We start from the raw sequence: 57,671 nt of genomic DNA on the forward strand, positions 1-57,671 counted from the left end.
CAGCATAACGCAGGAACTTAATATTTTCCCAGTGATTTTTGTTTTGAGCATACGCTATTCTTTCTGATGGATAAGTATACGCTTTTCCGTTCCAGTATTTTTGAGCCAAAGGTGGAGATGCAGGTAGTGTTGAAAGCCCATAAATATCTGGTTGCCCAGACTGCATAATGGTCGTTTTTTTACGGACATCACCTGCTTCATATGCATCTACTAAACTTTGTGCGGGTACATTGAAGCCCCATCCTAAATCCCAAGTTCCTGTTCCTCTTACTCCCTGACTTTCAAAGAAATTATTGGAATATTTGGTAGGATAATCGTAAGATTTCTGAACTTCGAAAATAGATTCTTTAGAATTATTTCCTGCTTTGGTAAATTCTGCATCGTAAGATGAGTTTAACTGATAAACTCCTGAATTGATGACTTTTTCTGAAAATTCTAATGCTTTTGTCCAGTTACCCTGATAAAGGTATAATTTAGCGATTAGCGTATTGGCCATTCCTTTTGTAGCTCTTCCGAGATATGCGCTTTGCCATTGTGCCGGAAGTACAGCCTCAGCTTCGGTAAGATCCTTCAGAATCTGCGCATCTACTTCAGCAATAGTATTTTTCGCCGCAATCTCATCCTGCGGAACGTCAATGGTTTTTAAATTTACTGGTACTTCACCAAAATCTCTTCTCAACTGAAAGTAGCAAAATGCTCTCACCGCTTTCGCTTCTGCAATATTTACTTTTGTAGGTTCAGAAGTATCACCAGAAGCTTCTGCAGAATTGATTAATTCATTGGCGTCATAAATAATTTTATAATGACCATTCCAGGAATTGGTAATATGACCGTTTGTGGCAACATAACCAAATTTATCAAAAACGTTTCCATCTGCAGCTGCGTCGGACGATGTACTGCCTTTCTCATTATCGTCAGCTCTTATACAATGGGTCCAAACGTAGGAAAAATCACTTACACCACCTTGTGTCCTTAATCCTGAGTATAAACCAAATGCAAGAGCTTCGTAACCTCCAACGGAAGCTTCATCCAATACAGGACGTCCTTCAGGTTTTAAATCAAGCCATTCATCTGTACAACTTTGAACAGTAAAAAGTCCTAAAGAAGAAAAAAATGCACTGGCTATTAAATTTTTAAATACTTTTATTTTCATTTCTGTTGTTTTAGAATGTAACATTAATACCAAAACTTGTTATTCTTGGATTGGGATATCCACTATTATTGACCCCAAATTCCGTTGCGCCACCCCCAAATTCAGGTGTAAAAGCGTTAACGTTATCCCAGGTTTTTAAGTTCTGAACATTAAAATATAATTTTAAAGCCTGTACACCGAGCCCTTCAATTAAACTTTTTTGGAAATTATAACCCAATTGTACGTTTCTTATTCTAAAGAAACTTCCATCTTCAATCATATAAGTGGAGTTTTCTCTGTTATATGCGGAACCAGAATAACTTCGTGGCTCCCAGTTTGATGTTCCCTGAGAGGTCCATCTGTCCATTCTTTCTGTACGGTAATTAAATGGTGCAAATGAATTTCCGTTACCCCAGTTTCTGAAAACTTCATTACCGTAAACGCCATAAAAATCAGCATTAACGAAAAATCCTTTATAATCACCTCCTATGCTAACCCCGTAAGTGAAATCTGGAGTTGGATCACCAATCATCGTTCTGTCAGCGGGTGTAATAACACCATCGCCATTTACATCTTTATAGATAAAATCTCCTGGAGCTACAGTACCGATATTAGACTGTGGTAGAGATGCAATATGTGCGTAGGTTTGATAGATCCCTAAAACTTCGTACCCATAAAATGCTCCTACCGGCATTCCTGCTTTGTAAATTGCAGGACCATAGTAAGAAACATCTCCCTCGCCAAAAGTTTTTAAAACTTTAGTTTTTGTGGTAGTTAAATTTCCATTAATATAGTAGTTAAAATTATCTGAAACTCTATCCTTCCAACCCAAAGCAAACTCAAACCCTTTCGCTTCTATAGACCCCGCATTCATAAAGAAATTAGGATTACCGGTTACATAATTCAGCAAATCTGTAGTTTCTTTATTATAATAAGTAGCATCAAAACTCAGTTTTCTGCCTAACATCAAAGATTCAAACCCTACCTCATAAGATTTTAAATGTTCCCATTTTAGGTCTGTTGCTTCTTCGTAAGCTTTAACAAAGGCTGGATAAAGATTTCCATTAAATACTCCGGTACCACCTTCCACATATACAGGATATCCAAAATAACTGTAAGGCGTATATTGGTTACCCAAATCGCCATAAGATGCTTTCAGTTTAAGATAATTCAAGAAAGAAACATCTTTCATAAAATCTTCTTTGGTAACTTCCCAAGCTCCACCTAAAGCCCAGAACCAATCAAATCTGTTACCAGAAGCTAACTGAGAAGACCCGTCATTACGTAGAGAGGCATTTAGCATATACTTATTTTTGAAGTTATATAGCATCCTTCCGAAATAAGAAACCTGACGCTGTTTGTATGCTCCAGTATTTACCGCTTTTGTTGTAGCATCAACAAAATCGGAATGAAGATACCAGAAGCGCGAATTGTACGGAATCTGACCCAAAGGATTGGTAAGACTTCCTCTTGCACTACCCTTCATTTCAGAATATTCTCTGTTGATCGTTTCAAAACCGGCCATTAAAGTTAAATCGTGAAATCCAAACTTGTTTTTATATGTTAGCAATTGGTTTTGTTGGAAACTAATGTCACGGTTTTCAAATTGGTTGATTCCGGTAAGCAAATTTCCTGCGTAAGGCGTAGAAGTATTTGTTTCCGCAACATACACGTCAAAAATTGGCGTATAGCCTCTTCCTGTACCATTTCTGTAGGTTAAATAATAGTTGGATCTAAATGTGAAGTTTTTCCAAAAGTCAAACTCCAAATATGCATTAGGATTAAACTGAAAATCTTTGTTAAGCTGCGTATTTGCCATTCCATCTACCACTGCAAGCGGATTTCCAATTTGCGCGGCACCAATTTGTTGAGGAAGAGAATTGTAAAGCCCATAATAATTACCAGCAATTAGATTTATAGGTGCTACAACAGGGGTTGCATTCAGAGCAGATTGGAAATTTCTTAACTGTGGAAGCTTGGAATAGGAACCCGTCATCCCCATTCCGGCTCTAATTGCACTGGTTATTTTCAGATCATCATTAAATTTGAAAGTCATTCTGTCGAACTTTTCATTTTTAATGGATCCTTCTTCTGTTTGATAACCAAATGAAAAACTCACACGGTTCTTATCATTTCCATTAGAAATTGTTACCGAGTTTTGGTTTATAACAGCTCCTTTTTTGCTAATAACGTCAATCCAGTTGGTATCTGCATTAAAAATGTTAAAAAGTGAGTACTCCGGTAAACCTTGGTAAGCTAAATCTTCATTAAAAAGTGTTTTGAACTGTTCAGCATTCGTAAGATCTGGTCTTCCGTCAAAAGATTTTACACCGATGGACGAAGTAAGATTTACAGATGTTCTTCCCGATTTTGCCCTTTTTGTGGTAACGATAATCGCACCGTTTGCTCCACGGTTACCAAAAATCGCCAGTGAGGAAGGATCTTTCAAAACTTCCATGGATTCAATGTCCGCAGGATTCAGAAAGTCGATGTTATTAGCAAAAACACCATCAACGATATAAACCGGTTGCGTTTGATTGATTGTTACTGTCCCTCTAATTCTTACATCCGCCTGAGATCCAGGTTGTCCGGAATTAACAATGGATAAACCGGCGACTTGACCTTGTAACGAGTTCACTGGGTTGGAGTTCGGTTTGTCTGCCACAACGCTTCCGTCCACCCTCGCAATAGAACCAGTAAGATCTCTTTTTTTTGCAGCGCCGTAACCAATTACCACAATTTCTTCAATTTTGTTTTCTTTGGTAGCTGTGGTGTCACTTGGTGTTTGCTGTGCCTGCAAACTACCGATACCAAAGTAAAAGGCAGCAATTAGGCAAGGTAATTTAAGATTACTTATTTTCATATAGTTAAACTTTTTTGTTAGTTTTTCACTTGTTCTCCTGCATAATCATACTTATTATCTCAAAGTTAGAAAATAAATTTAATACTATTTAACTTTTTTTACTTTTTATTTATGATAAAATTATGCGAGAAACTTATATGATTTTTTGGCTTGATATTTGAGAGTTTCAAAATATAATAACTTCAAAATCATTTGAAATGAAATTTAAAACGATTATCGTTGCTACTGCTGCTGTTGCAACTGTTGCAACCACTGCGCAGTCTTGTTTGGCTTTGGCTACTTCTACAGTTGGATTAGCAGTTTTGAAAAAAGTATTGTTAGGCGGTATTACTAAAGGCCTTGGTATTTTTGGTAATAAACAGGCCTTCCTTGAAAATAATTTAATTGATCAGGCTTTGCCAAAACAATTGAGAGATTTAAATGGTGTTTTAGAGAAAATCGACCCAATCTTGTTGCTAAAGAAAGAGATTATATTGCACAGGCTGCAGTTTACACAGTAGATATTTCTAAACCAATTCTTACCAACGCGGTTAACAGTTTAACAACCGAAGATGCTGCAAGAATTGCACAAGGTGGAAAAGGCGCTGCGACCCAAATTCTTAAAGAAAAAACAGCAGAACAATTAATGTTGGCTATCCAACCTAAAGTGGATGAAAAGTTAAATCAGTTCGGTATCGTAAGCAGCATTAATTCAGCATTGCAAGGTTCTAATATTTTGGGACAAATTTTCGGGAACGGAAATTCAAGCAGTCTTTCTGCAACAGGAGGTTTAAGCAGACTTGCTTCTGAACAAATGGTGAACGGACTGTTCAATATTATCCAAAATCACGAGGAGCAGAACGCTGTTTCGCTTTATGACGCTTTAGGAAAATAATATTTACCAAAATCATATAAGAGTTTCCAGAGTATTTTAAAGTAACTTTGGAGACTCTTTTTAATTAATATACCTATTATGAATATACTGGAAGACAATAAAAATACTTCACCCGAAGAATTTTACGCATCTTTAAAAGAAAAACTGGAAGCTACACACGAGTTTCCACAGGATTACTTATTTAAATTTATTGTGACGAATGACCAAGCAAAACTAACAGAAATTTATAAAGTTTTCGATGGCATTAAATTTACGTTGAGCAACCGCGAAAGCAAGAACGGAAAATACACTTCATGCAATATTTTCGCTTTTGTTTTAGATGCAGACCAAGTCATCAAAATTTATCAGGAAGTTGGAAAAATTGAAGGCGTAATGATGCTTTAATCATCAGCAATGGTTAATGGGCAATCTGTAATAAGTGATGAAGCTCATCTTTTTTATATTTATTGAATGAAAATTTTAGTAACAGGAGCTTCCGGACTTATTGGCAAGGCTTTAGTAGAAAAACTGAAGCAAAATCGTCACGAAGTACGGTGCCTTACAAGAAAAAAGGCTACAAAAGCTAATGAATTTCACTGGAATATTTCGGAAAATTTTATCGACGAAAGGGCCTTTGAAAATCTAGATATCATTATTCATCTCGCTGGAGCCAACATCAGCGAGCGCTGGACAGCATCCTATAAAAAAGAACTGTACAGCAGCAGAATAGATTCCGCCAATCTTCTCAGAAAATACTGTTCTGAGAAAAATATTCGTTTAAAGGCTTTTATTTCTGCTTCCGGAATTAATTTTTACGGCACTTTTACGTCAGATAAAATTCTGGATGAAACTTCGGGAATTATTCGACATGATTTTTTGGCCCAACTCTGTGTGGCTTGGGAACATTGTGCAGATGCGTTCGTAGAAATTGCTGAAAGAGTGGTTTGCTTAAGGACGGCGATGGTTTTAGCGAAAAATGGCGGAGCTCTACCAAAACTTCAGAAAATTACCAACTTCAACTTAGCGTCTCCAGTTGGCTCCGGAAAACAATGGATGAACTGGATTCACATTGACGATTTGGTGAACCTGTACCTTTACGCAGTGGAAAATTCATCAGTAAACGGAAAATTGAATGCCACAACTGAAGGATGGGAAACCAACAGTGATTTCATGAAGAAATTAGCTCAAAATTCACACAAAATATTTCTTCCCATCAACATACCTTCTTTTGTAGTGAAGACTGCTTTCGGGGAAATGAGCCAAATTTTGCTTGAAGGAACAAGGGTTTCCAACAAAAAAATCAAATCGCTTGGATTTGATTTTAAGTATGAAGATTTAAAAAGTGCTTTGGCTACTTTTCAATAAAATATTTTACATTTTCAACAGGTCTTCCAATCATCGCAACAGAGCCTTTTATTAAAATTGGCCGTTGTATGAGCGCTGGATTTTCCGACAAAACTTTCAGCCATTCATCATCAGAAAGGTTCTCATCTGCAAATTTCTCTTTGTAAAGCGTTTCATTTTTTCTAATGATTTCGTGAACACCAACCCCTAATTTCTTCAATACCGTTTTCAGCTCCATTTCCGTGAGCGGATGTTCAACAAAATCGATAATTTCGAACGGAACATTATTTTCATCCAAATGTTCCAAAATCGCTCTGGATTTCGAGCAGCTGTTGTTGTGAAGAACTTTTATCATTTCGGTTTGATGTTATTTGAATTCGTTTGATTGGGTTTGATATTGTTCAGACTTTTTAGAATTGATGAAAATCATTTTAAGAGTTTTAAACTGTCACTCTGAGCGAAGTCGAAGGGTTTTCCAATAAAACCTGTGTCGAACGAATTCAAACATTCTAAAACTCTAAAACAATCCGTGCAGTTCAGCCTCAATTTTTTCGAGGATGAAACCGAAATCTTCCGGTCTTTCCACGAAATCCAAATCATCAACTTCAATAATCAGCAGTTTTCCTTCTTTGTAGTTAGAAATCCATTTTTCATACTTTTGGTTCAGTTTGGACAGGTATTCAATAGATATTGAAGCTTCATATTCGCGTCCTCTTTTGTAGATTTTTTTTACCAAATTCGGAACGTCGGACTTCAAATAAATCAGCAAATCCGGTGCCGAAACAAAAGACTTCATCAAGTTGAAAACCGCGGAATAATTATTAAAGTCCCTTTCCGAAAGAAGATTCATGTCGTTCAAATTTTCTGCAAAAATATGTGCATCCTCGTAAATCGTTCGGTCCTGAACAATATTTTTTCCACTCTCACGAATTTCCTTTACCTGACGAAAACGACTTCCCAGAAAGTAAATCTGCAGCGCAAAGCTCCATTTGCTCATGTCCGCATAAAAATCTTCAAGGTAAGGATTGTGATCTACGTCCTCAAACTGCGCATCCCAACCGTAATGTTTGGCCAGCATCGTCGTTAAAGTGGTTTTTCCGGCTCCAATATTTCCGGTTACTGCAATATGCATAGTCTTAGCTTTAAAGCTTACTCACTTGCTTTTTTATTGATTTACGGTGTTCGTGAATATCAATATTTCATCAAACGCTTTCGGCTCTTTTTAATGTTGATTATTTGAAAATTTTCAGAAAAAAAGCAGAAAAATTTGCTTTATTTTTTGAGTTGGTAAAGATAGAGTTTCCCCGCTTTCAGTTCAAAACAAGAATCTGAGTTTTTATCCACAATTTTAGAATTTTCTGTGCCGAAAACTGTTTGAAGCATATCATTTTCGAATTTCAGAAGGTGTCTGTTTTCTGTGATGAAAATGGTATCGTTTTCTCGGCGTAATCTTTTTCCCTTATCTAATAGATGTTCGAAGAGTTTTTGACCTTTAAAATTATAGACAGAAAAATTGGTATCAGTTAAAAGATAAATACGTTCTTTGTACACCAAAATATCTTTTACAGGCTCAAAATTAATATCCAAAGGATAAGAATTGATGATTTTATCTTCGCGAAAATTGTACTGAATCAACCTTTTCGAAGATTCATCCAAAAGCCAAATCTGTTGCAAATTTTCCGCATAAGCCATTTTAATAAACCCGAATTTCTGCCTGAATCCGAAAGCCTGAATTTCATTAAGATTTTGGTCATAAAATTTCAGTTCCTGATTATTCTCCGAAAAAGCCGGAATATTCAATAAATTCTGTACAGACTGAATTTTGAAAGGCTGAGTCAACATTATTCTACCCTTCTGTTTCCCGAGCGAATCGTATTTCGTTAAACTGAAATTTTTGTTTTTATAGAGGTAAATATTGCCATAATCATCAGCGAAAAAATCGTCCACTTCCCGAAGTTTCAGCGTATCAAAAGGGAGATTTTTCTGCGCAGAAATTGTGCAAAATATAAATATGAATATGAAATTAAGAATCTTCATTTACCAATCGAGTTGTACTCCGAAAAGATTGTGCAATTTTATAAACTTACTAAGCGTAGAACTCTTTTCAGTACAGTATTCATTGGCTTTTGGTAAGTAAACCGATATCTCTTTCTGTTTATTATTTTGTTTGATGATAATATAGTTTGTTGGCGCATCATCAACAAAGCTAGTACTGCAGATTTGATTATTTTTACTTGAAGCTTTAAAATTTGCTTGTGTAAGCTTCGAAAAATTTATAAAATAATCAGAATTAATCACCTCGAAAAGTTCAACTTCCCTTAATCTTGATAATTTTTGATTTTCAGCATGATGTTTCTTACCATTTCGATAGTACACTCGTTCTTTTGTATGAAAAACTTTACCATTTTCCTTAAACACAAAATTATTGATATCGAGCTGATAACCTAAACCACCATCCTGAAAAAAGGAAATCAAAATTTCGTTCTTCTTCAATTTTACTTTTTCAATTGCATCAGTATTCTTTATTTTTATTGAATTTTCTAAATTGAGAATTGGTGGTTCAATCTGTGCAGGAAGAGCACAAATGACAAATAAGAATATGAATGAGAAATATTTCATAAAACCAAATGTAACAAAAAATAGCGTTCCTAAGAACGCCACTATTTTCAAATTACCTTACTTCACTGCAACTTCATAAATTTTATCCCATCTTTTTCCGGTAACCAACATGTTATCTCCCTTGAAAGCAATTCCGTTTAAAACATTATCGCGGTCTGCATCAGCGTTTCCGGATTTATGTTTGTCGGCGATGGATGTGAAATCAAACTTTCCAACAACCTCACCATTTTGGGGATTAATTTTCAGGATAATCGGTTCCTGCCACACATTGGCGTAAACAAATCCGTTGTGATATTCCAACTCATTCAGTTGGTCGTAAGCTTGCGTGTTTCCGGCTACAGAAATATAATTAACGAGTTTTGATGGGTCTTTTGCATCAAGAAAATACAAATTTTTTGTACCGTCGGAAGCAATCAGATTTTTCCCGTCGTAGGTTAAACCCCAACCTTCGCCAATCACGTTCGGATAAGCAAATTCGCCCAACAATGACAAATTGGATTTATTGTAAATAAAACCTTTTTTGTTCTTCCAGGTCAACTGATAAATTTTATCTCCCACAATTGCAGAACCTTCAGAAAAAACTTCTGCAGGCTGTTTGGTAGCAGCAATTGGCGTTGTTCCACCCAAGTTGTATTTCAGAATTTGTGACTCTCCGTTTTGGCCGTCGCTTTCATAAATGGTATTCCCTTCTAGTTGAAACCCCTGTACAAAATTGGCAGGATTGTGTGGATATTCTTTTACCACAGTATAGGTTAACGCAACTTCCGGATTTTTTGCAAAGACGTTAATAGTGGCGTCCTGATTCAAAACTTCACCACCCTTTTTTCTAATGTTAAACGTTACCGCATTATCTCCCAAAGTGAAAAATTTCGGGTCTACCACCAAATTATTGGTTTCCTTGTCTCCAAAACTGATGGAAATACTTTCTGCATTGTCCGTAACTTCCTTTGGAAGCTGAATAGCATCCCCAAAATGATACCCTTTCGCTTCCATAGAAGTGTTGTATTCGGTAAGGGTATTCAGGATTTCTTTGTCTTTGTTACAAGACACTACCATCGTTAAAGCAAAAAGTGAGATTATAAAGTGTTTTTTCATCTTCAATTTTAAATATTTTCAAAAATAACAATTTGAAAGCAGATGTTATAAAAAAGAACTGAATTTTGGGTATTATTTAACTTAAATTAATTTAAAAAAAGGTCAAACGCAAAGATCTAAATTATTAAATACTCGAAGCTGCTTTTCTGATGTCTGAAGTTTCCAAAATCGCTTTCTGATGAGCATTCCTGCTTCTGCAAAATTTTGATTTTCCATAGTACAAAATAAAAAGAACGCACCAAAAGTACGTTCTTCAAAAATATTTAAAAAAAAGCTATTTCTCTACGTAGTCTTTCAAAGATTTGCCAACTAATTCTTTCCAACCTGCTTCAAAACTTTCATGTCCAAAATCTTTTCCCAAATGGTCGAAGTTTTCAAGACCTTTGTGCGTTAAAGTAACATTAGTTGCATCACCGTCGCGTTCCAGTTCCCATTTTACCAAAGTTTTTTCTTTCGAAAATTCCGGGTAGCTCCACGTGTGTTTTAGTTTTGCATTGGGTTCAATTTCCAAAATTTCGCCGTGATGATGAAATTTGTTTTCACCGCCGGGTTCATAAAAATTAAATTCGTTGTGTACGCCCAGTTCAAAATCCGGAATATCGAAATACCAGTTTTTCATTTCGGATTTGTCTGTAAGCGCATTCCAAACCTTTTCTACGGGTGCATTAACTCTTTGTTTAACGACTACATTATCGTGCATAGCTGTAAAATTTTAAGGTTGATTAAAGTTAAAGAAATAATCATGAAACGGCAAAGAAAAAATATTCGATTCCACGAAAACTGATTTAAATCCCTTTTTTTCTAAACGCAAAGAGCGGAAAGATTTTCTTGAAATTTAATGTTTTTAAGATCACAAAGCCGCTGCGCTTAGCAATGATAATTATTTTGCTAAATGAAATACCTTTGCGAACATAATAATTTAATCAATTTGTATTTATTTGCGTTCCTAGCGTTTAAAAGTTTAATGAATTTTTAAAGTAATTTTGCACCGTTTTCGTCTTATGGTTTATGAAAATTCTTAAAATAATACTACTAACAATATTAATTTTAGTGGGAATCCCTCTGATTTCCGGCTACTTCATTATGAAACAAAAAAAATTCGGAAAAGCACCTTCAGGAGCTCGTTTGGAACGCGTTCAAAAATCTCCTCATTATAAAAACGGTAGATTCGACAACCTGAATCCTACTCCACAATTGGCGGAAGACACGTCGATGCCGGAAGTTTTTTTCCGTTTCCTTTTTGGAAAGACCAAGAATAAATTTCCCGAAAAAGCATTTAATTTCACCAAAACCGATTTGAAAAACCTCGACCCCAACGTAAACGTATATGTTTGGATGGGACACTCCTCTTATTATTTTCAGTTGGATGGAAAGAAAATTTTGGTGGACCCGGTTTTAAGTGGTTATGCGTCGCCATTTTCATTCACTACCAAAGCTTTTAAAGGAAGTGATTTATACAAACCTCAAGATATCCCAGATTTGGACTATTTGGTAATTACGCACGACCATTGGGACCATCTTGATTACGAAACAGTAAAACAACTTTTCCCAAGAACCAAGCAGATTATCACAGGTTTAGGAACCGGTGAGCATTTGGAATTCTGGGGATACAATCCTCAAAATATTGTAGAACTGGATTGGTTCGAAAGTGCTGATTTAGGAAACGGATTTAAAGTAAATGCAGAACCAGCACGTCATTTTTCTGGACGTGGTTTGAAGCGCGACCAGGCAATTTGGGCAAGTTTCGTTTTTGAAAGTCCGACGCAAAAAATTTACATTGGTGGAGACAGCGGTTATGACACTCATTTCAAAAAAATTGGTGAAAAATATGGCTCTTTAGACCTTGTAATCCTCGAAACCGGACAATACAACAAAGATTGGCGTTACATCCACATGATGCCGGGAGAAGAACATAAAGCCATGAAAGATTTGAATGCGAAAAGAATGATTCCGGTGCATAATTCGAAATTCGCTTTGGCTGTGCATCCTTGGGATGAACCTTTGACAAAAATGGTTGAAATGAATACCGAAAACCTCAGAATTTTATATCCAAAAATTGGCGAAAAAGTAAACTGGACGGATGATGCGAAGGTTTATCCGAAATGGTGGGAGGTTTATGAGTGATTGAGTTTTTGAGTGGGGAGTGGTTTAGTTTTTTAGTTTTTAAATAAACAAATAGATAAGCACGTTGGTTTTGCTGATGTGTTTTTTTTCGGAAAATCGTTGAAATCAAAAATTTCAATTGAAAAATATAAGTTTCCAAAATTGCATTTTATTAAATTTGAAAAAAGTACAGAATGAATTTTCCAAAACTAATTTCAGCATTCGTGATAGTTTTCTGCATTATTTCCTGCAATGCACAAAAAGCCAACCTTTCCAAACTCGAACCGCTTGATGCGGAACTTTCAACGGTAGACTATCCTTTTCCTGTTACATTTAAAACCATAAAAAATCAGGGACAGGATTTGAAAATGGCCTACATGGATTCCAAACCTGCTAAATGGAAGGGAAAAACGATTCTTCTGCTTCACGGGAAAAATTTTAATGGCTATTATTTTGAAGAAACTGCCAAAATTTTAAACAAAGAAGGTTTCCGTGTCGTAATGCCGGATCAGATTGGTTTTGGAAAATCGTCAAAGCCGAAACAGTATCAGTTTTCGTTTCATCAGTTGGCGGAAAACACAAAAGGAATTATGGATGAGTTGGGAATTCAGAAATTCATTGTTCTGGGACATTCCATGGGCGGAATGTTGGCTTCGAGAATGGCTGTGATGTATCCCGAAAATGTGGAAAAACTCATCCTTGCCAATCCAATCGGACTGGAAGATTACAGAAATTTTTCTCCTTATCAAAACATCGATAAACAATACGCCAACGAACTCAAAAACACCTACGAAAGCTACAAAGATTATCAGCTAAAATTCTATTATGACGGAAAATGGAAACCGGAATACGATAAATGGCTGAATTTACTTGCAGGATGGACCATTCACAAAGATTATCCGCAAGTTGCGTGGAATGCAGCCTTAACTTCCGATATGATTTACACACAACCCGTAGTTTATGACTTCGAAAAAATTGCTACTCCTACTCTTTTAATCATCGGAACGCGGGACAGAACCGCAATAGGAAAAGCCAATGCCCCGAAAGAACTGCAGCCCTTGATGGGACAGTACCATATTTTAGGAAAAGAAACGCAGAAAAAAATAAAAAATTCAAAACTTGTGGAGTTGGAAAATGTTGGACATTCGCCGCATATTGAGGTTTTCGAACGGTTTATAAAGCCACTTCTGGAGTTTGTAAAGAATTAGTTTTGCATTCATAAAGTTCGCCACGAATGCACGAATTAGAGAAAAATAATTCGTGCATTCGTGGGATTTATCCTAAATTTACGCTTTTAAAATTCAAGAATGAAAAACGCCTACATTATCGACGGAACGCGCTCTGCTATTGGAAATTTTAAAGGTCAGCTTGCGGGAGTAAGAACCGATGATTTAATTGCTTCAGTTATCAAAAGTTTGATGGCAAAAAACCCACTAATTCCTGCTGAAAAAATTGATGATGTGATTATAGGTTGCGCTAACCAAGCCGGGGAAGATAACAGAAATATTGCAAGAATGGCGCTTCTTTTGGCGGGACTTCCGGTAACAATTCCCGGAGAAACGGTGAACCGACTTTGCGCTTCGGGAATGAGTTCGATTGCACAGGCTTCAAGAGCAATAAAATCGGGTGAAGGTGAACTTTTCATTGCAGGAGGTGTTGAAGGAATGTCACGCGGACCTTATGTGATTTCAAAAGGCGAAAGCGGTTTCGATACCACACAAAAAATGTACGATTCCAGCTTTGGCTGGCGTTTCATTAATCCAGAAATGGAGAAAATGTACGGCACTGAAGCCATGGGAAAAACCGCAGAAAATTTGGCAGAAATATTTCAAATCTCTCGTGAGGAACAGGATGAATTCGCTTTAAACTCGCAAATGAAAGCCAAAAAAGCCCAGGAAAGCGGACGTTTGGAAGAAGAAATTTCTGATATCATTATTCCACAAAGAAAAGGCGATGCAATTGTTATCAACAAAGATGAATTCATCAAACCGAATTCTTCACTGGAAATTTTAGGAAAACTAAAACCTTCTTTTGTGAAAGAAAATGGAAGCGTTACTGCCGGAAATTCTTCAGGATTAAATGATGGAGCTGCTGCTGTAATTGTAGCTTCCGAAGACGCTGTACAAGAATTTGGTTTGAAACCTTTGGCGAAAATTGTTACTTCTGCTACTACCGGTTGCGAACCGAGAATTATGGGGATTGGTCCTGTTGAAGCCACAAAACTGGCGTTGAAAAGGGCAAATTTAACTCTTGACCAAATCGACATTATTGAGCTGAACGAAGCTTTTGCCGCGCAAAGTATTGCTGTTTTAAAAGAACTCGGAATTGCCAATGACGATGCAAGAGTGAATGTAAACGGCGGCGCAATTGCATTGGGACATCCGCTTGGAATGAGCGGTACGAGAATTACGTACTCTGCAGCTTTAGAACTTCAAAAATCAGGCAAAAAATACGCGCTTTGCACGATGTGTGTTGGTGTTGGACAAGGTTATGCCGTGATTTTGGAAAATCCTAACGTGTAAAAATCAAATCATTTCAGCGATAATTTCTCCAATTTTTGGAGCTAATGCGACGCCCATTCCAGACAATCGAACTGCTGCAAATTGTCGTTCGGAAATAGGTTTTACAATCGGAGATTTTTCATTTCCCATGGCCATAATTCCGCTCCAGCGCATCTCGATTTTTAGATTTTGCTTAGGAAGAATAACGTTTTTCAGAAAATTTTCGAGGTGGTCTTGAAGAAATTCCGTGATAGAAAATTCGGTGGTTTTTTCGGTTTCAAAATCCTGATTTCTTGCGCCACCTAGCAAAATCCTGTTGCCAAGATTTCTCCAGTAATAAAAACCTTCGTCGTAATGAAAAGTGCCTTTAATTTTCAGATTTTCGATAGGTTCCGTCAGGAAAACTTGTCCGCGCGCCGGAATTATTTCTTCGTTTTGAATTAAATTTGATGAAAAGGCATTCGTGCAATAAACAATTTGATTGGTTTTTATTGAATCATTTTCATCAATGAAAACTTCTACTTCATCGTTGATTTCCTCAACTTTTTTTACTTCTGTCCCAAACAAAAATTCTATTTTCAGTTGGTGACATTTCTCCGATAACTTTTGTAATAATTTTCCGGAATGCAGGCTTCCTTCGCAAGGATTTTCAACCAAAAATTCAGATTTAGCAAAACCAAATTCTCTCAGTTTTTCGTGATTTAAACTGAATGTTTTCTCCAAACCGGTAATAAATTTCAGATTTGAATTGACTTCATCTAATTTCTGTAAAGGCTCATCATTATTCAGAATTTCATAACCGCCGCACAAATCAAAATCGATTTCTTCAGATTTAAAATAATTTTGAATTTTCTGCAAACCATCAAAACGCATTTTTACTAAATCCAAGGTTTTTTCCCAACCCATTTTTTCGGCATCAGAAATAATTTCAGTCAGACTCCCAAAACAGGCAAAACCTGCATTTCTTGTCGATGCTCCAAGTGGCGTTGAGTTTTTCTCAATAATTAAAACGGATTTATGTGGATGTTTTTCTTTAATGGAAATCGCTGTCCATAATCCTGTAAAGCCTGAACCAACAATAATGATGTCGCGTTTGCGATAAAAGGTTTCGAGTTCCCAAATGCTTACTTTCATATTTTTCTCCCGCGGATTTACGCAGATTTTTTTACAGACCGTTTACTTTTCTGAAAATGTTTTTGTCAATTTGGTCGGTATTGAAATTAACTAAAATTCCTAATTTCATATCAGTCAATTTTAGATAAGTCAAAATTTGTTTGTGATGAACTTTCGAGAGTTCTTCGACGGATTTTATCTCGATTATAATTTTATCCTCAACAATTATATCTGCTCGAAAACCAATATCCATATATACTTCACGATACTTAAAAGTTACGGGAACCTGTGTTCTGACTTGCAACCCATAATCTTCAAGTTCATAAGCCAACACTTTTTCATAAACACTTTCAAACAAACCCGGACCAAGTTCATTGTACACATTGAAAAATTGATTTTCTGATGTAATAACTTATATCATTATAGTCCATACTTGGTGTTTATTTTAGTATCAATCTGCGAAAATCTGCGCAATCTGCGGGATATTATTTTTTTTCATCTTCATTATGTTGAAAACCAATCGCTCTTATCGGTTTTTCGACTACTTTATAAGTTTCAAGTTCCATTTTCAAAGCTTCTATTCTGTTAGAAAAATCGTCATAATTATTTTGTGACGCATCATTAATAAATTGTGCAACCTGGTTTAGATATTCATCCGTCAATTTTGCGGAAGCATCGCGCAATGCACCTTTAAGAAGATTTTGGTCTATTTTCAGGTTTTCGTTTTTGGTTTGCTGATATTGGTTGCGGATGCGTTTTTTCAAGCTTTGCGTGAAATCAATAATCATCGTATTGCTGAACACTTTCATTTTGCTTGAAATGTCCTGCCAAAACGGAAGATGATCTGCATTGCTGCGTTCCAAAATTTTGTAAAGAGTAGCCTCTTTTGACAAATTTTCGAGCATATAAAAACGAATCATTTCAGTTCTTTCCTGCTGGTTTGGCGGAAAAACAGGAATCAGCACGTCAAATCTTCCCGGAGCCAAAACTTCTTCTTCAATTCCTTGCGTTGTATTGGCGGAACCTACCATAACCAAATCTTCTTCCTCAAATTTATTGATGTAATGAAGGATGATTTCTTTGGTTTCTTCATCACAGGAATTCACAGATTTTTCATCGTCTCGGTCAGCCATAATTTCATCAAAATCTTCCATAAAAAGCAGGACTTTGTCTTCCTTCATCATCGTTACGAGAAAATCATTAAAACTGGTTTTATTGCCATCCACAAATGAAGTTCGGAGGTAATGTTTTTTCACTTCCTTAAACTGATAACCAATAATTTCCGCAATTTTATTGGCCCAGAAAATTTTTCCACTTCCAGGAGGTCCATACAGAATAATTCCGGCCGGCTTGTGAATGCCCCAATTTTTGGCTTCGTCTTTATTAATGAAAGGTTCCAGCGAATCTGAAATATGGAAAAACAAATCGCGGTAGCCGATGAAATCGCGCTGAGTCAAAGGCGTTTTATTACCGAAATAATCATAAACAAACTGGTAATTTCCGCCTAATTTATGGTCTATTCCAAAACTTGAGATGGATGATTTGTAATATCCGTTTTCGAAAACATTTTGCTTTTCCTGTTCCAAAACTTCGTTGACTTTTTCCACCGGTTTGTGAATTTGGTCGGCAATTTCTTCAACAGATTTATTTTTCTGAAGGTCTTCCTCATATTTCTTTAAAAAATCGGCATTTTCAAGGGCAAATTTTTGAAAATCAGGCTTCAGTTCGAAGTTCGTGTGAAGGCATTCCCCTAAATCCAAATCAAAATCTTCGATGAATTTTTTGATACTTTCAGTAGATATATTAAGGTGTTTGGCGAGTTCGGCTAACTTCATAAGAATTGTTTCAAAAGATTAAAGTTAATAAATTTGAGCAAAAAGTATGCTTTTGTCTTTGCGGCGCGTGCACCAAAGCGGTAGGAAATTGCAATCTTTCACATTTACGTTTCCTCACAGATTTTAAAGACTTTCATGGCTTTGTCAGGCAGCCTCCCGCAGATTTCGAGAATTTCGCAGATTTTTTTCTTCATTCCATAGCTGCATTCCGCTCTTAATAACAAAACGACTGCCAAATTTTTACGCTTTTTCTATAACAAATTGCAATTGAAATCCTTTTTTGTGAGAGGATATGCCGAACAAAAAGAATTGTGATGAAAAGCAGGTTCCCGGCTCCAGTAATTTTTCGTTTTCAACTTCAAAATTGATATTACTTCGTCGCTCATTCTTTGCTCCTCGCAATAACAAAATACCGTTTATTCAATAACAAAAAACGGTTTAAAATTCCGCTAAAAATCACTAAATTTGCATCTTTACGAAAACAGAACTTTGCACCGTGCAACATGCAACCTGCACCTTTGCAACTAATTAAAAGACAATGACTTCACAACAGATACGCCAACAGTTTTTAGATTTTTTTAAAAGTAAGGGACATTTAATTGTTCCGTCCGCTCCGATTGTTTTGAAAGATGACCCGACGCTGATGTTCTCGAATTCGGGGATGACGCAGTTTAAGGATTATTTTTTGGGCTACAAAGAACCGAAAGCGCCGAGAATTGCCGACACGCAGAAGTGTTTGAGGGTTTCCGGAAAGCATAACGATTTGGACGATGTTGGCCGCGATACGTATCACCACACGATGTTTGAGATGTTGGGAAATTGGTCTTTTGGCGATTATTTCAAGAAAGACGCGATTGATTTTGCGTGGGAACTGTTGACGCAAGTGTATGGAATCCCAAAGGAAAACCTTTATGTGACGATATTTGAAGGCGATGCTTCCGAAAATTTGGAACGCGACCAGGATGCGTATGACTTCTGGAAATCGCACATTGCTGAAGATAGAATTATCAACGGAAACAAAAAGGATAATTTTTGGGAAATGGGCGAAAGCGGACCTTGCGGACCATGTTCTGAAATTCATGTGGATTTGCGTTCTGATGAGGAAAAAGCAAACGTTTCTGGACTTGATCTGGTGAACAACGACCATCCGCAAGTGGTGGAAATCTGGAACTTAGTTTTCATGCAGTATAACCGTAAAGCAGACGGTTCTTTGGAAAATCTTCCGGCAAAACATATCGACACAGGAATGGGTTTCGAGCGTCTGTGCATGGCTTTGCAGGGGAAATCTTCTAATTACGATACCGACGTTTTCACACCTTTGATTTCAAAAGTTGAAGAACTTTCCGGCAAAAAATATGAGGGAATTTTAGAAAACGAAAAAGATATTGCGATTCGTGTTGTGGTGGATCATATTCGTGCGGTTTCGTTTGCAATTGCAGACGGACAATTGCCTTCTAACGGAGGCGCAGGTTACGTAATCCGTAGAATTTTGCGTCGTGCGATTTCGTATTCTTACAGATTTTTGGGTATGAAAGAACCGTTCCTGTATCAGTTGGTGGAAGTTTTGAACAACCAAATGGGCGAATTTTTCCCGGAAATGATGAAGCAAAGCGGTTTGGTTTCGGAAGTAATTAAGGAAGAGGAAAACTCATTCTTGAGAACGATTGAAACCGGTTTGGTTCGTCTTGATAATATCATTAAAGAAACTCAAAATAAAGGCGAAAAAGTATTGCCTGGAAACGAAGTTTTTGAACTGTATGACACTTATGGCTTCCCTGCTGATTTATCCAGAATTATTGCCGAAGAAAAGCAATTAACTGTGGATGAACAGGGCTTCGAAGCCGAAATGGAAAAGCAGAAACAACGTTCCAAAAAAGACAGCGCAGCGAAAGTTTACGACTGGGTTGTTTTAGAAGAAAAGCCAGAAGAATTCGTAGGCTACGACCAAACTTCAAGCGAAACTTATATTACCCGATACAGAAAAATTGAAAATAAAGACGGTGAATTTTTCCAGATTGTGTTGAACAAAACGCCTTTCTATCCTGAAGGTGGTGGACAAATTGGCGATAAAGGAATTCTAATTCCGAGTTACGCGCAGCATTTTGATATTTCGCAGCCGGATTTATACAATGTAAAAGACAATCCTGAAGTGATAGACGTTCTTGATACCAAAAAAGAAAACAATCTGATTGTCTCCTTAATCAAGGAACTTCCGAAAGATGCAGGTGCTGTTTTTTATGCAAAAGTGAATGCAAAAGACCGTAGAAATACACAGGCCAATCACTCTGTAACACACCTCTTGCACGAAGCTTTGCGTGATGTTTTAGGAACGCACGTGGAACAGAAAGGTTCGTATGTTGGTCCGGATTATCTGCGTTTCGACTTTTCGCATTTTTCTAAAATGAATGAGGATGAACTGGCTTTGGTCGAAGATAAAGTCAACCAAAAAATCAAGGAAAATATCGCCTTGGATGAATACCGCAATATTCCGATTGCAGAAGCGCAGGAAAAAGGTGCGATGATGCTTTTTGGAGAAAAATACGGTGACCACGTAAGAATGATCCAGTTTGGAAGTTCAAAGGAATTGTGTGGTGGCACGCACGTAAAATCCACTGGTGAAATCGGTCATTTTAAAATTTCGTCTGAAAGTTCAACTGCAGCCGGAATTCGTAGGATTGAAGCCATTTCCGGAGATAAATCGAACGAATATTTCCAGAATTTAGAAAAACAAATTGCTGAACTTTCTCAATTGTTAAAATCAAAAGATCTGGCAAAATCTGTTGAGAAATTAATCACTGAAAATACTTCCCTGAAATCTGAAATTGAAAGTCTGAAAAAAGAAAAAGCACAGGGCGAAACCGCCATCTGGAAAAATGATTTCACAGAAAGGGGCGACAAAAAACTTTTGGTTAAAAAGGTTTCATTAGATGCCGGAAGCGTGAAAGACATCGTCTTTCAATTGAAAAAAGAAATCCCGAATTCCGTAACTGTGATTATTTCCGACGCCGGAGAAAAACCAATGATTACCGTGGGTGTTTCCGCAGATTTGGAAGCAAAATACCACGCCGGAAATATTGTGAAAGAACTCGCTACCGCAATTCAAGGTGGTGGTGGTGGAAATCCGGGCTTTGCGACTGCAGGTGGCAAGAATTTGGCGGGAATTGATGCAGCGGTTGAAAAAGCGAAAGAATTATAAATTGTAAATTTTGAATTATAAAATGAAGAATCCGTCTCGCAACTTGATGAGACGGATTCGTAATATTATCCAAAAGTTAAATCTTATCTTTCTGTAACCTCAACTTTATATTTTGCGTTTTCAATTTTAGATTCCAAACCTTTAATTTGCGCTTCTAGATCAACAATTCTGTCGTTGCCTTTTTGCAAATTTTTGTTCGCGCTTTCGGCTTCTTTTACTCTTCGCTGTGCTTTCTTGATGGCTTTTGGGTCAGAACTTTCAGTACTGTCCGTTGTTGTAACATTTTCTGCTTTGGAATTCGCTTCAGCGGCTTTGGCTTCACGTTTATCTCTTTCTATGATTGCTTTTTCCAGTTCAATTTTTTTGTCCAATAAATCCAGATTCAGTTTCACTGCTTCACGTTGAACTTTCAGGGTTTCCATCTGTTGCGCTTTCAAAGAACCAAAGGTTGCCGATAAACCAATAACGGCCAAGAATATCAATACTGTTTTTTTCATTGCGATGTTTTTATGTTTAACAAAAATAAGGAAGTTGCAACAACTTCCCTATTCTATTAATCCTTATTTTCTTCTTTTTCAGCTTCGTCATTTACTATTTTACCTTTCTTTTCGGTAAATTCAATCTGCTGGTTGAGTTTGGCAATTTTTTCCTCATTTTTTTTGATGTCTTTTTCAAGACCTGCCACTTTTTTCTTGCTGTCTGCTAAATTTTTGTTAGCCTTTTCAGCATCTTTCATTTTTTTTGCCGCAGCTTTAGCTTCTTTTGCAGTGTCATTGGCGTTGTTCGATCCCGAAAAATCGGCTCCTCTTTTATCAGCATCATGGTTTGCATTTTCCGCGTCTTTCTGATATTTTTCTAAAGCTTTTTTTTTTTTTCAAGCTTAATTTTATCGTTGTTAAGCTTGGTGTTCAGTTTCAGAACTTCTTTTTTAGCTTTTAAGTCGCCCATATTTTCAGACGACTGTGCTTTTAAAGTTCCGAAAGAAGCTAATCCCAACATTAGGGCAGCTCCAAAAATGTATTTTTTCATCTCAATGATAAGTTTTTAGTATGCGTTACAAATTTATACTAAAAACCATACCAATTTATACTTTTACTGAGATGTTTTATAGAATTTCAATATATCAAGCGCGTACAGTGACATGATAACAGCTTTGAAATTTCTCTTTGATGTAATAGATTTTTCCAGCGTTTTCGTACTCTTTCAGTAGTTTTTCGAGAATTTTTTCCAGTCGGTCGTTATGTTCTAACCTGTCGTTAAAGCGTACATAAGAAATATCGAAAGAATTTCCGTAATTATGAGAACTGATTCCCAATGAAGCATTGCTGTTTACTTTTCTAAGTTTACACTGATCCTCCAAGGTTCTTGTAAGTGAAGTGTAAGTAAGCGTACTGCCTTTTGTTTTTCCGCTGAAATTTTTTGCGATTTCGCGCAGCATCAATTTAGCACGCGGAACAAGATAAGCACGGCTGTAATCAAGTTTGCGGATACGGTAACCTTTGCCGAGTTCATTTACTTTGATCAGCTTTCCTGTTTCTTTATATTTTGAAACCGACTTGGTATCTTTCAGGAGTTTTACATTAAATTTTTTGGAAGCGTTAAGATGTTTTTCGTAAAGCGGTGTTGGCTGTACTTTCAGAATTTTATCTAAATCATAGCACTTTCCGGATTGAGAAAAAACGGAAGCCGTCCCAAAAATCAATAAAAAAATTGCCGAAGCTTTCTTCATAATTGCGTTTAAGCCTTTAAACGACATTTTTTGAAATTTCTTGTGTAAATAAAGTAAAATTCAGACTATAATTAGATGAACAAAAAAATCCACTGATTTTCAGTGGATTTATATTTTAGTTAAAGTTTGCAGTTTGCATGAGCTCCATATAAGCATCTCTCTCCGATTCTTTATACAAATGTCTGTCCGAAAAGGCAACTACAGCTTTAATAATCGGAATAATATCCAATCCTTTTTCTGTAATGTTGTAGTGAAAAACAAGTTTATTTTTTTCACTTTTGGTTTTAGTTAAAAAACCTTCAGAAACCAGCTTTTCTAAACGGTCTGCCAAAGTATTGGTTGCAATACCTTCGGTCATTTTAGAAAGTTCTTTGTAAGTTGTTTTTCCAAAAGCTGCTATGTCTCTTAAGATCAGCAGCGTCCATTTGTCTCCAAACACGTCTAAACTTCGTGCTAGAGGACACACTGAGCGATACTCCATTTTTTTCAATTTTTTTTTATGGTTGTTTTTAGTTGATAAAAAAACGATTTCAAAAATCACTTTTTATTTTCAACAAAATTAAACGAAATATTAACTTATACAACATTAATTACCACATATTTATTGTATTATTGAAAAAAATACTTCCTTTTTTTAAATTTTCAGTAAAAATATCACTTGTTAGTTAAATTATTATGGTAAATTTCAACCAACATCAAATAATTTTAAATGGATTATTTATCCCTATTTTTGCAAAAAAGATAAAAAATCGTGATTAGCAGCGACCAGATAAAAGAACTTCAAAGCAGAATTGACGACCTTTACAAATACCTTCAAATCGAAAAAAAGAAGGTAGAAATTACCAATGATGATGAGAAAACTGCGGCTCCAGAATTTTGGGACAACCCAAAAGAAGCAGAAACATTCCTGAAGCAGCTTCGTTCCAAGAAAAAATGGGTAGAAGATTATGAAGAAATTTTCACCCGTTATGAAGATTTACAGGTTTTGGCAGATTTCGCCAAAGAAGATCCCGATTCCGAAAAGGAACTGGATGAATCCTACCCTGTTCTCTTAGAAAAAATTGAAGATTTAGAATTCAAAAATATGCTTTCCAATGAAGGCGACGAACTTTCTGCCGTGATTCAAATTACAGCAGGAGCAGGTGGAACAGAATCCTGCGATTGGGCTTCAATGCTAATGAGAATGTACACAATGTGGGCGGAAAAGCAAGGCTATAAAATTCGTGAACTCAATTTTCAGGAAGGCGATGTTGCCGGTGTAAAAACAGTTACACTCGAAATCGACGGCGAATTTGCCTTTGGCTATCTGAAAGGGGAAAACGGCGTTCATCGTTTGGTAAGAATTTCTCCTTTCGATTCTAACGCGAAACGTCACACAAGTTTTGTTTCGGTTTATGTTTATCCTTTGGTGGATGATACCATTGAAATCAATATCAATCCTGCAGATATTTCATTTGAAACCATGCGTTCTTCCGGAGCAGGTGGACAAAACGTAAACAAGGTGGAAACTGCAGTTCGTCTTCGTCACGCTCCTACCGGAATTATTATCGAAAACTCAGAATCGCGTTCACAGCTTCAAAATAAGGAAAAAGCAATGCAGTTGCTGCGTTCTAGGCTGTATGAGATGGAATTGGAGGAAAGAATGAAGGCAAGAAACGAAATCGAAGCCAATAAAATGAAAATCGAATGGGGCTCCCAAATCCGAAACTATGTGATGCATCCTTATAAATTGGTAAAAGATGTTCGTTCTGGGCACGAAACTTCCGATGTGGATGCTGTGATGAACGGAAACATCACTCCTTTCCTGAAAGCATTTTTAATGGCAGACGGAACTGCAGTTTCCGATGACGATTTTAATCTTTAATTTTTGGCAAACTTTAACAGATAATTAATCTACGAAAAGCGCCGTTATTTCTTACCTTTGTTGAATATGGAACACTTTGAAAGCTGGAAGGATTTATTGAATCCTGAATTTTATATCAAAATGGGCGGATTCTGGCTCATTCTTTTTATCATTTTTGCAGAAACCGGTCTGTTTGTGGGATTTTTTCTTCCTGGCGACAGTCTTCTTTTCGTTTCAGGGATTTATGCAGTAGATATCGTTCGCGAAACTTTCGGTTCTACCGGAAACGAATTTCTGGACACTTCCATTCTTGCTACTGCCATTGCAATTGCAGCTATTATCGGCAACGAAGTTGGATATTGGTTTGGTTTAAAAGCCGGTCCAACTTTGTATAAAAGAGAGGACAGTTTTCTTTTTAAGAAAAAATATCTGTTCCAGGCGCACGATTTTTTCGAGCAACATGGTGCGCTTGCCGTAATTATGGCGAGATTTCTGCCCATCGTTAGGACATTTACCCCTATTGTTGCTGGAATTGTGAAAATGGATAAGAAGAAATTCTTGATGGACAATATCATTGGAGCATTTCTTTGGTCGTTTTTGTTGATTTTTGCGGGACATTACCTTGATAAATTATTTATCGACCAGTTCGGAATCGACCTGAAAAAACACCTGGAAATGATTATCCTCGTTATCGTTTTAATCACAACCCTTCCCATCATAGTAAAATTTGTTTTCGGGCAGAAAGAGGCAAAATAAAAACAGAAACAGTTCTTCGGAGCTGTTTTTTTTATGGCGTATCCCTTGCCAAAGCTTGTGCAGCAGCTTCGGGTCGCTATGTCCAATGCAATCTTTTCGGGCGCGGCTTCGCCGCGCCCGAAAAGGATTTGACTTCGCCGAACCACTTCGTTAGGTTTCCGTTCCCATCGCTTACACAGCTCAGGATTCCAAATTCCACTTTTACTAAACCCAAATATTCAATATATTTGAAGAAACAATTTCACCCCTGAAAAAATGAAAAAATTATTGGTCCTTTCCTTATTTGCATCATCGATGTTCTTTGGACAAAAAAAATACGTCATGGTTATTCACGGTGGCGCTGGAACCATCACCAAAGAAATGATGACGCCTGAAAAAGAAAAAGCCTATAAAGAAAAACTCACAGAAGCTTTAAAAGCAGGTTATGCACAAATAAAAGCAGGAAAAACTTCTGTGGAAGCAGTTCAGGCTTCTATTATTATTATGGAAGATTCTCCACTATTTAATGCAGGAAAGGGCGCAGTTTTTACCGCTGACGGAAAAAACGAGATGGATGCCTCCATTATGGATGGAAAAACCATGAAAGCCGGAGCAGTTGCCGGAGTTCACACCATCAAAAATCCTATCAAAGCCGCAATTGCAGTGATGAATAATTCAGAACATGTAATGCTTTCCGGAGCTGGAGCAGAAGAATTTGCCAAATTGCAGAAACTGGAAATCGTTGACCCAAAATATTTCTGGACCAAAGACCGTTGGGAAGGACTTCAAAAGGCAAAACAAAAAGAAGCCGAAAAATTGCAGAAAAAAACTTCGTTCAACACCACAAAATATCCTGACTATTTCGAAATAGACCAAAAATTTGGAACCGTTGGAGCCGTTGCACTGGATGTTAACGGAAATATAGCTGCAGGAACTTCTACAGGCGGAATGACCAACAAAAAGTGGAACAGAATTGGAGATTCACCGATTATTGGAGCCGGAACGTACGCCAATGCTCAAGTCGGAATTTCCGGAACTGGTTGGGGTGAATATTTCATCCGTTCTACTGCTGCAAGAACTGTTGCCGCAAAAATGGAGTACCAAAACAAAGACATCAAATCTGCAACAGACGAAACCGTTCAGATTATTCAAAATCTTGGAGGCGATGGCGGTTTAATTGCTTTGGATAAAGACGGAAACGTATCGATGTCTTTCAACACTGCAGGAATGTACCGAGGAACCGTGACAGATAAAGGCGAAATTGAAGTTTTCATCTACAAATAATCAAACCCGGAACACAGAACTTTAAACCCAAAACTGTTCATGCAATTCACTATCAATAAAATTGAAGACTGGCAAAAAATAGTAGAAGAAATTCTGCCACAGCTTCAGCACAATATTTTACTTCTGAAAGGAAATTTAGGCGCTGGAAAGACAACCTTCACTCAGTTTTTAATGAAAAATTTAGGAACGGAAGACGAAGTCTCCTCTCCCACTTACGCCATTGTTAACGAATATCACACTCCAAAAGGAAACGTGTTTCACTTCGACCTTTACCGCATGAAAAATATTGGCGAAGTTTACGATATTGGCATGGAAGAATATCTGGACAATGCTTATCTGTGTATTATTGAGTGGCCGGAAATCTACGAAGATGAGCTTCGGGACTTGCCTCATCACCAAATTACTATTCAAAATACAGGTGAAGATAGGGTTATTAATTTCCGCTAAAAAATTGAAATTCAATCTCCAAAACTGCGTATCTTTGTACGATATTTTATCAGTTTTAAAAACAATTACGAAAGCGTAAATAATGAGCAGTACAAATATTTTCACTCCTTTTTCGGAACAGGAATTAATGCCGAAGGAAGAAAAGCTTGAAGTTGTAAAAAAGGGCAAAAAATTCAGTATCGGACTCCCGAAAGAAACCTGCCTTAACGAAAGAAGAACCTGCATAACGCCAGATGCTGTAAAAGTTTTGGTGGACAACGGACACGAAATTATTATTGAAGAAGGAGCAGGACAGGGCTCTTTCTTTGCAGATGTGCAATATTCCGAAGCAGGTGCAAGAATTACAGCCGACCCGAAGGAAGCTTTCGGACAGGATATGGTGCTGAAAATCAATCCTCCAACAGCGGAAGAAATTGAATATCTAAAACCTTGCACTTATTTGGTTTCTGCGCTTCAAATCAACCTTCGTGACCAGGAATATTTCAAAAAACTCGCGGAGAAGAAAGTTAATGCCATTGCTTTCGAATTTATCGCTGATGAATACAAACAGTTGACTTTGGTACGATTAATCGGAGAAATTGCAGGAACAAGTTCTATTTTGTACGCATCTGAACTGCTATCGCTTTCAAACGGTTTAATGTTGGGCGGAATTACCGGAGTTAGACCTACAGAAGTAGTCGTAATTGGAGCCGGAATCGTGGGCGAATTTGCCACAAAAGCCGCCATTGGATTGGGAGCAAGTGTAAAAGTTTTCGACAACTCGCTTTCTAAACTAAGAAGATTACATACGCTTGTTGACAGCCGCGTTCCAACCTCTATTATTGACCCAAAAGAACTGCAGAAAAGTTTAAGAAGAGCCGACGTTGTAATAGGATGTTTGCCAAGACTCAACCAAGCACCGATTGTTACAGAAGATATGGTGCTCAAAATGAAAAGAGGCAGCGTGATTATCGACGTAACGATTGACAACGGAAAGGTGGTAGAAACTTCGGAATTAACCAATATGGAAGACCCTTACATCATTAAACATGGCGTTATTCATGCAGGTTTACCGAATTTAACTTCGAGAATTCCGAGAACAACAACCAAAGCGATTTCGAATTTCTTCCTTTCTTATCTTTTGAATTATGATGAAGAAGGCGGTTTCGAGAATATGGTGTTAAACAAAAACGAAATGAAACAATCCTTATACATGTACAAAGGACGTCACACCAAAAAACTGATTTGCGACCGTTTCAATTTAACGTACCACGACATTAATCTGTTGATTTTCTAATTTTTAACTTAAAATAAACAACAAAACTTTGTCAGGATTTATCGTCTTCGGCAAAGTTTTTTACATAAAATGAGAAAACTGAAATTTTACTTATTGGGATTGATTCCCGGATTAATTCTTGTATTTTTTATTCTGAACAAAAAAGGCGCAACCTGCACCGGTTATTTACCGAATTCACGCGTAATTGCCGAAACGCTGTCAAAAAATTTTCAATTTACACCGGAGTTTAAAACAGTGATGGATACTGAAAAAATTGATGAAACCTTTATTAAAGACAGCATCATTACGAACGGCGAAATTAATTTTGACAAAAGCAAGGCGCAACAAAAGCCTTGTCCGAAATACGTTTTGTTCTATCCAAAAGAAAATCCGAAATACGAAGTAGATTTCGAAAAATGTGACGACAAAGCCACATTTACCAACCTTAAAAAGCTGAAATAATGAAGATTGCGGTTATTGGTGTCGGATTAATTGGAGGTTCCATTGCGTTGAAACTTCGGGAGAAAAATTTTGCTGATTTCGTTTACGGAATCGATAAAAGCGAAACGCATCTTCAGGAAGCTTTGGAATTGGGAATTATTGATGAAAAGACAGATTTCGAACATGGAATTAAAAAAGCTGACCTCATCATTGTTGCAGTTCCTGTAGATTCAACAAGAAAAATTTTGCCGGAAGTTTTGGATTTAATTTCAGAAAATCAAACCGTGATGGACGTTGGCTCCACAAAATCCGGAATTACTGAAGCGATTAAAAATCATCCGAGCAGAAATAGATTTGTTGCCTTTCACCCAATGTGGGGAACGGAAAATTCGGGTCCAACATCTGCGCAGAAAGAAAGTTTTACCGGAAGAGCTGCTGTGATTTGCGACAAAGAAGATTCCGCAGAAGACGCATTAAAATTGGTTGAAAAAGTCGCTGAAATTCTCGAAATGCACACGATTTATATGGAAGCTGAAGCGCACGACATTCACACCGCCTATATTTCGCATATTTCACACATTACATCTTACGCTTTGGCGAACACAGTTTTGGAAAAAGAACGTGAAGAAGACACGATTTTCCAACTCGCGAGTTCTGGTTTCTCTTCCACAGTTCGTCTTGCAAAATCGCATCCTGAAATGTGGGTTCCGATTTTTAAGCAGAATAAAGAAAATGTTTTGGATGTTCTTAATGAACACATTTCTCAGCTCAGAAAATTCAAATCTGCATTGGAAAAAGAAAACTACGAATTATTGGAGGAATTGATTAGAAACGCCAATAAAATAAGACCGATTTTGGAGAAGTAATTTGCGAAGAGAATGATTAATCGTGAAGGGTCAATTTTACCCTTTCAGCCTGTTATTTCATTGCGAATTTAAAATTTCCTACTTGGTGGTAAAAATATTTTTTTTTCAAAGATATCAGCCAAACAGACTAAAAGCATACTGAAAAAAAACATTATTTCCTTTTTTTTCAGTTAACATTCCGCCACATTTACCGCAATCGCCAAACCGCCTTCAGAAGTTTCCTTGAAACGGTCGTTCATGCTCAAAGCGGTTTCCCACATCGATTGAATCACCTTATCCAACGAAACTTTGGCTTTTGTTGGGTCGCTTTCCAAGGCAATATTGGCTGCTGTAATCGCTTTTATAGCACCCATGGAATTTCTTTCAATACACGGAATTTGTACAAGTCCTGCAATGGGGTCACAGGTAAGTCCAAGATGATGTTCCATAGCGATCTCTGCTGCCATGAGAACCTGTCCCGGAGTTCCGCCCATAATTTCTGTCAAACCCGCTGCAGACATGGCAGAAGAAACACCGATTTCAGCCTGACAACCACCCATCGCAGCAGAAATTGTGGCATTTTTCTTAAATAACGTTCCAATTTCTCCGGCAACCAAGATAAAACGGATAATATCTTCATCACTCTTATGCTCAGTAAAAGCCTGAGAATACATTAAAACGGCCGGAATTACTCCACTTGCACCATTTGTAGGCGCCGTAATAATTCTGCCGAAACTTGCGTTCTCTTCGTTCACCGCCAACGCAAAACACGAAACCCATTTATTGATATTCGTAAAATTTTCTTCGGCTTCAACAACGAGTTTGAACCATTCATCAAGATTGTTATAAATTTTTTCGCCGAGAAGTTTTCGGTTCAGTTGTGGTGCACGTCGCGAAACATTTAAACCACCCGGAAGAATTCCTTCTTTGTTCACGCCTTTGTAAATGCATTCTTTAATCTGTTGCCAAATATATAGTGCTTCTGCTCGCGTTTGTTCATCGGTTCTCCAAGATTCTTCATTCAAAAAAACCAAATCCGAAAATCTTTTCAAATCTAATTTATCAATATATTTTTCGACATCTTTTCCGCTGTGACAAGGATATAAAGTACGTATGCAGACTTTATCCATAGAACTTTCGTTCTGCGTTGCAATGAAACCACCTCCAACAGAATAATAATCCTGTGCAATTTCTTCCCCGTTTTCAAAAACTGCTTTGAAAATCATCCCGTTAGGATGAAAATCCAGCGTTTTATCCATGTTCAGCACTAAATTTTTTCCATAAACGAAAGGAATCATTTTTTCGCCGCCTAAATTCAGTTGGTTTGAATTTTTGATTTCGGCGATTTTTTCGTCAATTTTCGTGGTATCAATCGTTTTGTAATTTTCTCCCGAAAGTCCGAGCATTCCTGCAATATCGGTTCCGTGACCGATTCCGGTTTTTGCTAATGACCCGAAAAATTCAACGAAAACTTCTTGAACATCAGAAAGTTGATGATGGGTTTTAATTAATTTGAGAAAACTTTCAGCAGCATTCCAAGGTCCCATTGTGTGAGAACTGGATGGACCGATGCCTACTTTTATAATTTCGAAAACACTGATGGATTCCATGTTTTTTGCGTGATAATTAGATTAAATAAATTTAGAAAAAAAAATTAAGCGAAAATTTTCTCCAGTATTTCAGAAACTTCGCGGTGTTTGGTTGCAGGAAAAAGATGCGTCCCGTTTTCTACAACATAATCCGGCTTGGAATATTTGATGGGAAAAACGATGTCTTTATCCGCCAAAACCTGGATAACTTTCGGGTTTTCCTGGAATTTCCAAGCTGCAATTTTTTCGATGCTCCACTTCAGATAATAGGGATTACGTACAGCAAAATATTCTAAAACTTTCGGATTTTTTGGGTCAAAAAGCTTTCTGATAAGCGAATAAGCAATGGTAGATTTTTCGTTGAAGATATTTTCCGGTAGATATTTCGGAATTTTTGTAAGCTCTCCAGCTTTGATGAATCGGGATTTTTCTTTGTCTGATTTGATGCTTCCCAAAATCACAACTTTTTCGGCTGGTTTTATCTTATCAATTTCCTGCACCATAATTCCTCCGAAAGAATAACCCATCAAACTAAACGGTTCGGAATCATCGATTCTTTCCGCCATTCTTTTGATGTATTCTTCAAAGGTTTCATTTTTTTCGGGAATGAGCCAATCCAGAAAAACTACTTCGATCTGCTCCGGAAACTTCAATTTTTCCAAAACTTTGAAATCTGCGCCAAGTCCGCTTACAACATACAATTTCATCCGCCGGAAAATTATTTTGCTGTGAAATTTACCGTCATTTCAACGTCGTTTTTGATAATCATATCTTCAAAAACATTGTAATTCAAACCAAAATCTTTTCGGTTGAAGGTAAACATTTTCGACTGAAATTTAACGCCGTTATTATCCGAAGTAATATTTGCCGGGAAAGAAATTTTCTTGGTAATTTTCTTAATTGTTAAGTTTCCGGTAACCCAAGAATTGTAGTTTTTATCAGTGTTTGGTTTTACCGCAATGATTTTAAAAAAAACGGTAGGATATTTATCTACATCGAAGAAATCTTCATCCTTTAAATGATTTTCCAGATACATTTTGCGTTTTCCGGTTTCGTCATCGGCTGAAATGGATTTCATATCAATAATAAAATTTCCGGAAGTAACGTTTCCGTTCTTCAGTACTACGTTTCCGGCTTTTAGTTTTACCGTTCCATAATGCGAAAGAGATTCTGCATTCAAGACTTTATAAGCTTTCCAGCCAATCGCCGAAGTGGTTACTTTTTTGTTTTGTGCAAAGACAAAAGATGAAAAAAGTAAAAATATGAGGAGGAAATTTTTCATTTTAATTAAAAATTTGATGACAAAAATACTTAATAAAAAACTCTGCCAAAAGTGATTTCAAACAAAAAAGGCTTCACATTACGCAAAGCCTCCTTAAAAATATTTAAATGAACTAGTCTTCAATAAATGCTCCGTAAAATGCAGCACCCTGCAGAATTTCCTTTTCATTTCTAAGGAAGTAAATTGGAATGTCTTTCAGCAGATGTTCCATTCTGTCGGAGATTTTGAAATCTTTGTAGAATTTCTCCTTGTCAATCAGTTCATTAATTTTATCTGAGATTTCTCCTGTAATAATCAAACCTCCGGTTGCTTTTAGTTTTAAAACCAAATTATTGGCTTCTCTGGCTAAAAACTCCAGGAACATTTCGATGGTTAATTTTACCAGGCGAGAATTTTGCTCTTTTCCTGCAGAACTCATCACCGAAAGGAAATCTTCTTTCTGAACTCTTTCAGTTAACCATTCGTCTTCCTTATGCCTTCCAACATCTCTCAGGAAACGGTAAATATTGTAAAGCCCATCTTTTGAAAGTACATTTTCCCAAGTGACGATGCCGTAAATTTTATTTAAAAACTGATAAAACTGAATTTCAAAATCGTTTCGAGGTGAAAATTCGGTATGTCCTCCTTCCGTTGCAAAAGGCCTTAAACTTTGTCCGTCCCAAAACAGTCCGGCTTCACCTAAACCGTTTCCTGGAGCTAAAATTGCAACGTTTCCTCTGGATTTATTGTCGGAAGTGTGCAGCACTTCGAATTTAGATTCATCGGCTTTTGCTAAACTGTATGCAACAGCTTCAAGGTCGTTAATCAGGAAAACTTTCTGTACTCCTGTTTCAGCTTTTATCTGTTCTGCATCCAAAGTCCACGGAAGATTTTGGGTAACGCAAACATTATTCATCACGGGACCCGGAACTCCTACAGAAATTCTGTCCACTTTAAGGCCGGATTCATCCAAAAACTTTTTCACCATTGCTGCGAAAGAGCTAAAATCGTTTGTTGGATACGTTTTTTCGTTAGACAAACTGAGATCACCATTTTCGCACTTGTAATAAGCAAGCGTACTTTCTTTTTTGCGAAGATCTGCAACAAGTAGCTTTACATTTTTATTGTTTTCGCAGTTTATCCCCGGAGAATAAAGCGGAAATGTTGTCTTGGAGTCCATAGTGAGATGTTTCACTCAAAGATAATAAAAAGTTTTTCAGAAAATAAAAAAACCTTTCCAAAATTTTGGAAAGGTTTTATACTTGATTTCTGTTTTAAAAACTATTTACCACTTCCTAGAGGAATGTTGTAAGAAACTGCAGCGCCAATGGCACCAGCATTATATTTCTGTGTATCAATCTCACCATCGTTTCCTGTGAAGGTTTTCTGATATTGCAGTGCAAAATTCCAGTCTCTGTTATGGTATCCAATTTCCGGCTTGATGTAGAAACCACCATCCGGTCTTGCAACCGTACTGTTTGAAGCTACCTGATCATCACCAACGATGAAACCGTAACCCAAATCTGTTCCTAAATAAAAACCAGTTTGTTTTGGATAAACTCTAATTAAAGCTGCAACCGGAATTACACCGAAATCATTGTTATTTACAGTTGCACCGTTTACTGTATTTTCTCTACCAAAGAAGTGGCTGTAACCTGTTGCGATACCTAAACCAAACCCCGGAGTTACCAAGTTCTGATAAGCCAAATCTAAACCTACATTTGCCGATGCATTTTCAGCAGGAACTGCAAGACCTACATTTGCACCTACTTTAAGCATATTTTTCATAGCTGCACTCTGTGCACTCATTACACCTGCTGCTAAAATACCAGCTACTAACATTGATTGCTTAAACATTTTCATAATTTCAAATTTTAAATTTTACTCGGTTAGTCTTGTAATAATCGTGCCAAAAGTGGGTTAACTTAGGTTAAAAAAGACCAAAATTTTTCATAAAATATTCAAAATCAATTCATTATAAAAAATCAATAATTAAACAGTTATTTAATTCTGTAAGCTTTATGTGAAATTCTGAAAGACAAATTCTGACAAATTCAAACAAAAAGTCCGTTTTATAAGAAAACAGACTCCATTATATTAAATATGATTTAAAAAATCAACTTAAACCGGTAATTTTTCCGTCTTTATCAATGTCCATTCCTTCCGCAGCTGGAACCGAAGGTAAACCAGGCATTCTCATCATATCTCCCAGAATTGGTATAATAAAGCCGGCTCCCGCAGCAAATTCAAATTCTCTCACTGTCACTTTAAAATTGGTTGGTCGCCCTATTTTCTTTTCGTCATCACTTAAGGACTTCTGCGTTTTTGCCATACAAATTGGCAATTTATCTAAACCTAAATCATAAATAGATTTCAACTGATTCTTCGCTTTCTGTGAAAAAACGGCTGTATCTGCACCGTAAACTTCTTTAGCTATGGTCTCAATCTTATGTTCAACTGAGTCGTTCACGTTATATAAAGGTTTAAAATTATTACCGCAATGAATGGTACAATGCGCAACTTCTGCAGCGAGTTCCATCATTCCTTCTCCACCTTTGGTAAATTCATCAGCGAGGATTGCTTTCACGCCCAACTTTTCGCATTCTTCTTTTACGAAATTGATTTCCTCATCAGAATCTGTAGCAAAATGATTAATGGCAACGATGGGTTTTAAATTCCACTTAAAAGCGTTTTCGATATGTTTTTTCAGATTATCGATTCCGTTTTTAACGAACGGAAGGTTGGGAACTTCATACTCTCCTTTTTTTGCTCCACCGTGATAACGCAAAGCCCGGATTGTGGCTACCAAAACATACGCATCGGGTTTCAAATTTCCATAATGTCCTTTAATATGCATGAATTTTTCAGCTCCCAAATCAGCTCCGAAACCCGCTTCTGTTACTACAAAATCCGCAAGCGACATTCCGGTTTTTGTAGCAATAATTGTATTGGTTCCCTGAGCAATATTTGCGAAAGGTCCGCCATGAAGAATCGCAGGATTTCCTTCCAAAGTTTGTACAAGATTAGGTTTAATGGCGTCTTTCAGTAAAATCGCCATTGCACCTTGAGCATTTAAATCTCTGGCGTAAATCGGTTTTTTCTCAAAAGTATAACCCACGAAAATATTTCCGAGACGGATTTTTAAATCTTCAAAATCTTTGGAAAGACAGAGAATCGCCATTACTTCCGAAGCCGGTGTAATATTGAACCCTTCTTCACGGGTAATCCCGTTATTCGAACCGCCTAAACCAACCACGATATGACGCAGAGAACGGTCGTTCATGTCCATCACACGTTTCCAGACAATCGTTCTTGGGTCGATATTCAAAGTTCTTTTTTTGTCCTGAAGATTGTTATCAATTAAAGCTGAAAGTAAGTTGTTGGCCTTTTCAATAGCGGCGAAATCTCCCGTAAAATGCAGATTAATATCCACCATCGGAATTACCTGGGCGTAACCACCACCTGCAGCGCCGCCTTTAATTCCAAAAACAGGGCCCAAACTTGGTTCGCGCAAAACTGCGATGGCTTTTTTGCCGATTTTATTCAAACCATCACACAAACCCACTGAAACTGTAGTTTTTCCTTCTCCGGCAGGAGTTGGATTAATGGCGGAAACCAAAATCAGTTTTGATTTTTTGATTTTTTCTTCGTCTATATATTTTAAGGGAAGCTTTGCTTTGTATTTTCCGTAATATTCCAAATCATCACGGTCGATACCGATTTTGTCTGCAATTTCCCTGATATGCTGAATGTTCGCGCTTTGTGCAATTTCTAAATCTGTTGGAAAGCTCATAAAAAAAATAGTTTTAAATAAAATGATGTTATCAAATTTAAAACTAAATAAAAAACGATAAAAATTTTATCAAATGTTTAAAATCAGTAAATAGAAATTACTGATTACATGTTATTTCCTGATTAATGCTTCATTTTGAAAAGAAATTCCGTCCCAACCGAACTTCAAGAAATTTCGGATGTTGTGGTGGTCGTTACCGTCGGGAGTTTGAAGCACGCTTTGATAATGTTCTGCGAAAAGAGAAAGCGTTTGTTCTTTTGAAAGGTTTTGCAATTTTGCAAAACTGAAAACCTTGCAGGAACCGTTATTCTGTCCGGCTTCTTTGACAATTTCTTCGTTGGAAAATTCGGAAGGTGTGAAATCGTACTGGCTGTCTATATATTCTATGACATCTTTAAAATCAAAATTATTTTGAAACTGTTTTGGTAACATTATTTTTCTTTCAAAAGTACGGATTTAGCAATAAAAAAAACCTCAGTAAACTGAGGCTTTATTCTTATGACGCTGTATTTTTCGCCATTGCTTTTTCCTGTTCTTTTTTGGCGTGTCTTGCTTCATATTTTTTCATGAAATAACCAATAGCAATTGGTGCAACCCACATCAAAATTCTTCTTAAAAGTGTTGGATTCATAATTTATTATTTTGAATTTTTAATTGCAATTTGTAAGCCAAAAAGATTGTAGATTGAAATTATATAAAAGAAAAAACCACCGAAAATTCGATGGTTTCTATTTTTAAGCCTGTGGTTGTTCAGGTTGTTGGTTTTCTCCGTTTTCAGGATTTTGTCTTTCCTCTCTCGGTTTGTGTTCCGGTTTTGGTGGACGTGGAAGAAGCGCTTTTCGGGAAAGTCTCATTTTCTTACGGTCATCATAACCTAAGAATTTCACTTCAACCATATCGCCTTCTGCGTAAGGAACTTTTTCAGTACGCTTCCAGTCGATTTCAGAAATATGAAGAAGACCTTCAGTTCCTTTTGCAATCGCTACAAAAGCTCCAAAATCCATCACCTTCACTACTTTTCCGTTGTAAGTTTCGCCAACCGTAGGTACAAAAGTAATTTCGTTGATTTTTGCAATAGTAGCATTAATATTTTCGCGACTCACACCGGAAATTTCGATTCTTCCGATTTCACCAATTTCTTCAATAGCAATTACTGTATCGAAATCCTTCTGCATTTGCTGAATGATTTTTCCACCAGGTCCGATCACTGCACCGATAAATTCTTTTGGAATTTCCAAAACTTCCATTTTCGGAGCATGTGGTTTAACATCAGCTCTTGGTTTGTCAATTGTTTTCAAGATTTCTCCCAAAATATGAAGACGTCCTTCTCTTGCTTGAAGAAGAGCGGTTTCCATAATATCCATTGTTAATCCCTGGATTTTGATGTCCATCTGACAAGCGGTAATTCCGTCTGCAGAACCCGTTACTTTAAAGTCCATATCTCCAAGGTGGTCTTCATCTCCCAAAATATCAGAAAGAACGGTAAATTTTCCTGATTTTGGATCTGTAATCAATCCCATTGCAATTCCTGAAACCGGTTTTGTAATCTGAACACCGGCATCCATCAAAGCCAAAGTTCCGGCACAAACTGTCGCCATGGAAGACGAACCGTTCGATTCCAAAATATCAGAAACTACACGGATCGTGTAAGGATTTTCCTTCGGAATCATTCCAGCCAATGCTCTTTGAGCCAAGTTTCCGTGACCAACTTCTCTTCTTGAAGTTCCTCTTAAAGGTCTTGCTTCACCAGTTGAGAATGGTGGGAAATTATAATGTAAAAAGAATTTTTCGTCATAATTGATGGCAACTGAATCTACCATGTTAGCATCTTTCACAGAACCTAAAGTTACTGCCGTTAAAGACTGCGTTTCACCTCTTGTGAAAATTGCCGAACCGTGTGCTCCTGGAAGATAATCAATTTCTGACCAGATTGGACGAATCGTAGTAGAATTTCTACCATCTAGACGGATGCCTTCATTCAGAATCATCTGGCGCATCGCTTCTTTTTCAACATCGTGGTAATACACTTTTGCGAAAGATTCTACTTCTGCTCTTTCTTCTTCAGAATATTGGGAAAGGAATTCTTCCAAAACTGCCGCGAAATTTTCGTGTCTTTCTTCTTTTGCAGAAGGCGTCTTCGCTACTGCATACACTTTATCATAAGTTTCTTTCCAAACTTTTTCACGAATTTCTTCGTTGTGCTTTTCGTGCTCGTAAGTTCTTTTAACTTGAGATGAAGGAACTCTTGCAGCCAATCTTTCCTGCGCTTCAATCTGTACCTTGATTTCTTCATGAGCATATTTAATCGCTTCCAGCATTTCCTGCTCAGAAATTTCCTTCATTTCACCTTCCACCATCACGATAGAATCTTTAGTCGCTCCAACCATAATATCCAAATCTGCTTTTTTCAGATTTTCCATACTTGGATTAACAGAAAACTCACCATCGATTCTTACCACTCTAACTTCAGACATAGGTCCGTTGAAAGGAATATCGGTAATGGCGATTGCAGCAGAAGCAGCCAAACCGGCCAAAGCTTCTGGCATTGTTGTGTCGTCGTAAGAAATCAGGGAAATCATCACCTGAACTTCCGCATGGAAATCATCCGGAAATAGTGGACGAAGAACTCTGTCCACCAATCTCATCGTTAAAACTTCATCATCAGAAGGTTTTGTTTCTCTTCTGAAAAAGTTACCAGGAATTTTACCTCCTGCGTAGAATTTTTCTCTGTAATCTACCGTTAATGGAAGGAAATCCACTCCCGGATTTGCGTCTTTGTTTGCTACAACGGTTGCAAGAAGCATTGTTCCGCCACATCTTACTACTACAGAACCGTTGGCCTGTTTTGCCAAACGTCCTGTTTCGATGGACACTTCACGCCCATCTTTTAATTGAAATTTTTCAATAATTGCTTCTGGAGCACTCATAAAATTTTCTGTCTTGTGCAGTCCGTATTGACTGCGTTATTATTTAAACTTTTTAAATTTTCGCTTGCAAATATAGTGAAATTTGTTGGGTTTGAAGGAGTTTGATTTTGTTTTAAACGGTTTGAATACGTCAGATTTAATCAGATTTTCGCAATTTTAGAATTGATTTACAAGATTTGCACAAATCCGTTTTAAAGGCATAAAACTGGCTTCCAAATAGCCATAACATTAAAAATTTAACATTATGGGCATTTTATGGACACTAATTATTGGAGCCGTTGCAGGTTGGCTTGGCGCACAGATTTTTAAAGGCGGAAGCCTTGGATTAATTGGTAATATTATTGTCGGAATCATCGGTGGTTTTATCGGATACTGGCTTTTGGGAAGCACTTTCGGTACCGAAATTATCGGTCAGATTTTGACAGGAGCAGTGGGTTCCATTGTATTACTCGCCATTATTAATTTGTTAACGCGGGTTAAAAACTCCTAACTGATATAAAAAAAGCAACTCGTTTGAGTTGCTTTCTTTTTGGGAAGATTATTTTCTAAGACCAAGCTCAGCGATAATCGCTCTGTATCTTTCGATATCTTTGCTTTTTAGGTAATCTAGTAATCTTTTTCTTTTACCTACCAATTTCACCAAAGATTTTTCTGTTGCGAAATCTTTGTGGTTGCTTTTCAAGTGACCTGAAAGGTGGTTGATTCTGAAAGTGAAAAGAGCAATTTGTCCTTCAGCACTTCCTGTGTCTGTTGCAGATTTTCCGTGTTTTGCGAAAATTTCTGACTTCTTTTCTGATGTTAAGTACATGCAAATATTATTTAATGATTATTATGTAACGAGGTGCAAAAGTACGACTTTTTACCGAACCACAAAAACTTTATTGATTTTGTTAATCCCTCATCTAGAAACAATTGTTAAAAAAATCTTAAAATATCTTTTGTAAATCCCATAAATGGTGTTATTTTTGCATACTACAACACAAATGAAAAAAGCTTTACTTCTCGGCCTTATCTCTCTTTCTGCGGCACTTATTTTAACAAGCTGCGCTTCAGGAAACAAAATTAATCTTGTAGGAAATCAAATTTCTTTACCGGAAATCAACCGTGTGATTTACCTTGATCCTGAAATTGACCCTGATGTTGAAGAAATAAAAGACCCTACCTATTTCGCTTTTTTCAGTGCAGTTAGTGACCACATGAGTTCACATTATGACAGAAAGTTTCTGAGAATCAACAACATGATGAAGTACGACAGTATTGATGCTCAAACTTTGAAGGAGTTCTGCATTAATAACGATTCTCAATTGGTTATTGTTCCGAAGGTAAAATATTTTAAAGTGGGCTTCGGGAAATATGTTTTCTCCAATCAGGTTTTGGTAAGTCTTAAAATGTACGATGCGGAAGGCAATTACATTATGGAAACTTCATACGACACCTATCGTGGAAAAGGACGCCTTGTTGGGAACACCGAAAACTCTGTGAAAATCGGTACAAAAAACGCGATGGATTTGATGGATAAAGGCTTGAAAGAGTTTTTGAGAGCATACCGTAAAACTTCCTAATTTTTACAACAAAACCTTTCCGGTTTTTATTTTCGTAATATTTCAGTTATTTTTGCAGCGTCCAAAAATCAATTATGGAAGCTACCAAGGAACTTATTTTTAACCCGGAAGATATTGCCGAAAGACTGAGTGAACTTCACGCGGACGAAAGACTTTTGGCCTTCCTGAAAGTTCCTAAAGAATATAAAGCTGAAGTTTTCGCCCATCTCGATCCAGATTTTCAGGAAGAAACCATCCGAAGCATCGGAAGCGACGAAGTTGCCGAGATTTTGAACGGAATGACTCCCGATGACAGAACTACACTTTTTGAAGATTTTCCGGACGAACTCATCAAATATTCCATCAACCTTCTTAATCCGCAGGAACGCAGAATTGCGCTGAAACTACTAGGTTATCACGAAGATTCCATTGCGAGGATGATGACGCCTTATTACATCCAAATCCGTAAAGAATGGACGGTAAAAAGATGTCTTCAGCAAATTAAAAAAGTCGGAAAAAAGGTGGAAACAATGAACCATCTTTATGTGGTGGACGAAAGAAACCGACTCATTGATGACATCACGATTGGTTCACTTTTGCTTGCCGAAGAAGATACTTTGGTTTCTGAAATTACCGACAATCATTTTGTGGCGATTCCTACAAAAACTTCGAAAGAAGACGCTGTTGCGTATTTTGAGAAGTACGACAGAACCGCTCTTCCCATCGTGACAGACGGTGGCGTTTTAGTGGGAATTGTAACGATCGACGACATTTTGGACCAAATTGAATCTCAAAACACCGAAGACATCCAGAAATTCGGGGGTGTTGAAGCGTTGGACGAACCCTATATCCAAACACATTGGTGGGAAATGATTAAAAAACGTGGACTTTGGCTTATTGTTCTGTTTTTTCTTCAGTTGATTACCGCTTCTGTAATGGGTTTTTATGAAAATGAAATAGAAAAAGCCGTTGTTCTCGCCCTTTTTATTCCATTAATTATTTCGAGTGGTGGAAATGCGGGCTCTCAAGCTGCAACGTTAATTATTCGCGCCATGGCGCTTCAGGAAATCACTTTGAAAGATTGGTGGCGTGTTATGAGAAAAGAAGTTTTAACCGGAGTTGCTTTGGGAACTTTTCTTGGCGTTATCGGATTCCTTCGAATTATGATTTGGCAAAAATTCGGATGGTTCGATTATGGGCAGTATTGGTTTTTCATCGGGATCTCTGCAGGAATTTCTTTGGCGATGATTGTACTTTGGGGAACACTTTCCGGTTCGATGGTGCCGTTTATCCTGAAAAAATTCAATCTCGACCCTGCAACATCTTCGGCTCCGTTTGTAGCTACTTTAGTGGACGTCACCGGTTTGATTATTTATTTTACCATTGCAGGCATGTTTTTGACGGGGAAATTATTATAGGCAATTTTTAAATTTTGACTAAAGCCAAAAAATTTTCAAAAAAAAACGGACTAAAGCCCGTTCCTATTGTTTTTTAAACCATAAAAAAAGTTATTCATTACAAAATCTCCGCAATCTCCTTACAAAGCCATTCCAGCAACTCGCGGTCTTCTTCTGTAAAAGGATTTAAGTGATGAGAATCAATATCGATTTGACCAATATTTTTTCCGTCTTTGATAATTGGAACTACGATTTCTGCTTTGGTATCGATAGAACAACTTAAATAGTTATCCTGCTCATGAACATCGGGAACCACAAAAGTTTCGTTGGAAACAGCAACCTGTCCGCAAATTCCTTTTCCGAAAGGGATTACAGTGTGGTCGGTTTCTGCACCAACATAAGGTCCTAAAATAAGTTCTTCTTTATCACCGTTGCGGAAATAAAAACCTGTCCAGTTGAAATAAGGTATTTCCTGGTCCAAAAGGTGGCAGATTTTCTGCAGTTTTACTTTGGTATCGTTTTCTGGACTTTCGATGATGGTGGAAAGTCGTTTTTTTAAGTCAGTCATAGTTCTTCAATTTCAATGGATTCCTTGTAGCCAAACATTCCTCTTTCTTTAATCATTTCGGCAACTCCATCCGGAAGCTGCTCTTCCCAACCCGATTCATTATTGGCAATTTTCGACAAAATTTCTCGCGAATAAATCTCCGAGTAATCAGGATTATGCGTTTTGATATCGACAATTCTTCGGTTGGAAGTAAAATATTTGTATAATTCTTTAAGGTTATCATGAACCTTAAGGTTTTCTGAAGTCAAAAGCTGGTGTGTTTCGGGGTCGCGATAAGGATAAAGGTATACGCGCATATCTTTTTTGAAGAATTTTCCGAAAGCTTCCAAAATTCCGCCCGGTAGATTGTCGTAATACTGCTCATCAAATACCATCAACAAATTATTTACACCCATTGCAACACCCAAATAACGAATGCTGTAAGACGTGAAATAATCCACCAAACGGTAATATTCCGAGAAGTTGGAAATAATAACAGTATAACCCAATTTTGCCAGAATATCAACACGGTCAAGGAAATCTCTTTCGTCAATTTCTCCGGTTGCTTTCAGGTTGGCAATGGTAATTTCAAATAAAATAACGGTATTTTCCCGCGTAGAACGTGCATCTTTCAGGAACATTTCCAAACCGTTCTGAAACATATCCGTGTTCACCAAAGTTACAGGGCGGAAACTCCCACGAACAGCAAATACATCTTTTTTGTACAGAATATCTGCAGGAAGCATGTTTTTACCTTCATAATTGAAGATTACAGCATCCGTCATACCCCATTTTACCAACTGCAAACTCATCAAACGGTTGTCAACATATTGGAAAGCCGGTCCCTGAAAATCAATCATATCAATTTCCAATTTATCGATGGCGATATCGTCGTAAAGGGTTTTTATTAATTGCCTCGGATTATCATAATGATTAAAAGCTCCGTAAATTAAATTTACCCCTAAATTTCCGAGGGTTTCCTGCTGTAAAGTTGAATCGTTCTCCCGAAAACGGATATGGATAATTACTTCACTGTATTCTGCATCGGGTTTGTGCTGAAACATAATTCCAACCCAACCATGACCTTTAAAAGTTTTGTGGTAATTAATCGTAGTTACGGTATTCGCGTAGGAAAAAAACCTTCTGTCTGGACATTCGGCATTATCCAAACGTTCTTCGATGAGGCTTACCTCATATTTCAACATTTTGCGAAGACGGTTTTGAGTAACAAACCTGTTTTTCTCTTCTTTTCCGTAAATTGCGTTGCTATAGTCCTTATCGTAAGCAGACATTGCTTTCGCAATGGTTTGAGAAGCTCCGCCGGCTCTAAAAAAATGACGAACCGTTTCCTGACCCGCACCAATTTCTGCAAAAGTTCCGTAAATATTGGGGTCTAAATTAATAGATAAAGCTTTCTGTTTAGGCGTTAAAAACTGCTTTATATCAGACATTTTGAAATTTTTGTAAATTTACCAAAATTAATACCAACCTCAAAAAAATGAAGTTGAAATTTTTAGGAACCGGAACTTCGCAAGGCGTGCCTGTAATTGGCTGTAGATGCGAAGTCTGCACTTCTTCCAATCCAAAAGATAACCGTTTTCGTTCTTCCGCTTTGGTAACCACGGATTTAGGAAAAAAAATACTCATAGACTGCGGTCCGGATTTTCGGATGCAGATGCTCCAAAACAAGGAATTGAATATTGATGCCGTTTTACTGACCCACGAACATAATGACCATGTTATCGGACTAGATGATATGCGTCCACTCATTTTCAAGAGCAGAAAAGACATGGATATTTTTTGCCACGAACGTGTTGGTGAAGAAATAAAACTTCGGTTTCCTTATGCTTTTGCAGATGTAAAATATCCGGGAGCCCCGAGTTTTGAATTATTTAACATTAATGGAAATTTTGAAATTTTTGATGCAGAAGTGATTCCGGTTGAAGTGATGCACTATAAAATCGCGATTTATGGCTTTAAATTTAAAAAACTGGCCTATATCACTGATGCAAGCTACATTTCAGAACAAGAAAAAGAGAAGTTGAAAGACTTAGATTATTTAATTTTAAACTGCATCCGAAAGGAAGAACCACATCCTGCTCATTTTATCCTTCCTGATGTTTTGGCGTTGTTTGATGAACTAAAACCAAAGAAGGTTTACCTCACCCACATCTCTCATCACATGGGAATTCATGAAGAAACTGAAAAAGAACTTCCTGAAAACGTGCACATTGCTTATGACGGACTCGAAATTGAGTTTTAAAATTTGATTTTTTTCAAAAAAAAATTTTCGTAAAGTAAAATTTATATTATATTTGCACACCAATTTGAAGCCCAGATGGCGGAATTGGTAGACGCGCTGGTCTCAAACACCAGTTCCTTTGGAGTGCCGGTTCGATCCCGGCTCTGGGTACTAAAAATCTTCTGAAAATTTCAGAAGATTTTTTTTTTGCAGTTTTCTTTAATCCTGCAAACCACCTTCCTAAATTTAAAATATTTTTTTACGCAGACAATAGATAAAACCCGTTGTGCATTTTAAATAATACTGACTTTTAAGTTGTTGATATTTCGATTGAAATAAATTTTGTTTATAAACTGCACAACGGGTAGATATATATCATAAAAACACAGCTATAACTATATTGATTTAACAATACAATCCTTCTACCTTTGGTAGCATTTGGTGAAGTTTATGGATACTATAATAATGTAACCGCAATGGTTGGTATGTCTAACGGTAAACTAAACCAAAGCGCAGTAAAAGGAACCAACTAGAACTCACCTTCAGTGTATGCAAAACTAGGTTGGGACAAACAGGTTACCAGTGATTTAAGAGTAAGATTAACAGGTTCATTTATCCAAACCAATGGTTGGAATACAGGTTCTTATCTTTACAGCGCAGACAGAGGAGGTTCAAGATATTACTATGTTCTTCTAACTTTAGCAGATGCGATGGGTACTTCTAACCAAGCAACAGGTAGATTTAATCCTGGCTTCAGAAAAAAGAAAGCGTTCCAGGTAAACCCATTTGTAAAATATAACGGTCTTGAGTTCTTCGGAATTTACGAACGTGTGAGCGGAAAAAAATCTCTTACAGCAACAAGAGGAGACTACACTCAACTTGCCGGTGAACTTCTTTACAGATTCGGTAATAAAGAACAATTCTATTTAGGAGGAAGATACAATACCATTTCTGGTAACGACAATGATACAGCCGCAGAAAGAAAAATAGACAGATACAACCTTGGTGGCGGTTGGTTTATGACTAAAAACGTACTTGCAAAAGTGGAATACGTGAATCAAAAATACAATCAAAACGATATTTGGGGTGTAACAAGTCCACTAAATGGTGGTAAATTCAATGGATTCATGGTAGAAGCAACGATAGGTTTCTAAATCATATTTAAATTTTAATTAGGAAAAGGGATCGGTTTACCTGATTCCTTTTTTTTAAAACAGATGAAAAAATTTGTACTTTTTATTGCACTTTCGTTTACAGGTTTTCTGTTTGGACAAAACACGATTGAAATATTGGGCAAGACTAATGTTAACAGTTTTAAATGTAGTAACAGCAATCTTCCACATCCTGCAATTAGAATTAGCGGTGCCAACTTCTCACTTCCCGATTTTAAAGTAGAAGTGGACGGTTTTGACTGTGCAAATAAAATCATGACCAAAGATTTTAAGGCTACTTTAAAATCCGACCAATATCCTACAATCAATATCGACTTTACTTCATTCAACAAAACCAATACAGGAAAATACGCATGTTGGGCGAACGTAACCTTAATGAACAGGGCGAAAAAATATTATTTCGAATTTACTTTAGCTTCCAACAATCAGCTTATTGGTTCAAGAACCATTAAATTTAGTGATTTCGGAATTGCACCTCCGAAAAAAATGGGTGGGATGATTCGTGTTGACGACAATTTGAATCTCAAATTCAAACTGAAAGTGAATTAATCATAATGCTGAAAAATTCCTCGGTCTGTTGGTGTCCATAACGCCGCTTTTTGTCCTGCAGCTTTCAAACCTTCATTTGCCCAAGTATTGCATGTATCTATAAAACTGTAGCGTCCTTTTGCATCATAAAACGCATCATTTTTTCCATAAACTGCGTCTGTTTTAATCAGCATCACATTTCCGGCAGAATCTCTGTCGAATTTTTCACGGATAAATTTTACCAAATCCAAATACTGTTCTCGAGTTAAGGTAATTTTTCTACAATCTTCCCCGACTTTCATTTCGTTGTAAAAAGTAGTGTGCATCGCAGATTCGCTCAACCAAAATGCCGCATTGAAAGCAGTAGAAAATTTCAAATCTGCCCAAGTTGGCGTATCCAGATAAAAACCTTTATCACCCCAACCAACAGCCAAATATTTAAAATCATTTCTTTTTGAAAGCGTATTTTCGAAAGGAATCTCCTTACTCCAATCGAATTCTGCAGTTTTTACAGGCATCACCAAATCCGTGTGAACACCATTGGTAAAAATATAAGCTTCAATATTTTCGGGTTGATTTACTGGTTCTTTAGGAACTTCGATGTAAGGAATTAAAAATCCACATAGCAGATAAAAAGCGATAACTCCAAGAAGAATTCCCAAACCTTTTAACACCCCGAGAAGCACTTTTTTTACACTCATATTTTATTCCCTTTATATAATTTTCCCGAATTTAAAAAAATGAACCAAAAAGGTTCATCAATTGAATTGATAAAATTAATATTAAATTATTTTCAAAATATTTGGATAACTGAAAAATTTTATTAAATTTATTAACGAAATATTTAACGATATATGCACAAAAGTACCAAATCACAAAAGAGATTCAAAATTCGTGTAAAAGTTGCCCCAAAAAGAGTTCAAAAAAGACGCTGATTTTCTGTGAAGATTTTTCTTCCTGAAAATCTTTTTCTTTTTATGCAGGCTTCTGTTCCGCTTTCTCTTCAGCCTTAAAAGCCAAAATTTTAAGGTAAAGGAATTTTCTCCCAATAATTCGGAAGGTTAAAATTTCCGAAAAGGATATTTCTCCCTCAATCTCAAAGATATTTTTTGATTTGAATTTTATTAGGAAAGAAATTCAATATTTCGTTTCAAACCTGCAAACTTGGTCCTTTTCACCGGAGATTTTCTGAAAATTTCCGAGAAAATTTCCTGTGTCAATTCTTTCCACTCTCCTTTTCTGAAGTTTTTCAGGAATTCATTCGGCTCAAATTTCGGCTGATTGTGTGGTAAAGAAAACCGATTCCATGGACAAACGTCCTGGCAAATATCGCAGCCGAACATCCAGTCTTCCATTTTGTTTTGAAAATTGGAAGGAATTACGTTTTTGAGCTCAATCGTCGCGTAAGAAATACATTTGCTGCCATCAATAATTTTTTCAGAAACAATGGCGTCTGTTGGACACGCATCAATACAGGCTCTGCAAGTACCGCAATGGTCGGTTACGGGAGAATCATAAGCCAAATCTAAATCACAAATAATTTCAGCCAAAAAATAGAAAGATCCATTTTGTTTTGTGATGAGATTAGCGTTTTTTCCAACCCAACCAATTCCGGATTTTCTGGCCCAACTTCTTTCTAAAACCGGCGCAGAATCTACAAAAATTCGGCAATGAAAATCGCCGATTTCCTCCTGAAGTTCCAAGACCATTTCGCGCAAAATTTCCTTGATAATTTCATGATAGTCTTCTCCATAAGCATATTTTGAAATTTTGAAATTTTCAAGTTCAGATATTTTTTCCTTTGGAAAATAGTTATAAGAAAGCGAAATCACGGATTTTGAACCTTCTACCAAAAGCGTTGGATTCAGCCTTTTATCGAAATAATTTTCCATGTAGGACATTTCGCCGTGGTAATTATTTTTCAGAAAATTCTCAAGAGGTTTTGCGTCTTCTTCCAAAAATTCAGCTTTGGAAATTCCACAGTTCATAAAACCAAACTTTTGTGCTTTGGTTTTAATCAAATTGCTATATTTTTCGGCGTTATGTAACATAGATTACGGTGCAAAACTAACATTTTTTATATATTTGTTTAGAAAGCTGAAGCAGATTTCATTTTTATTACCTTAAAAATTTAAATTAAAAAATTATGTCATTAACAGAAGTATTACAAGAAGGAAACTATCATTTAATTGATGTTCGCGAAGCAATGGAACTTGAAATGGACGGCCATATCGAAGGTGCACAAAATATTCCTTTAGGAGAACTGGAAGACAGAAAACAGGAAGTTGTTAATCTTTCCGGAACCAAAATTTTCTTCTGCAGAAGCGGAAACAGAAGCGGAAAAGCGGTAGATTATTTTAAATCTCAGGGAATGACCGATGTTTACAACGGAGGTGGTTATGCCGATATGAAGGAAACTTTGGAAAGCCTTTAGGTAAAAATAAAAAATCCTTTCGATTGAAAGGATTTTTTTATTTAGAGAAAGTCGTGATAATTTGCTTCTTTGTATTCCTTCAGCAATTTTTCGAAAACTTCTTCCACCGGCAAAATTTCATCAATTAAAGCGGAAACCTGCCCAATTTCGAGTTCGCCATCTTCCAAATCGCCTTCGAACATTCCGCGTTTCGCCCGCGCTCTTCCTACAGTTGCTTTGAGCGTTTCTGCATCGCGACCTGTTTCGTATAGTCCTTCAATATCATAAAAGAATTTATTTTTAACCAAACGAACAGGAGCTAATTCTTTTAAAGTGAGTTGCGTATCGCCTTCGTTGAGCTGCGTAATCTTTTGCTTCCAATTGTCGTGCGAACTTGCTTCCGCAGTCGCAGCGAATCTCGACCCAATCTGAACACCATCTGCACCGAGAATCATGGCTGCTTTAATTTGTGCTCCGGTTCCAATTCCACCCGCTGCAATTAATGGTGTAGAAATGTGTTTTATAACATTTGGAATCAGGCAAAAAGTTGTGGTTTCATCACGGCCGTTATGACCTCCCGCTTCAAATCCTTCTGCAACAATGGCATCAACTCCAGCTTCTTCGCATTTCATCGCAAATTTGGTGGAAGAAACAACGTGAGCAACCGTTAACCCTTCTTTCTTTAAAGTTTCAGTATAGGTTTTCGGATTTCCGGCTGAAGTGAAAACAATCTTCACTCCTTCCTCCAAAATAATTTGGATAATTTCTTCAATATTCGGATAAAGCATCGGAACATTCACACCAAAAGGTTTATCTGTAGCTGCTTTACATTTCTGAATATTTTCGCGCAAAATATCAGGATACATACTGCCGGCTCCAATAAGACCCAAACCGCCGCAATTGGACACCGCAGAAGCCAATTTCCACCCTGAATGCCAAATCATTCCACCCTGAATGATGGGATATTTGATGTCGAAAAGTTTGGTAATTCTGTTCTGCTGTTCGCTGTACATTTTTTCCGCGATTCCGAAATGAATAAAGTTGCTCATGGAGTAAATTTACGGAAATGCTGAATAAAAGCGCAAGTTTTAAAGGCCTTTTTTTCGGCGGCGGCAAAGCCGCCGCCGAAAAAAAAATCGTTCAATAAAAATTCAAACAAAAAAAATCTCCGAAAAAATTTCGGAGATTGTATTTTACTGTGTAATTGCTGTTTTGTTCCAGTTGGTTTTAAACTGACAGTCTTTATATCGGTTATCGATGGAGATAAATGTATTGGGTAGTTTTTCGTTCACCCATTTTTCTACTATCTCGCCTTTTTTCTTGTTGAGTGCAAGATTTCTTATTCTCTCATAATCCGTAGTAATATCCAATTGGTGAGCCGGAATTACATCATTAACTTTAACCAATACTACTGTTTTTCTGTCGTTAACAGCATCGTCATAAACATCAGTCATGTCACCTTTGTTCAAACCTGCAATTTGGTAAGCCATTGTTGGATTAAGACTCATTTTTTCAATTTTGTCACCTTCTTCGCTTGCAATAATTCCTGCATTAAACTTAGTAGTTTTATCATCCGAAAATTTGAAAGCAGCTTCTTTGAAAGTCATTTTTCCATCGGCAATCAAGGTTTTAATACTGTCGAGTTCTTTTTTAGCTGAAGCTATTTCCTCTGGAGTGGGCTCAGCTTTTAGAAGAATATGTCTCGCATCATATTGCTTTCCGCTTTTCTTCACTAGCTGAATGATGTGATACCCAAAATCAGTCTCAACCGGTTCAGAAATTTCACCTTCCTGAAGGTTTAAAGCAGCAGCTTCAAATTGCTTCACCATTTTACCTCTGGAAATATTGGTGTAAAGTCCTCCATTTGCTGCAGAACCTGGGTCTTCAGAATAAATTCTTGCCTGAGATTCAAAACTTTCTCCGTTGAGTATGTCCTGCTTTATTTTTTTAAGCTTGGCTTTCAGTTCGTCTTTATGTGCTTCTGTCAGTTTAGGATACATCATAATTTGCGAAAGAGAAACTTCGTCTTTCACTTCAGGAAGCTGTGTTTTGTACTGGTTGAAGAAATCCGTTACTTCGTTTGGTGTAACGTCTGCTTTTTCAGTAATTCTCGCATATTTCTGTCCACCGTAATAATTATCGGTATCAATTTTTTCGATGGCATTTTTCATCTCGTAAGACGTACGGAATTTGTAAGCATTCAGCATTGTTTTTTCATCCGGAAACTGCCCTAGAATTTGGTTATACTTGTTATCCGCCATTTCTTTAATGGCTGCACTTCTGTTTTCAATTAATGTATCTCTTTTTGCTTCATAAATCAACAGTTTGTTGTTTACAACGCTTTCCAAAAATTCGCATTTGTCGGAAACATTCATTCCCTGTTGCTTAGAGTAATTCATTTGATCAATAACATCAGACTCCAAAACAATTTCGTTACCAATAACCGCTGCAATACCATCCACCAAATCTCCTTTCTGAAGCTGCGCCTGCATTTTCACTGAAAAAACTGTGAACATCAACATCAAAACAGAAAGTAGTTTTATATTTTTTACCATCTTAAAAATTTAATAAGTTGCAAAATTAGAATTCTAATTGAATTTTGCTGTATTTTTTTTTATAATTATTTCTTAAAATTTTTCTCCAAATCATTAAGAAAAGCAGGTTCTACCACAATTTTGGTTTTTGCTCTTTGGGTTGCAATGGTTTCCTGTAATTTTTGCTCTATAACTGCATCATTTAAAAGCTCTTCTGATTCTTTCTGCGTCATTTGTTGTTCCGGTAAAATATCATCAATTGCAATTACCAAAGTTCTGTCTCCCAGTTTTGTAGTGTGAACACCTTTTTTGAAAGGAACATTATTTTTCACGAAAACATCAGCATTTTTTTCCATTTTTCCGTCCTCAAAATGAACGAGAATCTGGTTTTTATCATTCAGTTTTCCATAATATTTCTTCTTTAGTGCTTCCCAGTTTTTAGCATCCTTGATTTCTTTTTCAATCTCAGATTTAAGCTTTTCATCTGCAAGAATGGCAACTCTACCCTGTGCTCTTTGCTCCCACATATATTTGCTTTTGTTCTTAGTGTAATAATCTGTAAGCCATTGTGGATGCGCATCTACTTCTTTCTTCAAATATTCAGAAAAAATATAATCAGAGTAGATACTTCTTTTATAAAGATCCAGTTCTTTTTTAATTTCGGGTTGATCCGCAAAATCTTCAGAATAAGATGCTATAACAAACTGACCTGTCGTGTAATCAATTAATTCCGGCCATTGATCTGCTGGAATTTTATCCAAATCCTTAACTTTTTCTGTCAAACTCTTCTTCAGATCACCAAATTTCATCTGATGATTATTGTACTGATACAGAACTGCATTATCATTTTTAAAACCATTGAAAGCCGCGTAAGAAGTTCTGATTGTTTTTAAATCTTTCCCCTCTTTATATTGAGGTGAAGCTTTTAGCTGATCTGTAAGTCTTTGCAGCAAAACATCGCTGTAATTAGAATTCAGCATTTCTCTTTTGAAAAGTCCTTTCGATTTTTCGTTTAACTGATACGGAACAATATCATAGATATTGAAAATATAATAACGGTTGTTGATTAAAATCGGTTCAGAATAATAACCAACAGGTTTTCCTTTCAGTGCATTATATACTTCATCCGGCAAAGTTGGCGAACCTAGAACTGCACCACCATTGTTGATTTCGTTTTCATTGGAACCGAATTGCTTCGTTACTTCCAAGAATTTTTTGCCCGATTTCAAAGCAGCATAGATGTCTTCCTTCTGTTTTGCAGCTTTTTCATCATTCGCATAAGAAACAGTTCCGAACACCACATAACCCAAACTTGGTCTTGTATTGATTAATTTTGCAAAACTTACGCTTCCGGAATTGTTGTACAACTTCGTATAGCTTCCCGGTTTTGCATTTACTAAGTCGGTGTACATTGAAGGCTCGATAAGACCGGGTTTAATGTACATTGCAGGAGCATCCTGTTTCACATAAGTTTTTACAGCAGCTTCCATCGAAAGTTTACCGGAAACTACATCATTATACACTTTCTGATAATCAGTTTTGTCATCTGCCTCTTTCTGTACAACAAAAAACAAAGCGTTTCTTTCCGTTTGATTTTGTTTTACATAATCCTGCAAAAGTCCGTCGAACATTGCTTTAGGATAGAAATTAGCTTCACGAAGTTCTCCTTCTCTTGCTGCTAATCTGTTTTTGAAATAGCTTAAAGTATCAGCTTTTTTTTCCGCTGCAAACTGCTGCAACAAAAGAAAATCCTGTACGCTTTTCATTGTTTTTTCAACTCCAACATTTTGAAGTCCGTAAAGATTGTCTTTCTTAAAATCCTGTAGCGAAATACTGTCTTTCCCTACAATCATGTATTGTGCAGAAACAATTCCCGATAGAAAAAGTGCTGCAATTGCAATATTTTTTTTCATAAACATTAAAAAAACTGTTTACTGAAGATAAGTTTTAGATGTAAAAGTTAAAATTAAACGGTAACGTCGAAAGTGGTAAGTTCCTTAAACTGACGGATTCTTCCAATCATTTCGCCTTCGGAAATTTCTTCCAAACGCTCGGTTCCGAATTTTTCTACCGTGAAAGAAGCCAATGCAGAACCCACAATAAGCGCAGATTTCATCGTTTCGAAATCGAAATCGCCTTTCTTCGCCAAATACGCTGCAAAACCTCCTGCGAAAGTATCTCCGGCTCCGGTTGGATCGAAAACTTCTTCTAAAGGAAGCGCAGGAATTGCAAAAATTCTTCCATCATGGAACAATAAAGCACCGTGTTCACCTTTTTTGATAATCACGTATTCCGGTCCCATTGTGTGGATTTTTTTCGCTGCTTTTACCAAAGAATATTCTCCGGAAAGCTGTCTTGCTTCTTCGTCGTTAATAGTAATGACGTCGGTTTTCTTAATCATCTCCATCAAAGTTTCCAAAGCAGTATCCATCCAGAAATTCATGGTATCTAAAATAACCAATTTCGGTTTGTTCTGCATTTTTTCCAAAACAGAGAGCTGAACTCCAGGATGAAGGTTTCCTAACATCAAAACTTCTGCATCTTGCATCGTTGCAGGAATTTTTGGGTCAAAATCCGCCAAAACGTTCACTTCTGTTGCCAGAGTATCTCTTGAGTTCAAATCATTATGATATCTTCCGCTCCAAAAGAACGTTTTTCCGTCGGGAACAATTTCAATTCCATTGATATCAACGCCTCTGTTTTGCAGCATATCCAAATCAGACTGTGGGAAATCTCCTCCTACAACAGAAACAATTCCGGATTTTACTCCCAAAATTGATGATGCCAAACCAATATAAGTTGCTGCACCTCCCAAAATTTTATCCGTTTTTCCGAATGGTGTTTCAATCGCATCAAATGCTACAGAACCTACTACTAAAAGTTTCATATTATTTTTTGTTTTATTCTAAATATTTAATTATCAATTATTTCCACTCGAAAGTATCAATCATGTGGAGCATATCTTTTTTAATGTAATCTACCGCCGGAGCTAAAGAATCCGGTTTTGGTCTTGTGTTGAAATAAAGGTTCGCCGTAACATAATGTTTGGTACTGTCCGTCACAAAAAACTGAATATTAGAAGCGGTTTGACCTTTGAGCTCATAAAAATTTCCATACACTTTTCTTTCAGGATAGCTGAAAGATTTTGTGTCGATTGACGAAGCTTTAATGGTATGTTCGTACACCATTTTCTCGGATTCCTTTACGTGAAGCGCAAAATCATTTTTAATGGGAAAATAGGTGATAAAAACTTTGGCTTTCATTTCCGGATAGTTGATGTAGTACCAACAAGGGTTTTTAGCGTCGGTAACTTTCGAAAAATCAGAGTATTCGAAACTAAAAGAACAAGGTGAAGAAAATTTCAGATATTTCGGCTGCGGATATTCCAAACGGAGTTCTCCGGAAGGTTTTGGCTTATAATCTTCGCCACAGGAAACCAAAATTACCGCTAATAAAATGAAAATGAGTTTTTTAAACATTGCGCAAAAATACAAATTAGATTTCAGATTTTAAACAGAAGATTCGTCATGATTTTTAATGAAATTTTAAACGCAGTGAGCACAAAAATTTTCGAAAATTTTTTAGTTTAAAGACGCAAAGGCGCTTCGCTTAGCAAAGTTTTATTTTTGAAAGTTTTCGACTTCGCTAAGACTGACAATTCTTATAAACAATATCATTAAAAAGTGTCACACTGAGCGAAGTCGAAGTGTATTTAATTATGATTACTGCTAAGTGAAGCGCCTTTGCGAACTTTTCAATTTGAAGGTTTGCAAAATTTCCTTGCGATCTTTTCAATTAAGAATTTTCAAGTATATTCAAATATTTTTCAAGCGGTTTTGGGAAAGATTTTTGATGAGATTCTTCTATATTTACCATTAAGAAACCTTCTTTTTCGGCAAATTTGATGAAATCGCTTTTCTTTTCAATATTCACTTTAAAAATATCTATTGAAAGATTCCTGTGAGTGAGTTTATGTGAAACAGAAGTTTGATTTTGTATCAACCCTTCCCAATTTTCCGGTATTGAAGTTGGAAACTCGTACAGTTTTTTCCAAATATCGCTTTCGTCGCGTTGCTTAATTAAAAACTGATTTCCACATTCAACAAAATAATATTTCAGCTGAAGTTCTGTTGGTTTTATTTTTTTTGATTTGAATGGGAACTGCTGAATTTTTCCGATTTGAAAAGCAAGACAATCTTTATGTAAAGGGCAATCTTCACATTTCGGATTTTTGGGTTTACAGATTTCAGAACCTAAATCCATCATGGCTTCATTGAAATGTCCGGCTTCATTTTCGGGCATCATTCTTAAAGCGATTTCAGAAAAATAATTGAAAGCAGAAGTATTTGAAATATCAAAATCATCAGCAAAAACTCTTGAAAGAACGCGGTGAAAATTTCCGTCAACTGCAGGAATTTTCATCCCAAAACAAATGCTGGAAACTGCTGCAGCAGTATATTTTCCTACTCCTTTCAGAGAAAGAATATCTTCATATTTTTCGGGAAATTTTCCATCGAATTCTTTAATAATTTGTTTCGCGGCTTTGTGAACATTCAACGCTCGGGAATAATAACCAAGTCCTTTCCAATAAAGCAAAACCTCGTCTGTTTCAGCGTTCGCCAAAGTTTCAACATCGGGAAAACGTTCGATAAAACGGTTGTAATGATTCAATCCCTGTTCTATCCTGGTTTGCTGAAAAACGATTTCGCAAATCCAAATTTTGTAAGGATTTTTGGTTTTTCGAAATGGCAAATCGCGGCCATGAATTTTATACCACGCCAATAATTTTTCACCAACATGAAGAAAATCAGCGTTTTGTTTTTTAGGTTTCAAAAATTGTTTTTATATTTGCACACCAAAAATATAAATAAATACAGGAAATGACAAAGGCAGAATTGGTAAACACAATCTCAAACAAATTGGGTACGGAAAAGAATGAAACTCAGAAAGTTGTAGAAGCGTTCATGCAGGAAATCAGAACTTCTATGTACAACGGAGACAATGTATATTTAAGAGGTTTCGGTTCATTCATTATCAAAACCAGAGCAGCAAAAACGGGAAGAAATATCTCCAAAAATACAGCAATCGAAATTCCTGCTCACAATATTCCGGCTTTCAAACCTTCAAAAACATTTGTTGAGAAAGTAAAGACCAAAGTAGCAGTAAAATAACCTATTGAAGATAAATTAGTTAAATAAAAATTTTTAAATTATGCCAAGCGGAAAGAAAAGAAAAAGACACAAGGTAGCAACTCACAAGAGAAAGAAAAGAAGAAGAGCGAACAGACATAAGAAAAAATAATCTCTTCGGGATTTTAAACATATATAATATAGTTGGTGTTTTTAGTTTTTACAAATTTCACCGACTATATTTTTGTTTTTAAACACTTTTCTGAGATTAATTTCACGCTCCAAAATCACCTTCCTTTTAAGGTTTATGGAAAGATGATTTCACCTTAAACAACAAGCAAAACCTTAGAAAAAGCAATGAAGAAAGAACTGATTATATCACATGAAGATGAGCAATCCAAAATCGCTCTGCTCGAAGACGGCCGCTTGTTCGAATTACACGAACAGGAGGATAAAACCGACTTCGTGGTGGGAGATTTATTTATCGGTAAAGTAAAAAAACTGGCACCCAACCTTAACGCAGCTTTTGTAAGCATCGGTTACGAAAAAGATGCTTTCCTGCATTATCAGGATTTGGGACCGCAGTTTTTAACGTACAAAAAATTTCTGAACGACACGGTTTCCAAAAAACAACAGACTTCTTCGCTGAAGAATTTTGAAATCCAAAAGGAAATCGACAAAAACGGAACTGTTGACAAAGTGCTTGCAAAAGACGACAGCGTTCTGCTTCAGATTACCAAAGAACCTATTTCGACAAAAGGCCCGAGAATTTCTACCCAAATTTCTCTTACCGGGAGATTTCTCGTTCTGATTCCTTTTGACAAAAGTGTTTCCATTTCCAAAAAAATTAGCAGCGCAGAAGAACGTGAGCGTCTTAGAACGCTTATCGAAAGTATTAAACCGGAAGGTTTCGGCGTAATTATCCGTACTGTTGCGGAAGGCAAAAAAGTTGCTGAACTGCACAACGATATGAACCAACTGGTTCAGAAATGGGAAACAACGTTCAAAAATATTCAGAAAAATAAGGTTCCGAGCAAAGTTTTGAGTGAAGAAGACAAAGCTTCCTCTATTTTGCGCGACAACTTCAATGCAGATTTCGTGAACATTATTTGCGATGATGAGCAAATGGTGAACGACATGAAAAATTATATTGAAGTTATTGCTCCGGAACGAAAAAACATTGTTCAGTTCTACGATTCTCACATTCCGCTTCTGGAATATTACAACGTAGAAAAACAGTTGAAACAAAGCTTTGGGAAACACGTAAACATCCCAAGTTCGAAAGGTGCCTATTTGGTGATTGAACATACTGAAGCACTGCACGTTATCGACGTGAATTCCGGAAACAATATTTCATCTGGAGCT

At 36.8% G+C, this 57,671-nt stretch carries 60 protein-coding genes and 1 tRNA gene (2 of these 61 cut by a window edge); 25 read left to right on the forward strand and 36 right to left on the reverse strand.

The features are described 5' to 3' along the window. Positions 1-1,153, reverse strand: partial view of a RagB/SusD family nutrient uptake outer membrane protein gene (locus tag Q0252_RS04700; RefSeq protein ID WP_297984313.1) — the 5' portion only. The gene continues 308 nt to the left of window position 1, outside the view; 1,153 of the gene's 1,461 nt are visible here — the first part of the coding sequence; the start codon lies at positions 1,151-1,153; the stop codon falls past the left edge of the window. A 10-nt stretch (positions 1,154-1,163) separates the two neighbouring features. After that, positions 1,164-3,995, reverse strand: coding sequence for a SusC/RagA family TonB-linked outer membrane protein (locus Q0252_RS04705; protein WP_297984314.1), 2,832 nt, complete (start codon positions 3,993-3,995; stop codon positions 1,164-1,166). A gap of 197 nt (positions 3,996-4,192) precedes the next feature. On the opposite strand from Q0252_RS04705, the gene Q0252_RS04710 reads away from it, so the two are divergent. From Q0252_RS04710 to Q0252_RS04725, 4 genes are all read left to right on the forward strand, one after another. Beyond that, a complete protein-coding gene (locus tag Q0252_RS04710) occupies positions 4,193-4,495 on the forward strand; it encodes a hypothetical protein (protein ID WP_297984315.1) in 303 nt (100 codons plus the stop codon). Between the two features lie 14 nt (positions 4,496-4,509). Next, a complete protein-coding gene (locus Q0252_RS04715) occupies positions 4,510-4,869 on the forward strand; it encodes a DUF4197 family protein (protein WP_297984454.1) in 360 nt (119 codons plus the stop codon). A 78-nt stretch (positions 4,870-4,947) separates the two neighbouring features. Further along, a complete protein-coding gene (locus Q0252_RS04720) occupies positions 4,948-5,253 on the forward strand; it encodes a DUF493 domain-containing protein (RefSeq protein ID WP_297984317.1) in 306 nt (101 codons plus the stop codon). Between the two features lie 66 nt (positions 5,254-5,319). Next, complete coding sequence (locus tag Q0252_RS04725) at positions 5,320-6,213, forward strand: TIGR01777 family oxidoreductase (RefSeq protein ID WP_297984319.1); 894 nt, start codon at positions 5,320-5,322, stop codon at positions 6,211-6,213. On the opposite strand, the gene Q0252_RS04730 is transcribed toward Q0252_RS04725, so the two are convergent. The 6 genes from Q0252_RS04730 to Q0252_RS04755 all read right to left on the reverse strand — a co-directional run bounded on the left by Q0252_RS04730 (position 6,200) and on the right by Q0252_RS04755 (position 10,606). Continuing rightward, positions 6,200-6,547, reverse strand: a complete 348-nt coding sequence (locus Q0252_RS04730; RefSeq protein ID WP_297984321.1) for an ArsC/Spx/MgsR family protein — start codon at positions 6,545-6,547, stop codon at positions 6,200-6,202. The genes Q0252_RS04725 and Q0252_RS04730 overlap by 14 nt on opposite strands. Before the next feature lie 162 nt (positions 6,548-6,709). Further along, positions 6,710-7,324: a deoxynucleoside kinase gene (locus Q0252_RS04735; protein WP_297984323.1), complete on the reverse strand. Its 615-nt coding sequence runs from the start codon at positions 7,322-7,324 to the stop codon at positions 6,710-6,712. A 140-nt stretch (positions 7,325-7,464) separates the two neighbouring features. Further along, positions 7,465-8,229 carry a hypothetical protein gene (locus Q0252_RS04740; RefSeq protein WP_297984325.1) on the reverse strand — a complete coding sequence of 255 codons (765 nt, stop codon included), beginning with the start codon at positions 8,227-8,229 and terminating at the stop codon, positions 7,465-7,467. After that, positions 8,230-8,853 (reverse strand): hypothetical protein, encoded by a 624-nt coding sequence (locus Q0252_RS04745; protein WP_297984326.1) that lies wholly within the window; start codon positions 8,851-8,853, stop codon positions 8,230-8,232. Between the two features lie 15 nt (positions 8,854-8,868). Beyond that, positions 8,869-9,906 (reverse strand): glutaminyl-peptide cyclotransferase, encoded by a 1,038-nt coding sequence (locus Q0252_RS04750; protein ID WP_297984327.1) that lies wholly within the window; start codon positions 9,904-9,906, stop codon positions 8,869-8,871. 274 nt (positions 9,907-10,180) lie between these two features. Continuing rightward, positions 10,181-10,606 (reverse strand): SRPBCC domain-containing protein, encoded by a 426-nt coding sequence (locus Q0252_RS04755; protein WP_297984329.1) that lies wholly within the window; start codon positions 10,604-10,606, stop codon positions 10,181-10,183. A 383-nt stretch (positions 10,607-10,989) separates the two neighbouring features. Between Q0252_RS04755 and Q0252_RS04760 the strand changes: the two genes are divergently transcribed. The 3 genes from Q0252_RS04760 to Q0252_RS04770 all read left to right on the forward strand — a co-directional run bounded on the left by Q0252_RS04760 (position 10,990) and on the right by Q0252_RS04770 (position 14,531). After that, positions 10,990-12,030 carry an MBL fold metallo-hydrolase gene (locus Q0252_RS04760; RefSeq protein WP_297984331.1) on the forward strand — a complete coding sequence of 347 codons (1,041 nt, stop codon included), beginning with the start codon at positions 10,990-10,992 and terminating at the stop codon, positions 12,028-12,030. Between the two features lie 173 nt (positions 12,031-12,203). Further along, a complete protein-coding gene (locus tag Q0252_RS04765) occupies positions 12,204-13,217 on the forward strand; it encodes an alpha/beta hydrolase (protein ID WP_297984333.1) in 1,014 nt (337 codons plus the stop codon). Between the two features lie 99 nt (positions 13,218-13,316). Beyond that, entirely contained in the window at positions 13,317-14,531 is a 1,215-nt protein-coding gene (locus tag Q0252_RS04770; RefSeq protein ID WP_297984335.1) for an acetyl-CoA C-acyltransferase, read from the forward strand. Positions 14,532-14,534: 3 nt separating this feature from the next. Here the strand turns inward: Q0252_RS04770 and Q0252_RS04775 are convergent, their stop codons facing one another. From Q0252_RS04775 to Q0252_RS04785, 3 genes are all read right to left on the reverse strand, one after another. Further along, positions 14,535-15,644: an FAD-binding oxidoreductase gene (locus Q0252_RS04775; protein WP_297984337.1), complete on the reverse strand. Its 1,110-nt coding sequence runs from the start codon at positions 15,642-15,644 to the stop codon at positions 14,535-14,537. Positions 15,645-15,675: 31 nt separating this feature from the next. After that, positions 15,676-16,005 (reverse strand): GxxExxY protein, encoded by a 330-nt coding sequence (locus Q0252_RS04780; RefSeq protein WP_367174820.1) that lies wholly within the window; start codon positions 16,003-16,005, stop codon positions 15,676-15,678. A gap of 103 nt (positions 16,006-16,108) precedes the next feature. Then, positions 16,109-17,458 (reverse strand): AAA family ATPase, encoded by a 1,350-nt coding sequence (locus Q0252_RS04785; protein ID WP_297984339.1) that lies wholly within the window; start codon positions 17,456-17,458, stop codon positions 16,109-16,111. 538 nt (positions 17,459-17,996) lie between these two features. Between Q0252_RS04785 and alaS the strand changes: the two genes are divergently transcribed. Then, entirely contained in the window at positions 17,997-20,654 is a 2,658-nt protein-coding gene (gene alaS, locus Q0252_RS04790; RefSeq protein WP_297984341.1) for an alanine--tRNA ligase, read from the forward strand. An 83-nt stretch (positions 20,655-20,737) separates the two neighbouring features. Here the strand turns inward: alaS and Q0252_RS04795 are convergent, their stop codons facing one another. The 5 genes from Q0252_RS04795 to Q0252_RS04815 form a co-directional block, all read right to left on the reverse strand. After that, on the reverse strand, positions 20,738-21,151 hold the full coding sequence (locus Q0252_RS04795) for a hypothetical protein (protein ID WP_297984343.1): 414 nt from the start codon (positions 21,149-21,151) through the stop codon (positions 20,738-20,740). Positions 21,152-21,207: 56 nt separating this feature from the next. Next, a complete protein-coding gene (locus tag Q0252_RS04800; protein ID WP_297984345.1) occupies positions 21,208-21,390 on the reverse strand; it encodes a hypothetical protein in 183 nt (60 codons plus the stop codon). A gap of 119 nt (positions 21,391-21,509) precedes the next feature. After that, the gene (locus tag Q0252_RS04805; RefSeq protein ID WP_297984347.1) at positions 21,510-21,683 is read right to left on the reverse strand and encodes a hypothetical protein; all 174 of its coding nucleotides are present in this window, start codon (positions 21,681-21,683) and stop codon (positions 21,510-21,512) included. 94 nt (positions 21,684-21,777) lie between these two features. After that, positions 21,778-22,383, reverse strand: coding sequence for a DUF5715 family protein (locus tag Q0252_RS04810; RefSeq protein ID WP_297984349.1), 606 nt, complete (start codon positions 22,381-22,383; stop codon positions 21,778-21,780). Between the two features lie 115 nt (positions 22,384-22,498). Beyond that, on the reverse strand, positions 22,499-22,864 hold the full coding sequence (locus Q0252_RS04815; protein ID WP_297984351.1) for a helix-turn-helix domain-containing protein: 366 nt from the start codon (positions 22,862-22,864) through the stop codon (positions 22,499-22,501). A 270-nt stretch (positions 22,865-23,134) separates the two neighbouring features. Between Q0252_RS04815 and prfB the strand changes: the two genes are divergently transcribed. The 7 genes from prfB to Q0252_RS04850 all read left to right on the forward strand — a co-directional run bounded on the left by prfB (position 23,135) and on the right by Q0252_RS04850 (position 29,254). Next, positions 23,135-24,247 carry a peptide chain release factor 2 gene (gene prfB / locus Q0252_RS04820; RefSeq protein ID WP_297984354.1) on the forward strand — a complete coding sequence of 371 codons (1,113 nt, stop codon included), beginning with the start codon at positions 23,135-23,137 and terminating at the stop codon, positions 24,245-24,247. Positions 24,248-24,313: 66 nt separating this feature from the next. Next, positions 24,314-24,982, forward strand: coding sequence for a VTT domain-containing protein (locus Q0252_RS04825; RefSeq protein ID WP_297984356.1), 669 nt, complete (start codon positions 24,314-24,316; stop codon positions 24,980-24,982). 255 nt (positions 24,983-25,237) lie between these two features. Continuing rightward, positions 25,238-26,245: an isoaspartyl peptidase/L-asparaginase family protein gene (locus tag Q0252_RS04830; protein ID WP_297984358.1), complete on the forward strand. Its 1,008-nt coding sequence runs from the start codon at positions 25,238-25,240 to the stop codon at positions 26,243-26,245. Positions 26,246-26,284: 39 nt separating this feature from the next. Further along, positions 26,285-26,692, forward strand: a complete 408-nt coding sequence (gene tsaE, locus Q0252_RS04835) for a tRNA (adenosine(37)-N6)-threonylcarbamoyltransferase complex ATPase subunit type 1 TsaE (protein ID WP_297984360.1) — start codon at positions 26,285-26,287, stop codon at positions 26,690-26,692. An 82-nt stretch (positions 26,693-26,774) separates the two neighbouring features. Next, the gene (locus Q0252_RS04840; protein WP_297984362.1) at positions 26,775-27,968 is read left to right on the forward strand and encodes an alanine dehydrogenase; all 1,194 of its coding nucleotides are present in this window, start codon (positions 26,775-26,777) and stop codon (positions 27,966-27,968) included. Positions 27,969-28,037: 69 nt separating this feature from the next. Then, positions 28,038-28,409, forward strand: a complete 372-nt coding sequence (locus tag Q0252_RS04845) for a hypothetical protein (protein WP_297984364.1) — start codon at positions 28,038-28,040, stop codon at positions 28,407-28,409. After that, positions 28,409-29,254, forward strand: coding sequence for a prephenate dehydrogenase (locus Q0252_RS04850; protein ID WP_297984366.1), 846 nt, complete (start codon positions 28,409-28,411; stop codon positions 29,252-29,254). Before Q0252_RS04845 ends, Q0252_RS04850 begins: the two co-directional genes overlap by 1 nt. Positions 29,255-29,424: 170 nt before the next feature. Here the strand turns inward: Q0252_RS04850 and Q0252_RS04855 are convergent, their stop codons facing one another. The 9 genes from Q0252_RS04855 to Q0252_RS04895 form a co-directional block, all read right to left on the reverse strand. Then, entirely contained in the window at positions 29,425-30,843 is a 1,419-nt protein-coding gene (locus tag Q0252_RS04855; RefSeq protein ID WP_297984367.1) for an L-serine ammonia-lyase, read from the reverse strand. A 44-nt stretch (positions 30,844-30,887) separates the two neighbouring features. Beyond that, positions 30,888-31,529 carry an alpha/beta hydrolase gene (locus tag Q0252_RS04860; RefSeq protein ID WP_297984369.1) on the reverse strand — a complete coding sequence of 214 codons (642 nt, stop codon included), beginning with the start codon at positions 31,527-31,529 and terminating at the stop codon, positions 30,888-30,890. Positions 31,530-31,540: 11 nt separating this feature from the next. After that, positions 31,541-32,104: a YceI family protein gene (locus tag Q0252_RS04865; RefSeq protein ID WP_297984371.1), complete on the reverse strand. Its 564-nt coding sequence runs from the start codon at positions 32,102-32,104 to the stop codon at positions 31,541-31,543. A 112-nt stretch (positions 32,105-32,216) separates the two neighbouring features. After that, positions 32,217-33,263 (reverse strand): glucokinase, encoded by a 1,047-nt coding sequence (locus Q0252_RS04870; protein ID WP_297984373.1) that lies wholly within the window; start codon positions 33,261-33,263, stop codon positions 32,217-32,219. Between the two features lie 101 nt (positions 33,264-33,364). Beyond that, positions 33,365-33,946: a hypothetical protein gene (locus tag Q0252_RS04875; protein ID WP_297984375.1), complete on the reverse strand. Its 582-nt coding sequence runs from the start codon at positions 33,944-33,946 to the stop codon at positions 33,365-33,367. 253 nt (positions 33,947-34,199) lie between these two features. Next, entirely contained in the window at positions 34,200-35,876 is a 1,677-nt protein-coding gene (locus tag Q0252_RS04880; protein WP_297984377.1) for a formate--tetrahydrofolate ligase, read from the reverse strand. Between the two features lie 111 nt (positions 35,877-35,987). Continuing rightward, on the reverse strand, positions 35,988-36,308 hold the full coding sequence (locus Q0252_RS04885) for a HopJ type III effector protein (RefSeq protein ID WP_297984379.1): 321 nt from the start codon (positions 36,306-36,308) through the stop codon (positions 35,988-35,990). 64 nt (positions 36,309-36,372) lie between these two features. Next, complete coding sequence (locus Q0252_RS04890; protein WP_297984381.1) at positions 36,373-36,507, reverse strand: hypothetical protein; 135 nt, start codon at positions 36,505-36,507, stop codon at positions 36,373-36,375. 103 nt (positions 36,508-36,610) lie between these two features. Further along, entirely contained in the window at positions 36,611-38,803 is a 2,193-nt protein-coding gene (locus Q0252_RS04895; RefSeq protein WP_297984383.1) for a polyribonucleotide nucleotidyltransferase, read from the reverse strand. A gap of 244 nt (positions 38,804-39,047) precedes the next feature. Here Q0252_RS04895 and Q0252_RS04900 point away from each other — a divergent pair, with 244 nt between their 5' ends. Beyond that, positions 39,048-39,293, forward strand: a complete 246-nt coding sequence (locus tag Q0252_RS04900; RefSeq protein ID WP_297984384.1) for a GlsB/YeaQ/YmgE family stress response membrane protein — start codon at positions 39,048-39,050, stop codon at positions 39,291-39,293. A gap of 48 nt (positions 39,294-39,341) precedes the next feature. Here Q0252_RS04900 and rpsO read toward each other — a convergent pair whose 3' ends face one another. Further along, positions 39,342-39,611: a 30S ribosomal protein S15 gene (gene rpsO / locus Q0252_RS04905; RefSeq protein WP_297984386.1), complete on the reverse strand. Its 270-nt coding sequence runs from the start codon at positions 39,609-39,611 to the stop codon at positions 39,342-39,344. Positions 39,612-39,786: 175 nt separating this feature from the next. On the opposite strand from rpsO, the gene Q0252_RS04910 reads away from it, so the two are divergent. Together Q0252_RS04910 and mgtE are read left to right on the forward strand one after the other, a co-directional pair. Then, complete coding sequence (locus Q0252_RS04910; protein ID WP_297984388.1) at positions 39,787-40,365, forward strand: pyruvate decarboxylase; 579 nt, start codon at positions 39,787-39,789, stop codon at positions 40,363-40,365. 74 nt (positions 40,366-40,439) lie between these two features. Then, positions 40,440-41,762 carry a magnesium transporter gene (mgtE, locus tag Q0252_RS04915; RefSeq protein WP_297984390.1) on the forward strand — a complete coding sequence of 441 codons (1,323 nt, stop codon included), beginning with the start codon at positions 40,440-40,442 and terminating at the stop codon, positions 41,760-41,762. Between the two features lie 97 nt (positions 41,763-41,859). On the opposite strand, the gene Q0252_RS04920 is transcribed toward mgtE, so the two are convergent. Continuing rightward, complete coding sequence (locus Q0252_RS04920) at positions 41,860-42,309, reverse strand: GAF domain-containing protein (protein WP_297984392.1); 450 nt, start codon at positions 42,307-42,309, stop codon at positions 41,860-41,862. Then, the gene (locus tag Q0252_RS04925) at positions 42,306-43,739 is read right to left on the reverse strand and encodes a TonB-dependent receptor (RefSeq protein WP_297984394.1); all 1,434 of its coding nucleotides are present in this window, start codon (positions 43,737-43,739) and stop codon (positions 42,306-42,308) included. The genes Q0252_RS04920 and Q0252_RS04925 overlap by 4 nt, the downstream gene beginning before the upstream one ends. 47 nt (positions 43,740-43,786) lie before the next feature. Between Q0252_RS04925 and Q0252_RS04930 the strand changes: the two genes are divergently transcribed. The 4 genes from Q0252_RS04930 (at position 43,787) to Q0252_RS04945 (ending at position 46,251) form a co-directional block, all read left to right on the forward strand. Next, positions 43,787-44,551: an MBL fold metallo-hydrolase gene (locus Q0252_RS04930; RefSeq protein WP_297984396.1), complete on the forward strand. Its 765-nt coding sequence runs from the start codon at positions 43,787-43,789 to the stop codon at positions 44,549-44,551. Positions 44,552-44,620: 69 nt separating this feature from the next. Further along, positions 44,621-44,701, forward strand: a tRNA-Leu gene (locus Q0252_RS04935). 374 nt (positions 44,702-45,075) lie between these two features. Continuing rightward, positions 45,076-45,684 (forward strand): hypothetical protein, encoded by a 609-nt coding sequence (locus Q0252_RS04940; protein ID WP_297984398.1) that lies wholly within the window; start codon positions 45,076-45,078, stop codon positions 45,682-45,684. A 63-nt stretch (positions 45,685-45,747) separates the two neighbouring features. Further along, complete coding sequence (locus Q0252_RS04945) at positions 45,748-46,251, forward strand: YceI family protein (protein WP_297984399.1); 504 nt, start codon at positions 45,748-45,750, stop codon at positions 46,249-46,251. Here Q0252_RS04945 and Q0252_RS04950 read toward each other — a convergent pair. Continuing rightward, positions 46,248-46,931: a TIGR02117 family protein gene (locus tag Q0252_RS04950; RefSeq protein ID WP_297984401.1), complete on the reverse strand. Its 684-nt coding sequence runs from the start codon at positions 46,929-46,931 to the stop codon at positions 46,248-46,250. The genes Q0252_RS04945 and Q0252_RS04950 overlap by 4 nt on opposite strands. Before the next feature lie 423 nt (positions 46,932-47,354). Then, positions 47,355-48,281 (reverse strand): tRNA epoxyqueuosine(34) reductase QueG, encoded by a 927-nt coding sequence (gene queG, locus Q0252_RS04955; RefSeq protein WP_297984403.1) that lies wholly within the window; start codon positions 48,279-48,281, stop codon positions 47,355-47,357. Positions 48,282-48,376: 95 nt separating this feature from the next. On the opposite strand from queG, the gene Q0252_RS04960 reads away from it, so the two are divergent. Then, entirely contained in the window at positions 48,377-48,664 is a 288-nt protein-coding gene (locus Q0252_RS04960; protein WP_297984405.1) for a rhodanese-like domain-containing protein, read from the forward strand. Positions 48,665-48,705: 41 nt separating this feature from the next. On the opposite strand, the gene Q0252_RS04965 is transcribed toward Q0252_RS04960, so the two are convergent. The 6 genes from Q0252_RS04965 to mutY form a co-directional block, all read right to left on the reverse strand. Further along, complete coding sequence (locus Q0252_RS04965; protein WP_297984407.1) at positions 48,706-49,692, reverse strand: nitronate monooxygenase; 987 nt, start codon at positions 49,690-49,692, stop codon at positions 48,706-48,708. 144 nt (positions 49,693-49,836) lie between these two features. Continuing rightward, on the reverse strand, positions 49,837-51,165 hold the full coding sequence (locus Q0252_RS04970) for a peptidylprolyl isomerase (RefSeq protein WP_297984455.1): 1,329 nt from the start codon (positions 51,163-51,165) through the stop codon (positions 49,837-49,839). A gap of 98 nt (positions 51,166-51,263) precedes the next feature. Continuing rightward, positions 51,264-53,090: a peptidylprolyl isomerase gene (locus Q0252_RS04975; protein ID WP_297984409.1), complete on the reverse strand. Its 1,827-nt coding sequence runs from the start codon at positions 53,088-53,090 to the stop codon at positions 51,264-51,266. 53 nt (positions 53,091-53,143) lie between these two features. Then, positions 53,144-54,064 (reverse strand): PfkB family carbohydrate kinase, encoded by a 921-nt coding sequence (locus Q0252_RS04980; protein WP_297984411.1) that lies wholly within the window; start codon positions 54,062-54,064, stop codon positions 53,144-53,146. A gap of 37 nt (positions 54,065-54,101) precedes the next feature. Continuing rightward, positions 54,102-54,656, reverse strand: coding sequence for a gliding motility lipoprotein GldD (gene gldD / locus Q0252_RS04985; protein WP_297984413.1), 555 nt, complete (start codon positions 54,654-54,656; stop codon positions 54,102-54,104). Between the two features lie 316 nt (positions 54,657-54,972). After that, positions 54,973-56,010 (reverse strand): A/G-specific adenine glycosylase, encoded by a 1,038-nt coding sequence (gene mutY / locus Q0252_RS04990; RefSeq protein WP_297984415.1) that lies wholly within the window; start codon positions 56,008-56,010, stop codon positions 54,973-54,975. Positions 56,011-56,057: 47 nt separating this feature from the next. On the opposite strand from mutY, the gene Q0252_RS04995 reads away from it, so the two are divergent. Together Q0252_RS04995 and Q0252_RS05000 are read left to right on the forward strand one after the other, a co-directional pair. Then, entirely contained in the window at positions 56,058-56,348 is a 291-nt protein-coding gene (locus Q0252_RS04995) for an HU family DNA-binding protein (RefSeq protein WP_297984417.1), read from the forward strand. Positions 56,349-56,663: 315 nt separating this feature from the next. Then, positions 56,664-57,671: the 5' portion of an Rne/Rng family ribonuclease gene (locus tag Q0252_RS05000; RefSeq protein WP_297984419.1), read on the forward strand. Its footprint extends 552 nt past the window's final position; only the first 1,008 of its 1,560 coding nucleotides appear in the window; it begins with the start codon at positions 56,664-56,666; its stop codon lies off the right edge, out of view.

Source organism: uncultured Chryseobacterium sp. (genome assembly GCF_936933875.1).
Lineage (GTDB): Bacteria > Bacteroidota > Bacteroidia > Flavobacteriales > Weeksellaceae > CAKZIK01.

Bases quoted from the DNA above. Each gene is read 5' to 3' on its own strand.
- Q0252_RS04705 (WP_297984314.1), bottom strand. From the start codon at position 3,995: ATGAAAATAAGTAATCTTAAATTACCTTGCCTAATTGCTGCCTTTTAC.
- Q0252_RS04710 (WP_297984315.1), top strand. From the start codon at position 4,193: ATGAAATTTAAAACGATTATCGTTGCTACTGCTGCTGTTGCAACTGTT.
- Q0252_RS04720 (WP_297984317.1), top strand. From the start codon at position 4,948: ATGAATATACTGGAAGACAATAAAAATACTTCACCCGAAGAATTTTAC.
- Q0252_RS04725 (WP_297984319.1), top strand. From the start codon at position 5,320: ATGAAAATTTTAGTAACAGGAGCTTCCGGACTTATTGGCAAGGCTTTA.
- Q0252_RS04730 (WP_297984321.1), bottom strand. From the start codon at position 6,547: ATGATAAAAGTTCTTCACAACAACAGCTGCTCGAAATCCAGAGCGATT.
- Q0252_RS04735 (WP_297984323.1), bottom strand. From the start codon at position 7,324: ATGCATATTGCAGTAACCGGAAATATTGGAGCCGGAAAAACCACTTTA.
- Q0252_RS04740 (WP_297984325.1), bottom strand. From the start codon at position 8,229: ATGAAGATTCTTAATTTCATATTCATATTTATATTTTGCACAATTTCT.
- Q0252_RS04750 (WP_297984327.1), bottom strand. From the start codon at position 9,906: ATGAAAAAACACTTTATAATCTCACTTTTTGCTTTAACGATGGTAGTG.
- Q0252_RS04755 (WP_297984329.1), bottom strand. From the start codon at position 10,606: ATGCACGATAATGTAGTCGTTAAACAAAGAGTTAATGCACCCGTAGAA.
- Q0252_RS04760 (WP_297984331.1), top strand. From the start codon at position 10,990: ATGAAACAAAAAAAATTCGGAAAAGCACCTTCAGGAGCTCGTTTGGAA.
- Q0252_RS04765 (WP_297984333.1), top strand. From the start codon at position 12,204: ATGAATTTTCCAAAACTAATTTCAGCATTCGTGATAGTTTTCTGCATT.
- Q0252_RS04770 (WP_297984335.1), top strand. From the start codon at position 13,317: ATGAAAAACGCCTACATTATCGACGGAACGCGCTCTGCTATTGGAAAT.
- Q0252_RS04775 (WP_297984337.1), bottom strand. From the start codon at position 15,644: ATGAAAGTAAGCATTTGGGAACTCGAAACCTTTTATCGCAAACGCGAC.
- Q0252_RS04785 (WP_297984339.1), bottom strand. From the start codon at position 17,458: ATGAAGTTAGCCGAACTCGCCAAACACCTTAATATATCTACTGAAAGT.
- alaS (WP_297984341.1), top strand. From the start codon at position 17,997: ATGACTTCACAACAGATACGCCAACAGTTTTTAGATTTTTTTAAAAGT.
- Q0252_RS04795 (WP_297984343.1), bottom strand. From the start codon at position 21,151: ATGAAAAAAACAGTATTGATATTCTTGGCCGTTATTGGTTTATCGGCA.
- Q0252_RS04800 (WP_297984345.1), bottom strand. From the start codon at position 21,390: ATGAAAGATGCTGAAAAGGCTAACAAAAATTTAGCAGACAGCAAGAAA.
- Q0252_RS04805 (WP_297984347.1), bottom strand. From the start codon at position 21,683: ATGAAAAAATACATTTTTGGAGCTGCCCTAATGTTGGGATTAGCTTCT.
- Q0252_RS04810 (WP_297984349.1), bottom strand. From the start codon at position 22,383: ATGAAGAAAGCTTCGGCAATTTTTTTATTGATTTTTGGGACGGCTTCC.
- Q0252_RS04815 (WP_297984351.1), bottom strand. From the start codon at position 22,864: ATGGAGTATCGCTCAGTGTGTCCTCTAGCACGAAGTTTAGACGTGTTT.
- Q0252_RS04825 (WP_297984356.1), top strand. From the start codon at position 24,314: ATGGAACACTTTGAAAGCTGGAAGGATTTATTGAATCCTGAATTTTAT.
- Q0252_RS04830 (WP_297984358.1), top strand. From the start codon at position 25,238: ATGAAAAAATTATTGGTCCTTTCCTTATTTGCATCATCGATGTTCTTT.
- tsaE (WP_297984360.1), top strand. From the start codon at position 26,285: ATGCAATTCACTATCAATAAAATTGAAGACTGGCAAAAAATAGTAGAA.
- Q0252_RS04840 (WP_297984362.1), top strand. From the start codon at position 26,775: ATGAGCAGTACAAATATTTTCACTCCTTTTTCGGAACAGGAATTAATG.
- Q0252_RS04845 (WP_297984364.1), top strand. From the start codon at position 28,038: ATGAGAAAACTGAAATTTTACTTATTGGGATTGATTCCCGGATTAATT.
- Q0252_RS04850 (WP_297984366.1), top strand. From the start codon at position 28,409: ATGAAGATTGCGGTTATTGGTGTCGGATTAATTGGAGGTTCCATTGCG.
- Q0252_RS04855 (WP_297984367.1), bottom strand. From the start codon at position 30,843: ATGGAATCCATCAGTGTTTTCGAAATTATAAAAGTAGGCATCGGTCCA.
- Q0252_RS04860 (WP_297984369.1), bottom strand. From the start codon at position 31,529: ATGAAATTGTATGTTGTAAGCGGACTTGGCGCAGATTTCAAAGTTTTG.
- Q0252_RS04865 (WP_297984371.1), bottom strand. From the start codon at position 32,104: ATGAAAAATTTCCTCCTCATATTTTTACTTTTTTCATCTTTTGTCTTT.
- Q0252_RS04870 (WP_297984373.1), bottom strand. From the start codon at position 33,263: ATGGACTCCAAGACAACATTTCCGCTTTATTCTCCGGGGATAAACTGC.
- Q0252_RS04875 (WP_297984375.1), bottom strand. From the start codon at position 33,946: ATGAAAATGTTTAAGCAATCAATGTTAGTAGCTGGTATTTTAGCAGCA.
- Q0252_RS04880 (WP_297984377.1), bottom strand. From the start codon at position 35,876: ATGAGCTTTCCAACAGATTTAGAAATTGCACAAAGCGCGAACATTCAG.
- Q0252_RS04885 (WP_297984379.1), bottom strand. From the start codon at position 36,308: ATGTTACCAAAACAGTTTCAAAATAATTTTGATTTTAAAGATGTCATA.
- Q0252_RS04890 (WP_297984381.1), bottom strand. From the start codon at position 36,507: ATGAATCCAACACTTTTAAGAAGAATTTTGATGTGGGTTGCACCAATT.
- Q0252_RS04895 (WP_297984383.1), bottom strand. From the start codon at position 38,803: ATGAGTGCTCCAGAAGCAATTATTGAAAAATTTCAATTAAAAGATGGG.
- Q0252_RS04900 (WP_297984384.1), top strand. From the start codon at position 39,048: ATGGGCATTTTATGGACACTAATTATTGGAGCCGTTGCAGGTTGGCTT.
- rpsO (WP_297984386.1), bottom strand. From the start codon at position 39,611: ATGTACTTAACATCAGAAAAGAAGTCAGAAATTTTCGCAAAACACGGA.
- Q0252_RS04910 (WP_297984388.1), top strand. From the start codon at position 39,787: ATGAAAAAAGCTTTACTTCTCGGCCTTATCTCTCTTTCTGCGGCACTT.
- mgtE (WP_297984390.1), top strand. From the start codon at position 40,440: ATGGAAGCTACCAAGGAACTTATTTTTAACCCGGAAGATATTGCCGAA.
- Q0252_RS04920 (WP_297984392.1), bottom strand. From the start codon at position 42,309: ATGACTGACTTAAAAAAACGACTTTCCACCATCATCGAAAGTCCAGAA.
- Q0252_RS04925 (WP_297984394.1), bottom strand. From the start codon at position 43,739: ATGTCTGATATAAAGCAGTTTTTAACGCCTAAACAGAAAGCTTTATCT.
- Q0252_RS04930 (WP_297984396.1), top strand. From the start codon at position 43,787: ATGAAGTTGAAATTTTTAGGAACCGGAACTTCGCAAGGCGTGCCTGTA.
- Q0252_RS04945 (WP_297984399.1), top strand. From the start codon at position 45,748: ATGAAAAAATTTGTACTTTTTATTGCACTTTCGTTTACAGGTTTTCTG.
- Q0252_RS04950 (WP_297984401.1), bottom strand. From the start codon at position 46,931: ATGAGTGTAAAAAAAGTGCTTCTCGGGGTGTTAAAAGGTTTGGGAATT.
- queG (WP_297984403.1), bottom strand. From the start codon at position 48,281: ATGTTACATAACGCCGAAAAATATAGCAATTTGATTAAAACCAAAGCA.
- Q0252_RS04960 (WP_297984405.1), top strand. From the start codon at position 48,377: ATGTCATTAACAGAAGTATTACAAGAAGGAAACTATCATTTAATTGAT.
- Q0252_RS04965 (WP_297984407.1), bottom strand. From the start codon at position 49,692: ATGAGCAACTTTATTCATTTCGGAATCGCGGAAAAAATGTACAGCGAA.
- Q0252_RS04970 (WP_297984455.1), bottom strand. From the start codon at position 51,165: ATGTTGATGTTCACAGTTTTTTCAGTGAAAATGCAGGCGCAGCTTCAG.
- Q0252_RS04975 (WP_297984409.1), bottom strand. From the start codon at position 53,090: ATGAAAAAAAATATTGCAATTGCAGCACTTTTTCTATCGGGAATTGTT.
- Q0252_RS04980 (WP_297984411.1), bottom strand. From the start codon at position 54,064: ATGAAACTTTTAGTAGTAGGTTCTGTAGCATTTGATGCGATTGAAACA.
- gldD (WP_297984413.1), bottom strand. From the start codon at position 54,656: ATGTTTAAAAAACTCATTTTCATTTTATTAGCGGTAATTTTGGTTTCC.
- Q0252_RS04995 (WP_297984417.1), top strand. From the start codon at position 56,058: ATGACAAAGGCAGAATTGGTAAACACAATCTCAAACAAATTGGGTACG.